This is a genomic window from Streptomyces sp. NPDC002265, assembly GCF_040296125.1.
Lineage (GTDB): Bacteria > Actinomycetota > Actinomycetes > Streptomycetales > Streptomycetaceae > Streptomyces.
In genome coordinates this window covers 1-41,419 of record NZ_JBEOWS010000042.1, presented here as the reverse complement: position 1 = coordinate 41,419, position 41,419 = coordinate 1, and the positions used below count along the sequence as shown (strand labels likewise).

40 protein-coding genes are annotated in these 41,419 nt (G+C 71.1%); 13 read left to right on the top strand and 27 right to left on the bottom strand.

The window, feature by feature from the left end; genetic code table 11:
* Positions 1 to 58 precede the first annotated feature (58 nt).
* Positions 59 to 583, bottom strand: a complete 525-nt coding sequence (locus ABT085_RS10770) for a DUF4245 domain-containing protein (protein ID WP_351604477.1) — start codon at positions 581 to 583, stop codon at positions 59 to 61.
* 126 nt (positions 584 to 709) lie between these two features.
* Between ABT085_RS10770 and glpX the strand changes: the two genes are divergently transcribed.
* Positions 710 to 1,744 carry a class II fructose-bisphosphatase gene (glpX, locus tag ABT085_RS10765; protein ID WP_351604475.1) on the top strand — a complete coding sequence of 345 codons (1,035 nt, stop codon included), beginning with the start codon at positions 710 to 712 and terminating at the stop codon, positions 1,742 to 1,744.
* 266 nt (positions 1,745 to 2,010) lie between these two features.
* Here glpX and ABT085_RS10760 read toward each other — a convergent pair whose 3' ends face one another.
* Together ABT085_RS10760 and ABT085_RS10755 are read right to left on the bottom strand one after the other, a co-directional pair.
* Positions 2,011 to 2,385: a WhiB family transcriptional regulator gene (locus ABT085_RS10760; RefSeq protein WP_162469284.1), complete on the bottom strand. Its 375-nt coding sequence runs from the start codon at positions 2,383 to 2,385 to the stop codon at positions 2,011 to 2,013.
* A gap of 176 nt (positions 2,386 to 2,561) precedes the next feature.
* Positions 2,562 to 3,263, bottom strand: a complete 702-nt coding sequence (locus tag ABT085_RS10755; protein WP_351604473.1) for a DUF1707 SHOCT-like domain-containing protein — start codon at positions 3,261 to 3,263, stop codon at positions 2,562 to 2,564.
* Positions 3,264 to 3,407: 144 nt separating this feature from the next.
* On the opposite strand from ABT085_RS10755, the gene ABT085_RS10750 reads away from it, so the two are divergent.
* The 4 genes from ABT085_RS10750 (at position 3,408) to ABT085_RS10735 (ending at position 9,916) form a co-directional block, all read left to right on the top strand.
* Positions 3,408 to 5,075 carry a fumarate hydratase gene (locus ABT085_RS10750; RefSeq protein ID WP_351604471.1) on the top strand — a complete coding sequence of 556 codons (1,668 nt, stop codon included), beginning with the start codon at positions 3,408 to 3,410 and terminating at the stop codon, positions 5,073 to 5,075.
* A gap of 194 nt (positions 5,076 to 5,269) precedes the next feature.
* On the top strand, positions 5,270 to 6,655 hold the full coding sequence (locus ABT085_RS10745) for a class II fumarate hydratase (RefSeq protein ID WP_351604469.1): 1,386 nt from the start codon (positions 5,270 to 5,272) through the stop codon (positions 6,653 to 6,655).
* An 83-nt stretch (positions 6,656 to 6,738) separates the two neighbouring features.
* Complete coding sequence (fomD, locus tag ABT085_RS10740) at positions 6,739 to 7,431, top strand: cytidylyl-2-hydroxypropylphosphonate hydrolase (protein ID WP_351604467.1); 693 nt, start codon at positions 6,739 to 6,741, stop codon at positions 7,429 to 7,431.
* A 349-nt stretch (positions 7,432 to 7,780) separates the two neighbouring features.
* On the top strand, positions 7,781 to 9,916 hold the full coding sequence (locus tag ABT085_RS10735) for a SpoIIE family protein phosphatase (RefSeq protein ID WP_351604465.1): 2,136 nt from the start codon (positions 7,781 to 7,783) through the stop codon (positions 9,914 to 9,916).
* Positions 9,917 to 10,077: 161 nt separating this feature from the next.
* On the opposite strand, the gene ABT085_RS10730 is transcribed toward ABT085_RS10735, so the two are convergent.
* Complete coding sequence (locus tag ABT085_RS10730) at positions 10,078 to 12,426, bottom strand: transglycosylase domain-containing protein (RefSeq protein WP_351604463.1); 2,349 nt, start codon at positions 12,424 to 12,426, stop codon at positions 10,078 to 10,080.
* A 261-nt stretch (positions 12,427 to 12,687) separates the two neighbouring features.
* Between ABT085_RS10730 and ABT085_RS10725 the strand changes: the two genes are divergently transcribed.
* The 5 genes from ABT085_RS10725 to ABT085_RS10705 all read left to right on the top strand — a co-directional run bounded on the left by ABT085_RS10725 (position 12,688) and on the right by ABT085_RS10705 (position 17,785).
* Positions 12,688 to 13,620, top strand: coding sequence for an SPFH domain-containing protein (locus ABT085_RS10725; protein WP_351604461.1), 933 nt, complete (start codon positions 12,688 to 12,690; stop codon positions 13,618 to 13,620).
* Positions 13,566 to 13,922, top strand: coding sequence for a type II toxin-antitoxin system antitoxin (locus ABT085_RS10720; protein ID WP_502982706.1), 357 nt, complete (start codon positions 13,566 to 13,568; stop codon positions 13,920 to 13,922). Before ABT085_RS10725 ends, ABT085_RS10720 begins: the two co-directional genes overlap by 55 nt.
* A gap of 280 nt (positions 13,923 to 14,202) precedes the next feature.
* Positions 14,203 to 14,727, top strand: coding sequence for a PadR family transcriptional regulator (locus ABT085_RS10715; protein WP_351604457.1), 525 nt, complete (start codon positions 14,203 to 14,205; stop codon positions 14,725 to 14,727).
* On the top strand, positions 14,724 to 15,413 hold the full coding sequence (locus tag ABT085_RS10710) for an ABC transporter ATP-binding protein (protein WP_351604455.1): 690 nt from the start codon (positions 14,724 to 14,726) through the stop codon (positions 15,411 to 15,413). Before ABT085_RS10715 ends, ABT085_RS10710 begins: the two co-directional genes overlap by 4 nt.
* Positions 15,410 to 17,785, top strand: a complete 2,376-nt coding sequence (locus ABT085_RS10705) for an ABC transporter permease (protein ID WP_351604453.1) — start codon at positions 15,410 to 15,412, stop codon at positions 17,783 to 17,785. Before ABT085_RS10710 ends, ABT085_RS10705 begins: the two co-directional genes overlap by 4 nt.
* 50 nt (positions 17,786 to 17,835) lie before the next feature.
* Here ABT085_RS10705 and ABT085_RS10700 read toward each other — a convergent pair whose 3' ends face one another.
* The 4 genes from ABT085_RS10700 to ABT085_RS10685 all read right to left on the bottom strand — a co-directional run bounded on the left by ABT085_RS10700 (position 17,836) and on the right by ABT085_RS10685 (position 20,715).
* Complete coding sequence (locus tag ABT085_RS10700) at positions 17,836 to 18,264, bottom strand: hypothetical protein (protein WP_351604451.1); 429 nt, start codon at positions 18,262 to 18,264, stop codon at positions 17,836 to 17,838.
* Positions 18,265 to 18,268: 4 nt separating this feature from the next.
* Entirely contained in the window at positions 18,269 to 18,664 is a 396-nt protein-coding gene (locus ABT085_RS10695; RefSeq protein ID WP_351604449.1) for a roadblock/LC7 domain-containing protein, read from the bottom strand.
* Positions 18,665 to 18,677: 13 nt separating this feature from the next.
* Positions 18,678 to 19,586 (bottom strand): MarR family transcriptional regulator, encoded by a 909-nt coding sequence (locus ABT085_RS10690; RefSeq protein WP_351604447.1) that lies wholly within the window; start codon positions 19,584 to 19,586, stop codon positions 18,678 to 18,680.
* A 178-nt stretch (positions 19,587 to 19,764) separates the two neighbouring features.
* A complete protein-coding gene (locus tag ABT085_RS10685; protein ID WP_351604445.1) occupies positions 19,765 to 20,715 on the bottom strand; it encodes a LysR substrate-binding domain-containing protein in 951 nt (316 codons plus the stop codon).
* A gap of 139 nt (positions 20,716 to 20,854) precedes the next feature.
* On the opposite strand from ABT085_RS10685, the gene ABT085_RS10680 reads away from it, so the two are divergent.
* Together ABT085_RS10680 and ABT085_RS10675 are read left to right on the top strand one after the other, a co-directional pair.
* Positions 20,855 to 21,409, top strand: a complete 555-nt coding sequence (locus ABT085_RS10680) for a peroxiredoxin (protein WP_351604443.1) — start codon at positions 20,855 to 20,857, stop codon at positions 21,407 to 21,409.
* Positions 21,410 to 21,412: 3 nt separating this feature from the next.
* Positions 21,413 to 21,946 (top strand): alkyl hydroperoxide reductase, encoded by a 534-nt coding sequence (locus tag ABT085_RS10675; RefSeq protein WP_351604441.1) that lies wholly within the window; start codon positions 21,413 to 21,415, stop codon positions 21,944 to 21,946.
* A 68-nt stretch (positions 21,947 to 22,014) separates the two neighbouring features.
* On the opposite strand, the gene ABT085_RS10670 is transcribed toward ABT085_RS10675, so the two are convergent.
* The 5 genes from ABT085_RS10670 to ABT085_RS10650 all read right to left on the bottom strand — a co-directional run bounded on the left by ABT085_RS10670 (position 22,015) and on the right by ABT085_RS10650 (position 28,868).
* On the bottom strand, positions 22,015 to 23,400 hold the full coding sequence (locus ABT085_RS10670) for an AI-2E family transporter (protein WP_351604439.1): 1,386 nt from the start codon (positions 23,398 to 23,400) through the stop codon (positions 22,015 to 22,017).
* 134 nt (positions 23,401 to 23,534) lie between these two features.
* The gene (locus ABT085_RS10665; protein ID WP_351604437.1) at positions 23,535 to 24,224 is read right to left on the bottom strand and encodes an aggregation-promoting factor C-terminal-like domain-containing protein; all 690 of its coding nucleotides are present in this window, start codon (positions 24,222 to 24,224) and stop codon (positions 23,535 to 23,537) included.
* Positions 24,225 to 24,676: 452 nt separating this feature from the next.
* A complete protein-coding gene (phoH2, locus tag ABT085_RS10660) occupies positions 24,677 to 26,002 on the bottom strand; it encodes an RNA 5'-3' helicase PhoH2 (RefSeq protein WP_351604435.1) in 1,326 nt (441 codons plus the stop codon).
* Positions 26,003 to 26,479: 477 nt separating this feature from the next.
* A complete protein-coding gene (locus ABT085_RS10655) occupies positions 26,480 to 27,253 on the bottom strand; it encodes an isoprenyl transferase (protein WP_351604433.1) in 774 nt (257 codons plus the stop codon).
* An 832-nt stretch (positions 27,254 to 28,085) separates the two neighbouring features.
* On the bottom strand, positions 28,086 to 28,868 hold the full coding sequence (locus ABT085_RS10650) for a methyltransferase domain-containing protein (protein WP_351604431.1): 783 nt from the start codon (positions 28,866 to 28,868) through the stop codon (positions 28,086 to 28,088).
* Between the two features lie 128 nt (positions 28,869 to 28,996).
* On the opposite strand from ABT085_RS10650, the gene ABT085_RS10645 reads away from it, so the two are divergent.
* A complete protein-coding gene (locus ABT085_RS10645) occupies positions 28,997 to 29,392 on the top strand; it encodes a DUF192 domain-containing protein (RefSeq protein ID WP_351604429.1) in 396 nt (131 codons plus the stop codon).
* Positions 29,393 to 29,409: 17 nt separating this feature from the next.
* On the opposite strand, the gene ABT085_RS10640 is transcribed toward ABT085_RS10645, so the two are convergent.
* The 14 genes from ABT085_RS10640 to ABT085_RS10575 all read right to left on the bottom strand — a co-directional run bounded on the left by ABT085_RS10640 (position 29,410) and on the right by ABT085_RS10575 (position 40,850).
* Positions 29,410 to 30,024, bottom strand: coding sequence for an OmpA family protein (locus tag ABT085_RS10640; RefSeq protein ID WP_351604426.1), 615 nt, complete (start codon positions 30,022 to 30,024; stop codon positions 29,410 to 29,412).
* A gap of 7 nt (positions 30,025 to 30,031) precedes the next feature.
* Entirely contained in the window at positions 30,032 to 30,610 is a 579-nt protein-coding gene (locus ABT085_RS10635) for a hypothetical protein (protein ID WP_351604422.1), read from the bottom strand.
* Between the two features lie 31 nt (positions 30,611 to 30,641).
* Positions 30,642 to 31,238 carry a pilus assembly protein TadG-related protein gene (locus ABT085_RS10630; protein WP_351604420.1) on the bottom strand — a complete coding sequence of 199 codons (597 nt, stop codon included), beginning with the start codon at positions 31,236 to 31,238 and terminating at the stop codon, positions 30,642 to 30,644.
* Positions 31,238 to 31,468 (bottom strand): hypothetical protein, encoded by a 231-nt coding sequence (locus ABT085_RS10625; RefSeq protein ID WP_351604418.1) that lies wholly within the window; start codon positions 31,466 to 31,468, stop codon positions 31,238 to 31,240. Before ABT085_RS10625 ends, ABT085_RS10630 begins: the two co-directional genes overlap by 1 nt.
* Before the next feature lie 110 nt (positions 31,469 to 31,578).
* On the bottom strand, positions 31,579 to 32,331 hold the full coding sequence (locus ABT085_RS10620) for a response regulator (RefSeq protein ID WP_351604416.1): 753 nt from the start codon (positions 32,329 to 32,331) through the stop codon (positions 31,579 to 31,581).
* Positions 32,328 to 33,530, bottom strand: a complete 1,203-nt coding sequence (locus ABT085_RS10615; RefSeq protein WP_351604483.1) for a sensor histidine kinase — start codon at positions 33,528 to 33,530, stop codon at positions 32,328 to 32,330. The genes ABT085_RS10620 and ABT085_RS10615 overlap by 4 nt, the downstream gene beginning before the upstream one ends.
* A gap of 201 nt (positions 33,531 to 33,731) precedes the next feature.
* Positions 33,732 to 34,619: a DUF5936 domain-containing protein gene (locus ABT085_RS10610; protein ID WP_351604481.1), complete on the bottom strand. Its 888-nt coding sequence runs from the start codon at positions 34,617 to 34,619 to the stop codon at positions 33,732 to 33,734.
* 92 nt (positions 34,620 to 34,711) lie between these two features.
* Positions 34,712 to 35,656, bottom strand: a complete 945-nt coding sequence (locus ABT085_RS10605; RefSeq protein WP_351604414.1) for a type II secretion system F family protein — start codon at positions 35,654 to 35,656, stop codon at positions 34,712 to 34,714.
* 24 nt (positions 35,657 to 35,680) lie between these two features.
* Positions 35,681 to 37,018: a TadA family conjugal transfer-associated ATPase gene (locus tag ABT085_RS10600; protein ID WP_351604412.1), complete on the bottom strand. Its 1,338-nt coding sequence runs from the start codon at positions 37,016 to 37,018 to the stop codon at positions 35,681 to 35,683.
* Between the two features lie 74 nt (positions 37,019 to 37,092).
* A complete protein-coding gene (locus ABT085_RS10595) occupies positions 37,093 to 37,455 on the bottom strand; it encodes a TadE/TadG family type IV pilus assembly protein (RefSeq protein WP_351604410.1) in 363 nt (120 codons plus the stop codon).
* Position 37,456: 1 nt separating this feature from the next.
* Positions 37,457 to 37,855, bottom strand: a complete 399-nt coding sequence (locus ABT085_RS10590; protein ID WP_351604408.1) for a TadE family protein — start codon at positions 37,853 to 37,855, stop codon at positions 37,457 to 37,459.
* Positions 37,852 to 39,108 (bottom strand): CpaE/TadZ family protein, encoded by a 1,257-nt coding sequence (locus tag ABT085_RS10585; protein WP_351604406.1) that lies wholly within the window; start codon positions 39,106 to 39,108, stop codon positions 37,852 to 37,854. The genes ABT085_RS10590 and ABT085_RS10585 overlap by 4 nt, the downstream gene beginning before the upstream one ends.
* A gap of 9 nt (positions 39,109 to 39,117) precedes the next feature.
* A complete protein-coding gene (gene cpaB / locus ABT085_RS10580; protein WP_351604404.1) occupies positions 39,118 to 39,825 on the bottom strand; it encodes a Flp pilus assembly protein CpaB in 708 nt (235 codons plus the stop codon).
* A gap of 215 nt (positions 39,826 to 40,040) precedes the next feature.
* Entirely contained in the window at positions 40,041 to 40,850 is an 810-nt protein-coding gene (locus tag ABT085_RS10575; protein ID WP_351604479.1) for a hypothetical protein, read from the bottom strand.
* Positions 40,851 to 41,419: the final 569 nt, after the last annotated feature.

Here is a 41,419-nt window from a genome sequence, read left to right as displayed (position 1 = left end):
CGGCACATCGCCGGGGGCCTTCGTCATGTCCGCGTACGCCCCGGAAGGCGCCCGGCGCTCACGCCGTCTTCAGCGCCTCGGCCATCTTCACCAGCCGGTCGAAGGACGCCGTGCCCGCCACGACCGTCGTGGAGCCGTCGGTGCTCTCCAGCACGAGGGCGTCGTAGCGGCCCCCGGTGTAGCGGGTCCAGGTACGGCCGCCGATCTCGTCGGTCACCTTCGTCGCCCTGGCGCCCTGGCTCGCCTCCTCGACGAACTCGGCGCGCTTCTGAGTCGACTGCTCGACGGCCACGTACTCCCCGTCGGGGTCCTGGAAGCCGAGGTGCCAGGCGTCGGACTCGTCGCCGCGGAAGCGCACGGAGGTCGCCTTCCAGCTCTCCGGCAGGCCTTCGGGCGCGGCCACCGGGTACGACGCCGCACGCCGAGCCGTCAGCAGCTCGACGCGGTAGTCGACCCGCTTGATGTCGGGAGCGTGATCGTCGTGCGGGACGAAGATGTAGATGACACCTGCCGCGACCATGATCAGGCCCAGGGAAAGAATCATGTCCCGGACCGTCTTCTGCTTGCCGTTCGAACCTGCCACGCCCCTATCGTCGCAGGTGCCCGGTGCGCTCATCCGTGGGGGGCCCTGCTCATTTTGTCAGCCTGGCGATAGAGTCGGGGCCAACACCCTCATCCGGCCGTCGCCGTATCAGAAAGGTGCGCTCCGATGACCGAGAATCATCAGCTCCCCTCCGAACTCGAGGTTCCCTCCGAGGCCCCCGACCGCAACCTCGCCCTGGAACTCGTCCGGGTGACCGAAGCCGCGGCGATGGCCGCGGGCCGCTGGGTCGGGCGCGGCGACAAGAACGGCGCCGACGGTGCCGCGGTGCGCGCCATGCGCACGCTCGTCTCCACCGTGTCGATGAACGGTGTCGTCGTCATCGGTGAGGGCGAGAAGGACGAAGCCCCGATGCTCTTCAACGGGGAGCGGGTCGGCGACGGCACCGGCCCGGAGTGCGACATCGCCGTCGACCCGATCGACGGCACCACGCTGACCGCCAAGGGCATGCCGAACGCGATCGCGGTGCTCGCCGCCGCCGACCGCGGTTCGATGTTCGACCCGTCCGCCGTCTTCTACATGGACAAGCTGGTCACCGGCCCCGAGGCCGCCGACTTCGTCGACATCGACGCGCCCGTGTCCGTGAACATCCGCCGGGTCGCCAAGGCCAAGCGCTCCTCACCCGAGGACGTCACCGTCGTCATCCTCGACCGGCCGCGGCACGACGGTCTGATCAAGGAGATCCGGGAGACCGGCGCCCGCATCAAGCTGATCTCCGACGGCGACGTCGCCGGCTCGATCCTGGCGCTGCGCGAGGGCACCGGCGTCGACCTGCTGCTCGGCGTGGGCGGCACCCCCGAGGGCATCATCTCGGCCTGCGCGGTGAAGTGCCTGGGCGGCACCATCCAGGGCAAGCTCTGGCCGAAGGACGACGCGGAGCGGCAGCGGGCGATCGACGCCGGGCACGACCTCGACCGCGTGCTGACCACGGACGACCTGGTCTCCGGCGAGAACGTCTTCTTCGTCGCCACCGGCATCACCGACGGCGAACTGCTGCGCGGGGTGCGCTACCGGTCCGAGACCGCCACGACCGACTCGATCGTGATGCGCTCCAAGTCCGGCACGGTCCGCCGGATCGACTCCGAGCACCGGCTGAGCAAGCTGCGTGCGTACAGCGCGATCGACTTCGACCGCGCCAAGTAGCCACCACCCGGCGGCCGCAACCGGCGGTCGCACTCATACGTGAAGGGGGCGCCCCCGGTGCGGAGGGAGCGCCCCCTTCACGTACGAACGACCCACGGCCCCGCAGGACACGCGCGACGCGCACACCGGCGCGGATCACGGCCCCCACGGACGCCGACCGGTCCCGCCCGGGCGCCCCGGAAGCACCCGGCAGCACCCGGCAGCACCCGGCAAACGGACAGCGGGATCCAGAAACAGCAGGATCCAGAAACAGCAGGATCCAGGGGTCAGCCCGCGGCCGCTATGCGGTTCGCCGCGCGCGCCTTCTTCAGTTCGAGCTCGCGGCGGCGGCGCCGGGCCAGCACCACACGGCGCTCGGCGGCGGTGAGGCCGCCCCAGACGCCGTACGGCTCGGGCTGGAGCAGCGCGTGCTCGCGGCACTCGACCATCACCGGACAGCGCGCGCAGACCCGCTTGGCCGCCTCCTCGCGGGAGAGCCGGGCGGCGGTGGGTTCCTTGGACGGTGCGAAGAACAGGCCGGCCTCGTCGCGCCGGCACACCGCCTCGGTGTGCCAGGGCGCGTCCTGATCCCTGTCCCGCACCGGCACCCGCTGGGCCGGTACGGCAGCTACCTGCAGGGACGAATGCGGCGGTTGCTGCACGGGTCTACTCCTGACGACGGCTTCGCGAGCGAGAGACGATGCAGCAAGGCCTACCCGCTGTACGCGCGCCTATGCACTCCGTTCCGAACCGCAGGTTTCCGGGGGCGCGCCGACGCCCGCGGAACACCGGCCGCACCCGGCCCCGGCCGCCGCGGGGACCCCGGAATTCACGACCGTCAACGGTCCAGGTGCTTGCGCAAACTCTTGTCGACCTTGCGGTGGACCCGGTCGAGGATGTCCCCGACGAGTCTGCCGCGCTTCGGCTTGCCCTCGATGTTGCCCAGTACGGCCCAGCCGTCGAGATAGACGACGGGCGCGTCCGGGTCGACGGCGTCCAGCGTGTCCACCTCGAAGTTGCCCAGCACGCCACCGCCGGTGCCCCGCAGCGAGACGTTCTCCGGGACCCGGACCTCGACGTTGCCGAAGACCGAGAGCGCCTTGATGACGACCTGCTGGTACTCGAAGAGCGCCTCGCTGAGGTCGATCTCGACACTGCCGAAGATCGCGTACGCGTGGATGCGGCGTCCGGCGCGCCAGCGGCCCTTGCGGACGGCGCTGCTGAAGACCGCGACCACGTTCTCGTCGGGGTCGGCCGGGATGGCGCCCGCGGCCGGGCGGCCGGGAGCGGCGGCGTAGGCCGGGGCGGCCCGGTGGTGGGCGGCGGGCAGGTCCCGGATGAAGACCTCCAGCTCACCGACCGTCTTGGCGGCGAGCACGCCCTCGACCCGCTCGGCGTGCTCCTCCGCGGTCAGCCGGCCCTCGGCCATGGCGTCGCGCAGGATGTCGGTGATGCGGTCACGGTCGGCGTCCGAGGCACGCAGTTCGGTGCCCCGGGACTCGGCGGCGGGGCGCGTCCCGGTCTGCTTCTGAAGGTCCACGGAACCAGACTAGCGAAACACGATAGATCGCGACACCCCCGAAGTGAGCCTTACCTCACAGGCTCCCCGCGGACGCCAGGTTCTACGCTGGTGGACGCTGCCAATGGAGGCCAGCCGCTGTCTGCCGAGTGAGGAATGGGCGAGATGCCTGAGTTCGCGTACACCGATCTGCTCCCGATGGGAGAGGACACCACCCCCTACCGGCTGGTGACCTCCGAGGGTGTGTCCACCTTCGAGGCCGACGGACGGACGTTCCTCAAGGTGGAGCCCGAGGCGCTGCGCAAGCTCGCCGAGGAGGCGATCCACGACATCCAGCACTACCTGCGCCCGGCCCACCTCGCCCAGCTGCGCCGCATCATCGACGACCCGGAGGCCTCGGCCAACGACAAGTTCGTCGCCCTGGACCTGCTGAAGAACGCGAACATCGCGGCCGCGGGCGTGCTGCCCATGTGCCAGGACACCGGCACGGCGATCGTCATGGGCAAGCGCGGGCAGAACGTGCTCACCGAGGGCGGCGACGAGGCCGCCCTCTCCCGTGGCATCTACGACGCGTACAAGAACCTGAACCTGCGCTACTCGCAGATGGCCCCGCTGACCATGTGGGACGAGAAGAACACCGGCTCCAACCTGCCGGCGCAGATCGAGCTGTACGCCACCGACGGCGGCGCCTACAAGTTCCTGTTCATGGCCAAGGGCGGCGGCTCGGCCAACAAGTCGTTCCTCTACCAGGAGACGAAGGCGGTCCTCAACGAGGGCTCCATGATGAAGTTCCTGGAGGAGAAGATCCGTTCGCTGGGCACGGCCGCCTGCCCGCCGTACCACCTGGCGATCGTGGTCGGCGGCACCAGCGCCGAGTACGCGCTGAAGACCGCGAAGTACGCCTCCGCGCACTACCTGGACGAGATCCCGGCCGAGGGCTCCGAGCTCGGCCACGGCTTCCGGGACAAGGAGCTGGAGGAGAAGGTCTTCGAGCTGACCCAGAAGATCGGCATCGGCGCGCAGTTCGGCGGCAAGTACTTCTGCCACGACGTGCGCGTGGTGCGGCTGCCCCGGCACGGCGCGTCCTGCCCGGTCGCCATCGCCGTCTCCTGCTCGGCCGACCGCCAGGCCGTCGCGAAGATCACCGCCGAGGGTGTCTTCCTGGAGCAGCTGGAGACCGACCCGGCGCGCTTCCTGCCGGAGACCACGGACGAGCACCTGGACGAGGCCGGCGACGTCGTCCGGATCGACCTGAACCAGCCGATGGACGACATCCTCGCCGAGCTGACGAAGTACCCGGTCAAGACCCGTCTCTCGCTCTCCGGCCCGCTCGTCGTGGCCCGCGACATCGCGCACGCCAAGATCAAGGAACGCCTCGACGCGGGCGAGGAGATGCCGCAGTACCTGAAGGACCACCCGGTCTACTACGCGGGCCCGGCGAAGACCCCCGAGGGATACGCCTCCGGCTCCTTCGGCCCGACCACGGCCGGCCGCATGGACTCCTACGTGGAGCAGTTCCAGGCGGCGGGCGGCTCCAAGGTGATGCTGGCCAAGGGCAACCGCAGCAAGCAGGTCACCGACGCCTGTGGCGCGCACGGCGGCTTCTACCTCGGCTCGATCGGCGGACCCGCCGCCCGTCTCGCCCAGGACTGCATCAAGAAGGTCGAGGTCGTCGAGTACGAGGAGCTCGGCATGGAGGCCGTCTGGAAGATCGAGGTCGAAGACTTCCCGGCCTTCGTCGTCGTCGACGACAAGGGCAACGACTTCTTCCAGGATCCCGCTCCGGCTCCGACGTTCACGTCGATTCCCGTGCGGGGACCCGGGCTGGCGTAGCGCCTCGGGTGCGGTGGGGGGTGAATCTCACCCCCGCCGCCCCTACCCGTCCCGTCCCTGGGGGCTCCGCCCCCTGGACCCCCGTCGGCCCTGGACGGGCCTCGTCCTCGAACGCCGGACGGGCCGAGTGGGGCGCCGTCCGGGGCGGTCCATGGGCAGGGAACATCCCCGCCCGTCGCGGTGCTGTCCCGGATATGAGCGACTACCGCATCGAGCACGACTCCATGGGCGAGGTCCGGGTGCCCGCGCACGCCAAGTGGCGGGCCCAGACGCAGCGGGCCGTGGAGAACTTCCCGGTCTCCGGACAGCGGATCGAGCGGGCGCACATCGAGGCGCTCGCGCGGATCAAGGGGGCGGCCGCGAAGGTCAACGCCGAGCTGGGGGTGCTCGGCCAGGAGGTGGCGGACGCGATCCAGGAGGCCGCCGCCGAGGTCGCCGCGGGCACCTGGGACGAGCACTTCCCGGTGGACGTGTTCCAGACGGGTTCGGGCACCTCGTCGAACATGAACACCAACGAGGTGATCGCGACGCTGGCGAGCGAGCGGCTCGGCCGGGACGTGCATCCCAACGACCACGTCAACGCCTCGCAGTCGTCCAACGACGTCTTCCCGTCGTCGATCCACATCGCCGCCACCGCCGCCGTCACCCGTGAGCTGATCCCGGCCCTGGAGCATCTGGCCGCCGCGCTGGGCCGCAAGGCCGAGGAGTTCGCCGACGTGGTGAAGTCGGGGCGGACGCATCTGATGGACGCCACGCCCGTGACACTGGGGCAGGAGTTCGGCGGGTACGCGGCCCAGGTGCGGTACGGCGTCGAACGGCTCACCGCCTCTCTCCCCCGGCTCGCCGAACTGCCGCTGGGCGGCACCGCCGTCGGCACCGGGATCAACACCCCGCCCGGGTTCTCCGCCGCGGTCATCGCGGAGGTGGCCGCCGCGACCGGGCTGCCGTTCACCGAGGCGCGCGACCACTTCGAGGCGCAGGGCGCCCGGGACGCGATCGTGGAGACCAGCGGGCAGCTCAGGACCGTGGCGGTCTCCCTGACCAAGATCGCGAACGATCTGCGGTGGATGGCCTCCGGGCCGCGGACCGGGCTCGCCGAGATCTCGCTGCCCGACCTCCAGCCGGGCTCCTCGATCATGCCCGGCAAGGTCAATCCGGTGATCCCGGAAGCCGTGCTGATGGTCGCGGCGCAGGTGACCGGGAACGACACCGCCGTCGCCGTGGCCGGGGCCGCGGGCAACTTCGAGCTCAATGTGATGCTGCCGGTGATCGCCAGGAACGTGCTGGAGTCGATCCGGCTGCTCGCCCGGGTGTCGCGGCTGCTCGCCGACCGGACCGTGGACGGGATCGTCGCCCACCGGGAACGCGCCCTGGAGTACGCCGAGTCCTCGCCGTCCGTGGTCACGCCCCTGAACAAGTACATCGGGTACGAGGAGGCGGCGAAGGTGGCCAAGAAGGCGCTGGCGCAGCGGCGGACGATCCGGCAGGTCGTGCTGGAGGGCGGGTACGTGGAGCGCGGCGACCTCACGCTGGAGCAGCTCGACGAGGCGCTGGATGTCCTGCGTATGACGCGCCCGTGACGGTTGGCGAACCGGGACCCCCGCGGGTGTGAACCATTTCCGGTCCCGCAGCGTCGTATGCCCCTGACACCTAATATCTGTACATGGCAGACGGTGAAGTGATGAGACGCATGGGGACGGGCGGTTCGGCGGGTTTCTGGGCGCCCGGGAGTCAGATCCTGTGGCGCTACCGGGAGAACGGCGGCAAGCGCTTCCATATCGCGCGGCCCGTCACCGTGGCCCGGGACGACGAGGAGGTGCTCGCGGTGTGGATGGCGCCGGGCACCGAGTGCATGCGGCCCGTGCTCGCCGACGGCACCCCGGTGCACGTCGAACCGCTGGAGTCGCGTTACACCAAGCCGCGGGTGGCCCGCAGCAGCCGGTGGCTGGGCACGGGGGTGCTGAAGCTGGCCCGGCCCGGTGAGCCGTGGTCGGTGTGGCTGTTCTGGGAACCGGGCTGGGAGTTCAAGAACTGGTACGTGAACCTTGAGGAACCGCTGGCCCGCTGGGAGGGCGGCGTGGACTCCGAGGATCACTTTCTGGACATCTCCGTGCACCCGGACCGCAGTTGGCACTGGCGCGACGAGGACGAGTTCGCGCAGGCCCAGCGGGACGGGCTGATGGACCCCGACCTCGCCGAACGGGTGCGGGCGGCGGGGCGGGACGCGGTGGAGGTGATCCGGGCCTGGGGTGCGCCGTACAGCCAGGGCTGGCAGCACTGGCGCCCGGATCCGTCCTGGGCCGTACCGTTGCTGCCGGAGGACTGGGACCGTACGCCCGCGCACGTGTCCTCATGAGACCCTTGATATGCCCCCGGGCACGAAACGTAGGATCGTCCTCCGCAAGGGCGCACAGCGGCAACTCCCGGAGCAGGCACCGAGCCTGACCGAACGTCACCGAGGGGCGGCAGGACGTGAGCGAGGGGTACGAGGGCAACACCGGTCCGGGCTGCGCCCGGGGCCGGCTCGGCACGGGCAGAGCCGCCGGCCGCGCCGGTTCGGGGTTCGCCCGCATCGCCTGTGGCACGGCAACAACCTCTGGTCACGCGGCAATTCCGTTCCTGGGGCAGGTATTCCGGGTATCGGGTTTTCTGCGGGACGAACTGCGCGCGCGGCGCGCAGCCCCGGACGGACGGATTCGACACGCGTGACGGAGCAGCCCACCTCCTACGAACGCCCGCAGCCGGGCGTCGACCCCACGGACCCCCGCGGGGCGCTCCTGCGTGCCCCGGCACCGGCCCGCACCCCCGGTGGCGCCGCCTTAACGCCCCAGTCCGCCCCGTCGGCCCAGTCCGCCCCGTCGGCCCAGTCCGACCGGGGCGCCCAGGCGCGGTCCGGCGAGACGCCGGGGGCGGCGGCGCCGTGCGGCAAGGACCAGTCCGGCGGCGACCCCGAGCACTCCCAGCCCGCCGTCGCGGAGACCGGCACCCATCGGCCGCGCCCCGCGCCCGAGGCCATCCCGGCCCAGCCGGGCGGCGCCGCGCCTTCGGTCGACGGGCGGGACGCCGGGCGGGGGCAGGAGCGGCGCACCGGGCAGGGTCTGACGCCCGGCAAGCCCACGCCGATGCGGCGGGACGGGGACCGGCTGCGCTTCGTCGGGGCCGCGACCCGGCGGATCGCCCGGGGCCTGGACCTGGACGAGATCGTGATGGGGCTGTGCCGGGCCACCGTGCCCACCTTCAGCGACGCCATCCTGGTGTATCTGCGCGACCCTCTGCCGGTCGGCGACGAGCGGCCCACGGGTCCCGTCGTGCTGCGGCTGCGGCGCACCGACCGGATCCCGGAGGAGCGCGACACCGAGAACGGGTTCGCCTCGGCGCCCCAGCCGGAGCAGCCGCCCGAGCTCACCGAGCTGTCGGCCGTCACCGCCGAGCTGTGCGAGGTGCGGCCCGGCGGCGCGCTCGCCGAGGTGCTGCGCGGGGTGCGTCCGGTGTTCGCCGACACCCCGGCCGCCCGGGCCGCGCTGCCGGAACTCCTCGGTGACGGCGGGGAACTGGTCGTGCCCAGCGGTCAGCGGGCGATCCTTGCGCCGCTGCGCGGCCGGCGCCGGGTGATCGGGGCCGCGGTGTTCCTGCGCCGCCCCGAGCGCATCGCCTTCGAGGCGGACGACCTGCTGGTCGCCGCCCAGCTCGCCACGCACAGCGCGCTCGGCATCGACAAGGCGGTGCTGTACGGGCGGGAGGCGTACATCGCCGACGAGCTCCAGCGCACCATGCTGCCGGAGACGCTGCCGCGCCCCACGGGTGTGCGGCTGGCGTCGCGTTATCTGCCCGCCGCGGAGACCGCCCGGGTCGGCGGCGACTGGTACGACGCGATCCCGCTGCCGGGCAGCCGGGTGGCGCTGGTCGTCGGCGACGTGATGGGGCACTCCATGACGTCGGCGGCCATCATGGGCCAGCTGCGCACGACCGCGCAGACCCTCGCCGGTCTGGACCTGCCGCCGCAGGAGGTGCTGCACCACCTCGACGAGCAGGCGCAGCGGCTGGGCACCGACCGCATGGCGACCTGTCTGTACGCCGTCTACGACCCGGTCTCGCACCGGATCACCATCGCCAACGCCGGGCATCCGCCGCCGGTGCTGCTGCACCTGGGCGGCCGGGCGGAGGTGCTGCGGGTGCCCGCGGGCGCGCCCATCGGGGTCGGCGGTGTCGACTTCGAGGCGGTGGAGCTGGACGCCCCGGCCGGGGCGACGCTGCTGCTGTACACCGACGGGCTGGTGGAGTCGCGGCTGCGGGACGTGTGGACCGGCATAGAGCAGCTGCGCGAGAAGCTGGCCGCGACCGCGCAGCTCACCGGCCCCGATCACCCGCCGCCGCTGGAGGCGCTGTGCGACGAGGTGCTCGACATGCTCGGTCCGGGCGACCGGGACGACGACATCGCGCTGCTCGCCGCCCGTTTCGACGGGATCGCGCCGAGCGATGTGGCGTACTGGTTCCTGGAGCCGGAGGACGCGGCTCCCGGCCGGGCCCGCCGGCTCGCCCGGCGCGCGCTGTCGCGCTGGGGCATGGAGGAGCTCACCGACTCCGTGGAGCTGCTGGTCAGCGAGGTGGTGACCAATGCGGTGCGCTATGCGTCGCGGCCGGTCACGCTGCGGCTGCTGCGTACCGATGTGCTGCGCTGCGAGGTCGGCGACGACGTTCCACAGTTGCCGCGGCTGCGCCAGGCACGGCACACGGACGAGGGCGGCCGCGGGCTGTATCTGGTGAACAAGCTGGCCAGACGGTGGGGTGCGACCCGGCTGAGCACGGGCAAGGTGGTCTGGTTCGAACTGAACCGGGGCTGAGGCGGACGCCCGTACCGGGATGAGTCCCGTACAGGGATGAGTCCCGTACAGGGATGAGTCCCGTACACGTATGAATGTGAAGAGGGGCGCCCGCGGTCTGCGGGGCGCGGCGGCCGCGGGGGGGGGGCGCGGGCGGCCCCGCCGCCCCCCTCTTCATGCGGTCACTGTCCGCTCAGACCGAGCGGGTCGTCGACGCCGTCCGTCGGTGTCTCGGTCGGCGTCTGCGTCGGTTCCTCGGTGGTCGGCGTCTGCGTAGGCGTCTGGGTGGGCGTCTGCGTCGGCTTCTGGGTCGTCGGACTCTGCGAGGGCGCCTCGGTCGTCGGGGACTCCGAGGGGGACTCCGACACCGAGTCCGAGGGGGTCGGGGAGAGGGTCGGCTGTACCGCCGCGCCCTGGTCGGTCTCCAGCTCGAACTGGGTGACCTTGGTCTGCACCCCGAAGGTGTACGCGGCCCATATCTGCGCCGGGTATCCGCCACCGTTGACGCGGCCGACGCCGGGGAGCAGGCCGGTCGCGCCGGTGAGGGGCACCTGGGCGCCGTTCTTGGCGTTCTCGCCGAACAGGCCGACCGAGGTGACCAGGCTCGGCGTGTAGCCGGTGAACCAGGCCGACTTGTTGTTGTCGGAGGTACCGGTCTTGCCCGCGACCTTCTGCCCGTTGCGATTGGGGTTGTCGCGCACCGACTTCTTGGCCGTACCGTCGTCGACCACGCCGGTCAGCACCGAGGTGACGGTGTCGGCGGCCTCGCGGCTGATGACCTCGTCGCCGATCGGGTCCGGCATGGTGACCGTGCGGGAGATGTGCTCGACGGACTTGATCAGGGCCGGGGTGACCTTCTTGCCGTGGTTGTCGAGGGTGGCGTAGACGCCGGCCATCTGGAGCGGGCTGGCCCCCATGGTGCCCAGGGTCTGCGCGGGCACCGCCTTCAGCTTCTTGGTGTCCATGCCCAGGTCGTCGGCCACCTTGAGCACCTTGTCCATGCCCACGTCGACGCCGAGCTGGGCGAAGGCGGAGTTGACCGACTGGTTCATCGCCGTCTGCACGGTGATGGGGCCGTAGTCCTGGTCGTCCTCGTTCTCCGGGGCGAAGCCGATGTCGCTGCCCTTGACGGGCCGCTTGCTCGTGCCGTCGTAGATCGTGTTCGTGGTGATCGGCTTGCCGTCCTGCGTCCTGGCGCCCTCGTCCAGGGCGGCCGCGAGGATGACCGGCTTGAAGGTGGAGGCGGGCTGGTAGTCCACCCGGGTCGCGTTGTTGTAGTAGTGCTTGTAGTAGTCGACGCCGCCGTACATCGCGACGACCGCGCCGGTCTTCGGGTCGACCGAGACGGCACCGGCCTGGACGTCGGCGTCGACCTTGCGCTTCTTGCCGTCGAGCTTGCTGGTCAGCTGCTCCTTGACGGCCTTCTCCAGCGCCGCCTGCTTCTTCTTGCTGATGTTCAGTGTGATGGTCCAGCCACCGCGGCCGACCATGTCCTCCGCCTGCTTGGCGTTCTCGGCGACGCCCTGCTCGACGAGCTGCTTCTCCAGGGCACTGTTGGCCGCCTTGACCAGGTAGCCCTTCTGGCCGCCGAGACCGGGGGCGGGCCTGGACTTCTGGGGCACCGGGAACTTCATGGCGTCGCGGTCGGTCTTCTTCAGCCAGCCCTCCCCGACCATGTTGTCGAGGACGTAGTTCCAGCGCTGGGTGACGAGCCGCTTGCCGGTGTCGCTGGCGACCTCCCAGTCGTACTGGCTGGGCGCCTGGAGCAGCGCGGCGAGGTAGGCGCCCTGCTCGACGCTGAGCCGGTCGGCGTCGACGCGGTAGTAGGCCTGGGCGGCGGCCTGGATGCCGTAGGCGTTGCGGCCGTAGTAGCTGGTGTTGATGTAGCCGGCGAGGATGTAGTCCTTGGACTTCTCGCGGTCCAGCTTCAGCGAGATGACCAGCTCGTTCAGCTTGCGCGTGACCGTCTGGTCCTGGGTCAGGTAGTAGTTCTTGACGTACTGCTGGGTGATCGTCGAACCGCCCTGCGCACCCTTGCCGGAGAGCGTGTTGAGCAGACCGCGCGCGGTGCCCTTGAGGTCGACGCCGTTGTCCTTGAAGAAGGACTTGTTCTCGGCGGCGACGAAGGTCATCCGGACGGGCTCGGGCACATGGGAGATGTCGACGACCTCCCGGTTGACTTCGCCGTCACGGGTCATGACGGAGCCGTCGCTGTACTTGTAGACGTTGCTCTCCTGCTTGGCGGCGTCGTTCCCCGCGGGGATGTCGATCATCATGTAGAGCGCGATGAAGCCGCCGATGCCGAGCAGGCACAGGCCCAGGAAGGTACCGAGAATCTTCTTCCAGGTGAACATCCTGCGTATGAAGCTCTTCTTCGCGGGCTTGGCGCCCGCGCCCGCCCGGCGCGCCGCCGCGCGGCCGTGACCGACGACGACCGGTCCCTCGTCGTGTGCCGCCTGGGGCGAGCGGTCCCTGGGCGCAGCGCGGCGGCCGCCCCGTTGCCGCGCTCGTCTCTCGTCCGCTCGTCCCATGAGTCCGCTCGCTCCGCTTCGTCTCGGCTGTCACACCAGTGCCCGGGGGTACAGGTCAGCTCAGAAAGCTAACACCGCTCTCTATGACAAAGGGCTGCCGATCCGGTCTTTTACGGACGTGACAATCAGCACCCCGTCTCAAGGGAACCGACGTTCGGAAGGGCTCAAGGGTTGCCATGAGCGTGATAAGTGATATCACTTAGATAAGCAGACGCTAGCGGAGCAGACGCCGGCGGAAGTCCAGGAAACGGGGGACCAGTCATGTCCGCACTCGATCCGTCGGCCACCGCCGACATGCCGGAGATGCCGGCGCCGCAGGTACGGGAGTTCACCGCGCACAGCATCGGCGGCGGTCTCGCGCTGCTGCTCGGGCTGCTCGGGCTGGGGGCGGCCGCCGCACTGGTCGCGGCCGGGTCGGCGGTGGGCGGCGGCGCCCAGGCCGCACTGGTCGCCGTCGGCATCCTGGTCGGGCTCTGCGCGTTCCTCGCCATGTGCGGGCTGAACACGGTGGCGCCGGGCGAGGCCCGGGTGGTCCAGCTGTTCGGCCGCTACCGCGGGACGATCCGCGAGGACGGACTGCGCTGGGTGAACCCCTTCACCTCGCGCACCAAGATCTCGACGCGGGTACGCAACCACGAGACCGCCGTCCTGAAGGTCAACGACGCCTACGGCAACCCGATCGAGCTGGCGGCCGTGGTGGTCTGGAAGGTCAGGGACACCGCGCAGGCCACCTTCGAGGTGGACAACTACCTGGAGTTCGTCTCCACCCAGACCGAGGCGGCCGTGCGGCACATCGCCATCGAGTACCCGTACGACGCCCATGACGAGGGCGGGCTCTCGCTGCGCGGCAACGCCGAGGAAATCACCGAGAAGCTCGCCGCCGAGCTGCACGCGCGCGTGGCGGCTGCGGGTGTGCAGATCATCGAGTCCCGCTTCACGCATCTCGCCTACGCTCCGGAGATCGCCTCCGCGATGCTCCAGCGGCAGCAGGCCGGTGCGGTCGTCGCGGCCCGGCGGCAGATCGTGGACGGCGCGGTGGGCATGGTCGAGGCGGCCCTGGCCCGGATCGCCGAGCAGGGCATCGTGGAGCTGGACGAGGAGCGGAAGGCGGCGATGGTGTCGAACCTGATGGTCGTGCTGTGCGGAGACCGGGCGCCGCAGCCGGTCCTGAACACCGGGACCCTCTACCAGTGACGGATCCCTCCGGGGGGCCGTCCCCCCAGCGTCGGCCGCAGCAGCGCTCGCAGGGGCTGCTGCGCCTCGACCCGTCGGTGTACGAGGCGCTGGCCCGGTGGGCCGGGGACGAGCTGCGCTCGGCCAACGCCCAGATCGAGTTCCTGCTGCGCAGGGCGCTGGCGGAGGCCGGACGCCTGCCCGGCGAGGCGGGTCCGATCGCCCGCCGCGGCCGCCCGCCCCGCGACGCCGCTCCCGGCCCCCGGCCCGAACCGGGCGGCACCGGCCCGGACGCCCCCGGCACACGACCCCCGGCCGGCTGAGGAGCCGCGCTCCCGGCCGCCCCGAGCCACACCCGCGCGAGGTCCCCGCCCCCGCCCCGCGGCCGACCCCGGCAGCACGACCGCGAGACCCCCGGCCGCCCCCGGCGGCCCCGCCCCGAAACCTCGGCGGCCCGAGCAGCCGCGTTCGTGTGGCAGAACCGTGACAATCGGCTGCCACCTGCGCACTCCGGCCCGTCCGGGGGCATCCGCACCCCCGTCCCCGCGGCCGGCGCCGGCCGCGTATACACACGACGTATACACGGTGTGTAGAGTCATCGGCATGTCCATCGGTCACACCCTCCTAGGGCTCCTGGAGTCCGGGCCACGCCACGGTTACGACCTCAAGCGGGCCTTCGACGAGAAGTTCGGTCACGACCGGCCGCTGCACTACGGCCAGGTCTACTCGACGATGTCCCGCCTGCTGAAGAACGGACTCGTCGAAGTCGACGGGATCGAGGCGGGCGGCGGCCCCGAGCGCAAGCGCTACGCCATCACCGACGCCGGGATCACCGACGTGGAGCGCTGGCTCGCGACGCCGGAGAAGCCCGAGCTCTACCTCCAGTCGACGCTCTACACGAAGATCGTCCTCGCGCTCCTCACCCGCCGCGACGCCGCCGACATCCTCGACGCCCAGCGGTCCGAGCACCTGCGCAGCATGCGCATCCTCACCGACCGCAAGCGCAAGGGCGACCTCGCCGACCAGCTCATCTGCGACCACGCACTGTTCCACCTGGAGGCCGACCTGCGCTGGCTCGAACTGACCGCCGCCCGCCTGGACCGGCTCGCCGAGGCGGTGGCCGAATGACCGCCCCCGCCGGCTCCCTGCTGACCGCCCAGGACCTGCGCAAGACCTACGGACCCACGGTCGCCCTCGACGGCGCCGGGTTCTCCATCCACCCCGGCGAGGTCGTCGCCGTGATGGGGCCCTCCGGATCCGGCAAGTCGACACTGCTGCACTGTCTCGCCGGGATCGTCACGCCCGACTCCGGGTCGATCCTGTACGACGGCCAGGAGATGGCGACCATGAGCGACACCCGGCGCAGCGCGCTGCGCCGCTCGGAGTTCGGGTTCGTCTTCCAGTTCGGCCGGCTCGTGCCCGAGCTGACCTGCGTCGAGAACGTCGCCCTGCCGCTGCGGCTGAACGGCACCTCCCGCAAGGCCGCCGAGAAGGCCGCCCTGGGCTGGATGGAGCGGCTGGAGGTGGACGACCTCGCGGCCAAGCGGCCCGGCGAGATCTCCGGCGGCCAGGGACAGCGGGTCGCCGTGGCGCGCTCCCTGGTCACCGGCCCCCGGGTGGTCTTCGCCGACGAGCCCACCGGCGCCCTGGACTCCCTCAACGGCGAGCGGGTGATGGAGCTGCTCACCGACGCGGCCCGCACCTCGGGCGCGGCCGTCGTGCTGGTCACGCACGAGGCCCGGGTGGCCGCCTACTCCGACCGCGAGATCGTCGTACGCGACGGCAGGTCCCGGGACATGGAGCGGGCCGTATGAGCGTGCAGCGGGGGAACCTGCGCGCTCCGGACGGGTCGCGGTCCTGGGGCTGGTCCCGGGATCTGGCCATGGGGGTCCGGTTCGCCTTCACCGGCGGGCGCGAGGGCTGGGTGCGGACCCTGCTCACCGCGGTCGGCGTGGGTCTGGGGGTGGCGCTGCTGCTGCTCACCACCGCCCTGCCGAACGCGCTGAGCGTGCGGCACGAGCGCGAGCAGGCGCGGCGGGACTACACGTACGACTACAACCCGAAGCCCGCGGCCGACGACACGCTGGTGATCGCGGACATCGACTCCACCTACCGCGGCGAGGACGTACGCGGCCGGCTGATGCAGCCCGAGGGGTCCCGGGCGCCGCTGCCGCCGGGGCTGCGGGCGTTCCCGGCGCCGGGCGAGATGGTGGTCTCCCCCGCGCTGAAGGAACTGCTCTCCTCCGACGACGGCCGGCTGCTGCGCGAGCGGCTGCCGTACCGGATCACCGGGACCATCACGGAGAGCGGGCTCATCGGCGCGCACGAACTCGCCTACTACGCGGGCGCCGACGGCCTCGCCGCGCGGATCGACCCGCCGAACGTGGCCCGGATCAGCGCCTTCGGCGAACCCCATCCGTTCGCCGAGTCGGGCACCGACCCGGTGCTGCTCCTGCTGGTCCTGGTCATGTTCGTGGTGCTGCTGATGCCGGTCGCCGTGTTCATCGCCACCGCCGTACGCTTCGGCGGCGAGCGGCGCGACCAGCGGCTCGCGGCGCTGCGGCTGATCGGCTCGGACGGCCGGATGGTACGGCGGATCGCGGCCGGCGAGGCGCTCGCGGGCGCGCTCCTCGGACTGGTCCTGGGTGCCGTTTTCTTCCTGATCGGACGTCAGATCGCGGGCAACGGCGAGGTGTTCCGGGTCAGTGTGTTCCCGAGCTATCTGAACCCCTCCCCCGCGCTCGCCGTGCTGGTCGCCGTCGCCGTCCCGGCGGCCGCCGTGCTGGTCACGCTGTTCGCGCTGCGCGGGGTGGTCATCGAGCCGCTCGGCGTGGTGCGCACGGCCCGGCCCCCGCGGCGCCGGCTGTGGTGGCGGCTGCTGCTGCCGGCCGGCGGACTGGCGCTGCTCTACCCGATGTTCGGCCAGGGCGGCTCGAACGGGAACTTCAACCAGTACCTGGTAACCGGCGGTGTGCTGCTGCTGCTCGTCGGGATCACCGCCCTGCTGCCCTGGGCCGTCGAGGCGGTCGTCGCCCGGTTGAACTCGGGCGGGGTCGCCTGGCAACTGGCCGTGCGCAGACTCCAGTTGAGCAGCGGCACGGCGGCTCGCATGGTCAACGGCATCGCCGTGGCGGTGGCCGGCGCGATCGCGTTGCAGATGCTGTTCACCGGGGTGGAGGCGGACTACACCAAGGCGACCGGCCAGGACGTGACCCGGGCGCAGATGTCGGTGAACGTGCCGGCCGGGATCCCGGCGGCGCGCGTGGTGAAGGACATGACCGCCACCCGCGGGGTACGCGGAGCCGTCGCGCTGTCCGAGGGGAGCGTCGGCGAGCGGCGGATGTCCGCCGAGCTGAACGCCCAGGTGACCGTGGGCGACTGCGCGGCCCTGCGCGAGGTGGCGGCGCTGCCGTCCTGCCGCGAGGGCGACGCCTTCGTACTGAGCGGCGCCGACTACGACGACAGCACACGGCAACTGGCGAAGTCCGGCACGCTGTACCTCGACCCCGCCGACGGCGCCGAGGACAAGGACAGCAACCCCGTCGCCTGGCCGGTGCCGCAGGGGCTGAAGCAGGCGCAGTCGCGCCCCGACCCGACCGGTATCAAGCGCGGCGGTTTCCTGTTCACGCCGTCGGCGCTGCCCGCGGGGGCCGCGGCGGGCGTCTACGGGCGGGTCTTCCTCCGTCTCGACCCGGGCGTGCGCGACGCGCAGGAGTACGTACGCAACACGGCCGCCCGGATCGATCCGCTGCTGGACCCGACGACCTGGTCGTCCACCGTGCAGTCCGGGCAGTACCGCTCCATCCGCACCGGCCTGTCCGTGGGCGCCGCCTGTGTGCTGGCGCTGATCGGCGCGAGTCTGCTGGTCTCCCAGCTGGAGCAGTTGCGCGAGCGCAGGAAGCTGCTGTCGGCGCTGGTCGCCTTCGGCACCCGGCGGCGCACGCTGGGCCTGTCGGTGCTGTGGCAGACGGCGATACCGATCACGCTCGGTCTGCTGCTGGCGATGACGGTGGGCCTGGGGCTGGGCGCGGTGCTGCTGCGGATGACGGCGACCGCGGTACGGATCGACTGGGCGAGCGTCCTGGCGATGACCGGCTTCGGCGCCATGGTCGTCCTGGTGGTGACCCTGTCCAGCCTGCCGCCGCTGCTGCGGCTGATGCGGCCCGACGGGCTGCGCACGGAGTAGCGAGCGGTGCCGGTCGCGGGCCCCTCCGGTGGGAGGGGCCCGCGCCGTGCTCAGAGGCTGTACTCCCGCACCACCCGGCGGACCTGGGCGAACAGCATGCCGACGTTCACCGACTTGCGGCAGACCACCACGGCGACGACGTCCTGCTGCTCGTTCATCCGGATGAACAGGTGGGTGAGGTTCTCGCTGTTGACCAGGATCTCCTGGAAGAAGTGGGAGTCGGAGGCGATGCCGCGACGCTCCTTGAAGACGTCCTCGATCATCACGACGGTACGGCCCTGGAACAGGTCGAGAGTCGCTCCCGCCAGCAGGTCGAGCACCTCCGGCGGATGGTTGTCGACGGTCTCGTACGACAGCAGCATCCCGGTGGACATGTCGACCGCGCCGGCCGCGACGCAGTCGGGGGCATCGGTACGCAGAGACTTGACCAGGCCCATCACCTGGTCGGAGAAACCTGGGGACATTCGCTTCGTCGCCATCCCTTCACACTCCCTCGGGGGCTTTGCTGTCCTGCGCGGTGAGGATCGAGCCGATCCTGCTCAGGGTCGGCTGGGTCGCCATGTGCAGGCGGTCCACGTCCATGCCCTCGTCACCGAGTACGACCATCAGCGCGGTGTCGCCGACGGCGTAGAAAGCGGCACAGCCGTGGCTGCCGTACGTCACCGTCCGGTGCAGGGCACCCCGGTCGGTGGCGTCGGCGGTACGGCGGGCGAGTCCCAGCCCCGCCGCCGCGAGGGCGGCCAGGCCCTCCGGGTCGATGGAGTCGGCGGTGTCCGCCGCGATGAGCAGTCCGTCGGCGGCGGCCACCGCGGTGTCGGTGATGCCGGCCACCTGCTCGCGCAGGCCGCGCATTTCCTGCGCGAGGGCCTTGTGGTCCATATATGCAACTCCCCTAATTCCGATCGCATCTGTTCTTCTTTTTCATGTGGGGGGACAGGGTGTTCATTTCGCGGTGGGCTTTCCTGCGGGGCAGCTCGGTGGGTCGCGGGGCCGACTCGGGTCGCGGAGGCGGTTCGGGCGGCGGGGGCGCCTCCCTGGGGTGGACGCCCTGGAAGTCGGGCGGCAGCCGGACCGGGATCGGCGAGGGCGCGTCGGCGCACTCCAGCAGCCCTTCGCCGAGCATCCGGGCGAGTTCGACCGAGACGGTGTAGACCCCGCGTCCGGTACGGAAGGCCAGGTCGCGGGCGGTGCGCCGGCCGTCGGCGTGGACGAGCAGCTCGCTCTGCAACTCGCTCAGCCGCACTCCGGCGCGGGAGAGCAGGGCGGGCACGGGCCGTTCCAGGTCCGGCCGTACCGGGTACGGCAGTGCGACGAGGGCGGCCAGTTTGCGGGTCGCGTCCTGGAGCAGCCGGGCCGACGCCTCGCCCACGGCGACCGGGGCGACGGGCGGCTCGGCCCCCTCGGCGGGTTCGCAGTCGTCGACCCGGCCGGCCACGATCGCGAACGTCGCGTCCTGCAGGGCCATCATGCAGACCACCCTGAGCTGGGCGGCTCCGGCGTACCCGTGGGCGATCAGCCCGTCGGCCGGCCAGCGCGAGCCGCCGGACTCGCGCATCAGTTCGTCCCACTGCTCGCCGGTGACCCGGCCGGAGCGCAGCAGCAGGGCGCCGGGGCCCGGGGCGCCCGGGCTCTCGACCGAGACGACCAGTCCGTTGCGCAGGTGAAAGCTGCCCCCGGGTGAACCCGCCACCCGCAGTTCCCCGGTGAACCATTCCCGCCCGCAGTCCATCAGCGAGCGCGACAACAGGTCGTATCCGACCCGGCCGAGAGAATCCCGAGTGCCCTCACGAATGCCCGACATCACTCCCCTTGGGATTTCGCACATACGGCTGACGCATAACGCTGAGGGGGTATGTGTATCAGCGCGGGAGCGTATTCCGGAGGGGGTCTTCCTACCTGTCGCCAGGTGATGGAAGTTGACGCACCCGGTCACTCGAGGAGATTTGTTCGGCGCGCATTTGAACGATTGGTTGAGGTTTTCAGACGCCCTGGTCGAGCACCCGCACCGGCAGCGGACGCAGCGCCTCCCGCAGCGCGGCCGCCAGTTCCTGGTACTCGGCACCGCGCGCGGCCCCGGTCCGCATGGCGAGCGCGATCCTGCGGGTCGGGGCGGGATCGGCGAAGAAGCCGGTGAGCAGCTCGGTGCTGCGGGTCGTCTCCACCTTCACGGCGGTGCGCGGCAGCAGGGTGCAGCCGAGACCGCCGGCGACGAGCTGGACGAGGGTGGACAGACCGGCCGCGGTCGTGGTCACCGGCGCGTTCTCGCGACCGGCCTCGCGGCAGATGTCCAGGGCCTGGTCGCGCAGGCAGTGGCCCTCGTCAAGGAGCAGCAGGTTCAGCTCCCTGAGCGCCTCGCGCGGGATCTCCGTCCGGCCGCCGAGCCGGTGGCCGAGCGGGGTGACGAGCACGAAGTCCTCGTCGAACAGCGGGATCTCGACCGTGCCGAGCACGCCGAGGGGCACCGCGAGCAGCAGCAGGTCGAGCCGGCCGGTGGCCAGGCCGTCGAGGAGGTTCGCGGTCTGCTCCTCGTGGACCTGGAGGTCGAGCAGCGGATAGCGGTCGTGGACCAGGCGCAGGACGGTGGGCAGGAGGTACGGCGCGACAGTGGGGATGACCCCGAGGCGCAGCACGCCGGTGAAGGGGGCGCGCACCGCCTCCGCCTCCTCCATCAGGGCGCCGACCTCCTCCAGTACGGCCTTCGCGCGTACGGCGAGACGCGCGCCCGCGGGCGAGAGCAGCACCTTGCGGGTCGTACGCTCCAGCAGCGTCACGCCCAGCGTCTCCTCCAGCGCGGAGACGGCGCCGGAGAGCGCGGGCTGGCTCATGCCGATGGCCGCGGCCGCGTCACGGAAGTGCAGATGCTCGGCGACGGCGGCGAAGGCGCGCAGCTGGGCGAGGCTGGGCTGCCGTCTCTTGTGTCCCGCACTCATGGTCACTAATAACCACCTCCGATCAACACCACAGAGTGTAGCTATTTCCCTAATCAATGCAGCCTGTGCCACCATCGAACCGATCCAACCCATGAGAAACGCCCCCACAAGGGGTTTTTCTTCGCTGCAAGGAGAGCCTGTGCTCACTGTCGGTGACAAGTTCCCCGAGTTCGAACTGACTGCCTGCGTCTCGCTGGAGAAGGGCAAGGAGTTCGAGACGATCGACCACAAGACCTACGAGGGCAAGTGGAAGATCGTCTTCGCGTGGCCCAAGGACTTCACCTTCGTGTGCCCGACCGAGATCGCGGCCTTCGGCAAGCTGAACGACGAGTTCGCCGACCGTGACGCCCAGGTCCTCGGCTTCTCCGGTGACTCCGAGTTCGTGCACCACGCCTGGCGCAAGGACCACGACGACCTGCGTGACCTGCCGTTCCCGATGATGGCCGACTCCAAGCACGAGCTCATGCGCGACCTCGGCATCGAGGGCGAGGACGGCTTCGCCAAGCGCGCCGTCTTCATCGTCGACCAGAACAACGAGATCCAGTTCTCCATGGTGACCGCCGGTTCCGTCGGCCGTAACCCCAAGGAGGTCCTGCGGGTCCTGGACGCGCTCCAGACGGACGAGCTCTGCCCGTGCAACTGGACCAAGGGCGACGAGACGCTGGACGCGGGCGCGCTGCTGGCCGGTGAGTGAGGCATGTCCCTCGACTCCCTGAAGTCCCTCGTCCCGGACTACGCCAAGGACCTGAAGCTCAACCTGGGTTCGGTCATCGGCAACTCCGACCTGTCGGCCCAGCAGCTGTGGGGCACGGTGCTGGCGACGGCGATCGCCTCGCGCTCGCCGATCGTGCTGCGCGAGCTGGCGCCCGAGGCCAGGGCGAACCTGTCGCCCGAGGCGTACACGGCGGCCAAGGCCGCCGCCGCGGTGATGGCGATGAACAACGTCTTCTACCGCACCCGGCACCTGCTGTCGGACCACGAGTACGGCACCCTGCGCGCGGGACTGCGGATGAACGTCATCGGCAACCCGGGCGTCGACAAGGTCGACTTCGAGCTGTGGTCCTTCGCGGTGTCCGCGATCAACGGCTGCGGCATGTGCCTCGACTCGCACGAGCAGGTGCTGCGCAAGGCCGGCGTCGACCGTGAGGTCGTCCAGGAGGCCTTCAAGATCGCCTCGGTGATCCAGGCGGTCGGCGTCACGCTGGACGCGGAGGCGGTGCTGGCGGAGTAACTCCGCCCGCGTCACGCTCCCGGGCCCCGTTCACCCTCGCGGTGGGCGGGGCCCTTCCCGTTGTCCCCTCAGGGCTGCTCCGGCGGGACGACCGGCGGGTCCACCGGGGCCGCGTCCAGCACCGTCGCGCCCCGCGGCACGGGGGACGTGCGCAGGGCAGGACCCTGGGCGTACGAACGCAGGTAGCCGACCACCGTGTTGGTCACCGCCACCAGCGGCACCGCGACCACCGCGCCGCCGATGCCCGCGATCATGCCGCCCGCCGCGACCGACAGGACCACCGCCAGCGGGTGCACCCGCACCGCACGGCCCAGGATGAACGGCTGGAGGACGTGACCCTCGATCTGCTGCACCGCGAGGACCACGGCCAGGGTCATGACGGCCGTGAAGACACCCTGGGTGACCAGCGCGACGAGGACCGCCAGCGCGCCCGAGGCCACCGCGCCGACCAGCGGGATGAAGGAGAAGAGGAAGATGAACACGGCCAGCGGCACGGCCATCGGGACGTCGAGGAAGTAGATGCCCAGGCCGATGAAGATGGCGTCGATCAGGGCGACGATCACCGTGCCGCGGACGTAGGCCGTGAGGGTGCGCCAGGCGCGCGGTCCGGCCCCGGCGACACCCGGACGGGCGGCCGCGGGGACCAGCTTCAGCGACCACTCCCAGATGCGCCGGCCGTCGTAGAGCAGGAAGAGCGTCGAGAAGACGGTCAGCAGGATGCCGGTCAGCGCCTCCACCACGACCGTGACGCCCTCTAGGCCCGCCGAGGTGATCTGGTCGGTGTTCGCGCCGATCGCCTCGCGCAGGTTCTTGGCGATCTGGTTGATCTGCTTGTCCGTGACGTGGAAGGGGCTGTTCAGCAGCCACTTGCGCAGTTCGTCGATGCCGTCCTGGACCTGGTTGGAGAGGTCGTCGATGTTCTCCATGACCTGCCAGGTCACGAACCACCCGATCAGCCCCATGACCACGAACCCGAGGACGGCCGTGAGCGCGGTGGCCGGCCCGCGCGGCACACCGAACAGCCGCAGCCGCGCCACCGTCGGCTGGAGCAGGGCGGTGATGAGCAGCGCCGCCACGAAGGCGAGCACCACGAGTTGTACGGCGCTGATGACCCGCATCAGCACCCAGACGGTGCCGGCCAGGACCAGCAGCCGCCAGCCCGCCTCGGAGGCCACCCGGACGGCCCAGGGGACCGCCTGTGCGGGGTCCGGGCGCACGGCGACGGCGGGAAGCTCGTACTGCGCGGTCTCCGCACCGGCCGGTGCGGCCGCGGATACGCCGGCCGGGGCCTGCGCGGGGGCCTGGGACGGCGCGGGGGGCGTGGACGGCGGCGCGGGCGGCGGTGCGAGGTCCTCGTGTTCCCGCTCGACCTCGGCGCGGCGCTCGTCGAGGCGCTCGCCCATCTCGGTCAGCCTCGCGCCGATCCGGCTGAGCCACCCTGGCACTCGCGACATGATCCGCCCTCTTCCCCCGTCTCTCCCCACCACTCCCCCTGGAGTCGTTGCGTCCGACCGTACAGGGCGAAGCCCCTCCCCCAAGGACGGGGAGGGGCTTCGTGAGGTTGAGCGTCGGCGCGGCCGGAGCCGGCCTAGTACCAGCTGTTCGCCTGCCAGAAGGACCAGGCGTCGCACGGGCTGCCGTAGCGGCCGTTCATGTAGCTGAGGCCCCACTTGATCTGGGTGGCCGGGTTGGTCTGCCAGTCGGAGCCCGCGGAGGAGTACTTGGAGGCGGGCAGCGCCTGGAAGAGGCCGTAGGCGCCGGAGGAGGCGTTGACGGCGTGGTAGTTCCAGCTGGACTCGTGGTTCACGATGTTGCTGAAGCACTGGAACTGGGAGCTCGGCACCATCTGGCGCGCCATCGCCTGGATCTGCGCGACCGTGTAGGAGCTCTGCACGGCGAAGGTGGAGGCGTCGCGCACCGCGCTGCGGCTCGCCGCTTCCTTCTCCTCGGCGCGCTTCTTGGCCGCCTCCTCGGCGGCCTCCTTCTTCGCGACCGCGGTCTCGGCGGCAGCCTTGCGGGCGGCCTCCTCGGCGTCCTTCTTGGCGCTCGCGTCGGCGGCGATGGCCTGGGCGTCAGCCTGCTGCGTCAGGGACGCGGTCTGCACCTGGGCCTGCTGACCCGCGGGGATGTCCGCGAGGAGCAGCGTCGAGTCGCTTGCCGTCGCCTCTGCGTCGTTGGGCTGCGCGACGCTGCCCGAGGCAACACCGACAACGCTTCCGACGGCGGTGACCGCGGTGGCCGAGGCCACTGCGAATCCCCGGACCGAGATCCGGCTCACACGGTTTTCCTTCCAGCATCGCCCGCTTCGGTGACCCTGGCGGACGCAATCGTGCCCTGGTCGCTGGCCTCCCAACTGCGCGGTCACGGGAGGCGCTGGCCCGGCGGGCAACTCCCTGCGCGGGAGTGCCACGTGAAGAGCGGGCGGCATACGACGGCGCTATGGAGTTGGGCTGGTACCTCTGTCGTGCCGTACCGCCCTCACGGAAGTGCGGGAGTACGTCCAGGGGTACACGTGTGTCGCATGCGGGGCCTGACAGGAGTGAGACTCTGCCGTAACACGACGACGCAAGGCAATTCTGAGTTGCGTGTGAAAGCTCACATCTCGTTTGGCCCAGGGGATTTCACGAAACACCCACGCACGAAGGCGCCGCCCGACTAGGCTCATCGCCTTCGTCGAGCGGCGCCGAATTCACGCAACGGAGCCTTACCGGACAACCGTTCCATGAATTGTCAGAGCTGTACGTCCTCCAGCATTTCGGTCACAAGCGCGGCGATCTGGGACCTTTCGGACCTGGTCAGCGTCATGTGGGCGAACAGCGGATGCCCCTTCAGCTTCTCCACCACGGCGACCACGCCGTCGTAGCGGCCGACGCGCAGATTGTCCCGCTGTGCCACGTCATGAGTCAGAACGACACGTGAGTTCGCGCCGATCCGGGACAGAACGGTCAGCAGGACGTTCCGTTCCAGCGACTGCGCCTCGTCCACGATCACGAACGCGTCGTGCAGCGAGCGGCCGCGGATGTGGGTGAGCGGGAGGACCTCCAGCATCCCGCGGGCGGTGACCTCCTCGATGACGTCCCGGCTGGTGACGGCGGAGAGGGTGTCGAAGACCGCCTGGGCCCAGGGGCTCATCTTCTCGGCCTCGGAGCCGGGCAGGTAGCCCAGTTCCTGCCCGCCCACCGCGTACAGCGGACGGAAGACCATGACCTTCTTGTGCTGGCGGCGCTCCAGGACCGCCTCCAGACCCGCACACAGCGCCAGCGCCGACTTGCCGGTGCCGGCCCGGCCGCCCATCGACACGATCCCGATGTCCGGGTCGAGGAGCAGGTCGAGCGCGATCCGCTGCTCGGCGCTGCGCCCCTTGATGCCGAACGCCTCGCGGTCCCCGCGCACCAGACGGATGTTGCCCTCGGGGGACACCCGGCCGAGCGCCTTGCCGCGCTCCGACTGGATGGTCAGGCCGGTGTGCACCGGGAGGTCCGAGGCCTCCGGCACATACACGTGTCCTTCCTCGAAGAGGATGTCCACCTGCTCGCCGGACAGCGTCAGTTCGGACATTCCGGTCCAGCCGGAGGAGTCCGTGATGGCGAGCTCGGCGCGGTACTCCTCGGCGAGGAGGCCCACGGACGACGCCTTGATCCGCAGCGGCAGGTCCTTCGACACGACGGTGACGTCGAACCCCTCGGCCTGGAGATTCCGGGCCACCGCGAGGATGCGGGAGTCGTTGTCCCCCAGGCGGTAGCCGGAAGGCAGCACGCTGGGGTCCGAGTGGTTGAGCTCGACACGGACGGTACCGCCGAGATCCCCGATCGGAATGGGGGAGTCGAGACGGCCGTACCGGACCCGGTAGTCGTCGAGCAGGCGCAGTGCCTGCCGGGCGAAGTAGCCGAGTTCGGGATGGTGCCGCTTGGCCTCCAGTTCCGTGACCACGACGATCGGGAGCACGACCTCGTGCTCGTCGAAGCGGGTCAGGGCGTTCGGGTCGGCCAGCAGGACGCTGGTGTCGAGAACATAGGTGCGCCGGTCTGGCGTGCGGCGCTTTGTGCTGGTCACCACGGAAGGACGTACCCCCTCGGATGAGGTCGGGGAGCGACGAGAAGGAGCTGGACCGGTTGACGGCGCCGATGCACGGCGGGCCGAGAACCGGCCCTCCGCGGCTGCGTCCGTGCGGTGAGCACACGGTCGGGCTGGTGCAAAGGGCCTCCCGGGCGGACGGCCCCGAGCCGTCCGCTGAGATGCGGTACCCGTGGTTCGGGCACCGACCTGCTTGGCTTATGCCCTCCACGATGCACGCTCATGCCACGGCATATGACGGCGCGCCGATGAACTCCGTGTGACGTCCGCGTCTACGCGTGACGTCCGCGTCTGACGGGATCCCGTGAAACCTCTCCGCCGTGTTCCGACGGACTCCGCCCGGATCCGACCGCCGACCGGCCTGATCCGACAGGGATCCGACCGGATCCCACGGGATCCGGTCGGGGTGGTGCGTGCTGTGTGGTGCGCGGTGCGGGGGTGTTGCGGGTCCGGGTCCGCTCAGCCGCCGAAGCGCCGGTGACGGGCCGCGTAGTCGCGCAGGGCGCGCAGGAAGTCGACCTTGCGGAAGGCCGGCCAGAAGACCTCACAGAAGTAGTACTCCGCATGGGCCGTCTGCCACAGCATGAAACCGGACAGCCGCTGCTCGCCGCTGGTGCGGATCACGAGGTCGGGGTCGGGCTGGTCGCCGGTGTAGAGGTGCCGGCCGATCATGTCGATGTCGACGGACTCGGCGAGGTCCTCCATCGACACGCCCTTGTCGTGGGCGTCGTGGAGCATCGCGCGGACGGCGTCGGCGATCTCCTGGCGGCCGCCATAACCGATGGCGACGTTGACCAGTATCCCGTCGACGTGGGCGGTGTTCTCCTCCGCCTCCTTCAGCACGGTCTGCATGCCGGACGGCAGGAGGTCGGCGGTGCCGACGTGGTGCACGCGCCAGCGGCCGTCGGCGGCCAGGGACCGGACCACGTCCTCGATGATGTCGAGAAGCGGGACCAGCTCCTCCTTGGGGCGGTCGAAGTTGTCCGTCGACAACAGCCAGAGGGTGACGACCTCGACGTCCGTCTCGGTGCACCAGCCGAGGAACTCCTCGATCTTGTCCGCACCGGCCCGGTGGCCCTGGGCGGCGGTGGAGCCCGCGGCCTTCGCCCAACGTCGGTTGCCGTCGACGATCACGCCGATGTGCTTGGGCACCTGAGCGTGGTCCAGGTGGCCTTCCACCCGGCGTGCGTACAGCCTCACCAGCAGGCCGCGCAGCCTGTCGCGCAGGTTCACGTGATTGTCAGCCCCTCCATACGGTGGCGGTCCCCGCGGGCGAAGCCTAACGGCTGCACGGCCGGGGCGGGATTCGGGGGTGTGGATCGCTGGGGGCGCACGGGGTCGGGTGCGCGGGGGAGGCGAGCGCTGTGCGCGGGCCAAAGAAAACGGGCCGGTCCGTGGGGGGGGAGACGGACCGGCCCGAGGGGGGGCTTCCACCATAACCCTTCGTAAGTGATGCTGCGTGCATCGGCGTGCCACAACTACTCTCCGGAGTCGGGCGGCGACGCCTCGATGGGGCCGGAAGGCGGCATTCAGGGGGTTCGCGTGGCCGAAACGGGGTGGCCCGCCTGGTGTTTCGCCTGAGGCGCGCGGAAACACGGAGGGATCCGGTGGAGTCGGCGTGCCCCGGGAGCCCCGGGCGTGTCACGGCTCGCGTCCCCCCGACGGGCGACCCCGTCCGGTGACCCGGCTTGACGGCGGAACGGCCCGACCAGGACCGGCGCGGCACCGCGCAGTCCCCTCCACCGCGCGGTACCGCCGCGCAGCTTTGCTGGCGCGAATTGCCCGCCCTGAACTTACGTGAGGTCGAGGGAGGAAACCAGCCACTCCGATAACGATGTGAAAACCCTGTGCGGAACCGGGGGAGTTCTGCCCCGAAGAAGGCGACTTGACCGATTGCCAGGGCCGTCCGGGTGAGCCGTCCGCGGCTCACCCGGCACGGGACGTCCGTACGACCCCGCTCCCGCCGCTCACCGGCCGACGTTTCCCGGCCACTTCCGGCCGACGCGCCCTACGCGCCCCTCCCGGGCGCCCGCTCGGCGTGTCCCGGTCGGTCGCCCCCGAAGGCTCAACCGGGCCTGCGGGCGTCGACGAGGTGGCGGGTGCTGTGGGCGACGAAGGGCCCCTCGGTCTCGATGTGCCGGTGCAGGGCGCGCAGCCGGGGCTCGTACGCCTCCACCGTGAAGCCGGGGACCATCCAGATCACCTTGCGCAGGAAGTGGACGACGGCGGCGATGTCGTGGAACTCCAGGCGCAGTCGCTCCGCCCGCAGTCCGACGACCTCCAGTCCGGCCGCCTCGGCACCGGCGCGCTCGCGGCCGGGGTCCCGGGCGTCGCGTACCTCGTCCGGCTGCGAGCCCAGGAAGTACTCGACGAGTTCGAACACGCTGGCGGGTCCCACGTGCTGGGCGAAGTACGTGCCGCCCGGGGCGAGGACCCGGGCGATCTCCTCCCACTGCGGCCGCACGGGGTGCCGGCTGACGACGAGGTCGAAGGCGCCGTCCGCGAAGGGCAGCGGCGCGTCCTCCTCGACGGCCACCACCGCGACACCGCGCGGGCCGAGCAGCGCGGTCGCCTTGGCCACGTTGGGCGGCCACCCCTCGGTGGCGACGGTGAGCCGGGGTGCCCGCTCGGCGCGCCCGAGCGCGAAGTCGAGCACCTCTCCTCCCCCGGTCTGGAGGTCGAGCGCCGCGGTGGCCTCCGACAGCCGGGCGGCCTTCGACACCGCATAACCCCACGACGGCCGCTGCTCGGTGGCCCGGCCCTCGAACCAGGAGAAGTCCCAGCCCTCGGTGGGAACGGCCACGCCCTCCGCCACAAGATCCTCGAACGTGCGCGTGTTCCGGCTCATACGGTGATCCTGACAGGGCCCGGCCGACCGGCGCCGCTCATTTTTCTTCGGCCGCCCGCCCCCGCAGGAGTTCCCACGGGAGTTCCCGCGGGCGGTTCCGCCGGGCCACGGCGGGGGAGGTGACCGGCATGGGAGAGCGCTGGCGGGACGGATGGGGAGAACTGAGGGTGCGCGGGCAGCGTCCGGAGGACGAGGATCCGGTCACCGTGCCGCTGGAGATCGCCACGTCCTATCGCGCGCGGACGAAGGGGCTGCTCGGCCGTGACCGTGTCGAGGGGGCGATCCTGCTGTCACCGGCGAGCGGCGTGCACACCTTCCGGATGCGCGTCCCCATCGACGTCGCCTATCTCGACCGCCGGCTCGACGTCATCGCCGTACGCACCATGAAGCCCGGCCGGCTGGGCCTGCCCCGGCTCCGCTCCCGGCACGTCCTGGAGGCGGCGGCGGGGGCCATGGCGGACTGGGGACTGAAGCCGGGCGTACGGGTGCGGATCGAGGCTCCTCCGCGTCAACTCCCGGGGTAGGCCGTCGTCGTGGCGGATCAGCCCTCCGAGCGCGGGAACGACACCTCCACCCGTCGGTTCTTCTTGCGGCCCTCCTCCGTCGCGTTCGACGAGATCGGGAACTGCTCGCCGTAGCCGCGCACCTCGAACGTGACGTCCGGGTCGTTCAGGTCCTGGGAGAGGACGTCCTGCACGGCGTTGGCGCGCTGCTTCGACAGGACGTCACCGTGCGCCGAGCTGCCGAGATTGTCGGTGAAGCCGAAGACACGGACGTTCGTCGCGTTCTGCTTCTTGATCTCCTCGGCGATCGCGGCGATCCGCGCCTTCGCGTCGGCGCCGAGTTTCGCGCTGTCCTTGCCGAACAGGACCTCCGCCTGGAGCGCGAACTTCACGGACGTGTTGGTGTCCTCCCGGCGCTCGTCCCCGGACTGGTCCTCCACGACCGACTTGATGTCCAGGACCTTGGGACTGGCGAGGGTGGCGCCCTCGGGGAGTTTGAGATCGGGATCGTTCGGGTCGACGTCGACGGGGGCGGAGGCGGTGGCCTCGGTGCCCGGGGGGACGCTGGGCGCGTCGTCGGCGTGGGCGGCGGTGGCCGCGCAGAGGTTCGCGGCGAGCAGGGCGGTGAGGGCGAGGGCGAGGCGGGCTGTCATGGGGGCCTCAGCCGGAGATCTGGATGGTGGCGGAGGGGAAGGTCGGCAGCTGGAAACTGACCTCGGTGGTATCCGCGGGAGGCGCGGGGAACTGCATGAAAATGGGGATGCTTTCACCGGATTTCACCGACTGCACCCCGGCTGTGGTGAGCGGCCGCCCGTCCGTGTCCCGCAGCACGTAGTAACGCTTCTTGCCCTTGGAATCCACGAGCGTTGCCCCACCGAACGACTGACCATTTTTCATGATCTCGGTCTCGTTGCCGGTGAGCTGGGACGACAGCACCGTCTCTTTGCTTCCGTCGTTCTTCAGCTCGGCGTTGACCGTGACGAACCCGCCGGAGTCCCTCACGGCAGACGTGATCTTCAGATTCAGGCCCTCCGGGCCCTTGAGCTCCGCCAAGGGCGCATCCGACTGCCCCTCTTGCGTGCTCGGCTTGGATCCATCGCCCTTGGAGGCCGACGCCGAAGCCTCCGGCTTTTTGTCGTCGCCACCCCCGCCACAGCCGGCCACGCCGAGAGCCAGGCCGGCCACCACGGTCAGCGCGATCACCCCGCTGCGGGCCTTAGCCGTGAACCGAATGCTCATCGCTCTGCTTCCTTCACTCGTCGTTCGCATGTCAGTCGGCCAGATGGACGTCGAAGAGGTCCTCAGGGTGCGGGAGGGCCGCGGTGTCGTGCGGGTCCAGGTCCCAGTCCCGGTCCTTGCAGACGAGCTGAGGCAGTACGTCGTCACCGGCACCCTCACCCGGGAGCGTGAACGTACAGAGCGGCTCGATCACGGCGGTGGCGGTCGCCTTCGCGTACGTGTTCTCCGTACCGGGAACGACGGAGTCGCCGACCGACTTGTCCGTCTGGACGCCGACCGTGTAACCGAGCAGCCCGTCGGGGCCGCAGTCGGTCACATGGGCGTCGTTCTGCCCTGCCAGCTCGTACGCCCGCCAGCACGAGGGGGTGACGGGAGCCCGGCCGTCGAAGATGTCCTGCCACTTGGTGGGGTCGAGCAGGTCCGTGAGCCACTGCCCGGCGAGCTGATCCCGGGTGTCCTGAGCCGCCGCGAGCGCCGCCGCGTCGGCTGCCGTCTGGGCGCCGTTCCGGTTCGCCGCCGCCTGGCCGACCGCGAGGTAGGCCAACGCAAGAAAGAGCAGGCCCGCCACCACCGTGATGTAGATGGGGAAGGCCTGCCCTGCGTCACCGCCGTACCTGCGCAAAGGCATCAAGTGATTTCGGTGATCTTCGATTTGATCTTGTCGAGGATCGACTTGCCGATGTCCGTGCCCGTAATGGCCAGCACGATCGCCACCACCACCGCGATGATGCCCAGATACTCGACCGCGGTCTGGCCCCGGTCGCCGGCCCGGCGCCGCATCGCTTCGGCCGTCGTGTTCTTCCAGCCGTTCACGCGGACCTTGGCCGCGACGGTCGTCCTCAGCATGAGGTCGCTCATGGTGTGCCCCTCCAGGTGTCGCGTCGCGGGGACGGTAGTGCGGAACGCGTATGTCGGTGAAGGGCCCACGGGCCCAGCGGTGGGCCCAGTTCCGCCCCCGTCCGGTCATCTCAGGACACCCCCAGCCATTTGGCGACCGCCTCCGAGCGACTCGTGCTGTGGAGCTTGGCGAAGATCCGGTTGATGTGGTTCTTGACCGTCTTCTCGCTGATGAAGCACGCGGCGGCGATCTGCTGATTGGTCAGGCCGGACGCGATGAGGTCCATGATCTCCGCCTCCCTCGTGCTGAGTTGGGACGATGACACCGACAACGACGACTGTCTCATATCCGGTTGCACTTGCGAAAGGTTTTGTGGAGAAGTTGTACGGGGCAATGGTCGAGTCGATGTTGCGTCGTGTGCAATCGCATCCGATTCTCGCAGTTGGGCCAGCAGCGCGTCCGCCGCGGTGGCCGTGAGACGGGCCCTGCCGTTCCTGATGTCCCGTACCGCGGAGACCAGTTCGTCCACCGTGAACTCACCGTGGACCAGATAGCCGCCCGCCCCTCTGAGCAGGGCCTCCCGGACGGTCTCCGCCTCTCCGGTGTACGTCAGCATCAGCACCGGAGCGATCCGGGCCAGGTAGGGCAGCGCCGCGATGCCGTCCACGCCGGGCATCCGGACGTCGAGCAGGACGACGTCGGGGCGGTGGCGGTCGGCCGCCACGCAGGCCTCGTGGCCGTCGGCCGCCTCGGCGACGACCGTGATGTCCTCGCGGCCGGTCAGCAGCGCGGTCAGGCCCGCGCGGACCACGGGGTTGTCGTCCGCCACGACGACCCTCAGCGGGTCCGTGGGAACCCGGGTCGGCCGGTCGTCCGTCGTCACGAGGCCTCCTCTCGGGCCGAGGCGGCCGCCAGGCGCAGTTCCAGACTGACCTCGGTGCCCCGGGTGTGGCCGCCGCGGCCGATGTGGATGCGGGCGCCGACCGCGGCGGCGCGTTCGACCATGCCGAGCAGGCCGAAGTGGCCTTCGCTGCGCAGCCGTTCGAGGGTGGTGCCGGGCGGCAGGCCGCGGCCGTCGTCGTAGACGCTGATGCGCAGCAGGTCGCCGTGGACGCCCGCACGGACGTCGACGTGGGTGGGCGCCGCGTGGCGGTGGGCGTTCTCCATGGCCTCGGCGGCGATGGTGAGGAGCTGGCGGGCGACGGCCGGGGGCAGCTCGGGCGGTGCCGTCACCGGTTCGCCGGTGGGGTGGTAGGTGGCCGGGAGGCCGGTGCGGGTGCTGAAGTCGCTGGTCCGGGTGGCCAGTTCGTGCAGGACGTCGGTGGCGTCGGGGCCGGTGCGGCCTCTCAGGTCGGTGAGGAGCTCGCGGGACTCGGTGGCGGCGCGGCGGGCCGAGCGGGCCACCAGTTCGGCCTGCTGCCGTATCCGTGCGGGGTCCGTGTCCTCCGCGCTCGCGGTGGCGGCCAGGGCCTCCGCCGCGAGCGCCACACCGTGCAGGGTCTTGGCCACCGAGTCGTGCATCTCGCGGGCCAGCCGGGCCCGTTCGGCGGCCACCGCCTCCGTCACGGCGAGCCGGGACTGCACCGCGCTCAGGGCGTGGGTGGCGGCGCCGAAGCGGAGCAGCAAGCTCCGCAGGGTCGAGCCGAGGGCGCCGGTGACGACGCAGAGTCCGGGCAGCAGCAGGGATTCGGCGACGCTCGTACCCGGGTTCTTCGTGGACGCGTGGACCAGCAGGAGGATCAGCGACTGGAGGGAGGCGAAGCAGGCCGCGCCCCGCCAGCTGTAGACGATGCCGGCCAGGAGGGGGGTGCAGACGCTGACGTAGGCCAGGGTCGTGTCCGGGCCCGCGGAGATCAGGAGCAGGGAGCCGAAGAGGGTGTCCACGGCCAGCAGGGTGGGGTGGCGCAGGAGGAGCGGGCCGAAGCGCTCCCAGTCGCGGAAGAGGACGTAGTTCGTCATGAAGGTGACGACGACTGCCGCTCCGACCAGCCGGGCGCCGAGACCGGGATGGGCGTTGAGGAGGGCGGAGGGGGTGGCCAGGGCGATCATGGCCAGACGGAAGCCGAAGACCTGCCGGCACATCGCCTGGAGGGCGTTGACCTGGATGGGGATCGCCGGGGGCACGGCCTCGCGGGACACCCTCGTACGCGCCGGTCGCGCACGGCCGCCCCACGGACGCGCGCTCGGCCGCCACCTCGGCGCCACCGTGCTCGACCGAGGCCCCGGCCGGGGCTTCGTCCGCCGGGCCCGCTGCCACGTCGCCATCACCGTCACCCGCCCCGCCTACTTCCCCGTGATGGAGCCGAAGTCCGTGCCCGAGCCCAGCAGCAGGCCCGCGCCGAGCAGGAGCATGGTGGCCGGGACCATGAACGTGGTGATCACCAGCGTGGCCCGCGGTACCGCGCGCGCGGCCTTGCGGCGGGCGTTCTGGGCGTCCGTACGGCGCATGTCCTTGGCGATGGCGACCAGCGTGTCGACGATGGGCGCGCCCAGTTCCTCGCCCTGCTGGAGTGCCGTCACGAACATGGCGACCTGCTCGGAGTCGTTGCGGCGGCGCAGTTCCGCGAAGGCCTGGCGGCGGCTCATGCCGAGGTCCATCTGGCGCAGGGTGATGCGGATCTCGTCCGCCCACGGGCCCTCGTACCGGGTCGACACCCGGTCCAGGGCCTGCCGGAAGCCGAGGCCCGCGCCGACCACCACCGCGAGGACGTCCAGGAAGTCGGGCAGCGTCCGTTCGATGACGTCCCTGCGCACCCGGATCGCCGCCCAGATGCCGACCTCGGTCCAGAACGCGCCGAAGGCCAGCAGCAGCAGGGCCATCAGGTACTGGCCGCGCAGGAAGAACACCAGGGCCCCGAAGCCGCCCAGCGCGCCGTAGACCGCGCGGCGGGCCGCGTAGCGGTTGATGGTCAGACCGCCCGGGTTGCCCGCCAGGTCGATCCTGCGGCGGTAGCGGGCCACCAGCGTGGGGCCCATCAGCCGCAGTACGGCGGGGGCGTACCGCATACCGAGCCGGTCGACGAGCGAGTCGACCGCTCCGGTGCGGGTGGCGCCGACCTCCAGGGCCAGCGCGAGGTCGCTGGGCAGTCTGGCGTCCGCCCGGTACATGCGGATCCCCGCGAAGACGCCCCACACACTCAGGCCCATGAGCAGCGCCAGGGCGAGTGCCACCTGGTGTCCGGACACGGGTTGCTCCCTTCTTCGTGCTCAGACTGCTCGGAACTGCTCGAACCGCTCGGAACTGCTCGGACTGCTCGGACTGCTCAGACGTCGATACGGGACATGCGGCGGATGAGGACGAACCCGACCGCGTACAGCGCGAACGCGATGATCACGCAGGCCTGGCCGGTGGTCGAACCGGTCATGCGGTCCAGGGCGCCGTCCTTGACCCCGTTCATCAGGAACAGGGAGCCGACGCCGAGCACGGGGACGGCGTACGACGTCATGTTGACCTGGGAGAGCTGGGTGCGGATCTCGCGCCGCGTCTCCTTGCGCTCCTCCAGCGTCTCGGTGAGGTTGCGCAGCGCGCCGACCACCTGTCCGCCCGCCCGGTTGGAGAGCACGAGGGTGGTGACCAGGACGACCAGTTCGCGCGAGGGAAGCCGGTCGGCGAGCTCGCCCAGGGCGTCGTCGATGGACTGACCCAGCGCCAACTGGTCGGCCACCTTGCCCAGTTCCTCGCCCGCCGGGGCCTCGAGCTCCTCCGCGGCCATGCCGATCGCGGTGCGCAGGGCGAGTCCGGCCTGGGTGGCGTTGGCCAGGATGCGAGCCAGTTCGGGGAGTTGGTTGATGAACTTCTCGATGCGCTTCTGGCGTTGCCAGTTCAGGAACTGAAGGGCGGCCCAGATGCCGAGGAGTCCGGCGATCGGGCCGAAGAAGGGGGCCAGGGAGGCCTGGCCGACCAGGAAGAGGCCGATCGCCGCCGCCGTCATGTAGACGAGGAACTCGCCGGGGGTGACGTCCAGGCCGGTCGCGGCCAGCTTCAGTTCGAGTCTGCGGCCCGCCTTGGTGCCGCGCAGACGGCGGTCGAGGGTGCGGAAGCGGCGCCTGCGTCCGCCGGCCGGGAGCTCGCCGGAGTGCGAGAGGCGTTCGACGAGTGCCGCCCGCTGGGCCCGGCCGGAGGCGTGGACACGCAGACCGACGACGGCGAGGAGACAGGCCAGCAGGGTGACGCCGGTGGTGAGGGTGATGCGCGTCTGGAGATCCATGGGTGGGGTCCGTTCTCTCCGTCTCTACCGGGCTTCCCGGATGGCCAGTTGTTCGGTCGTACGGGCGACGCCGAAGGCCTGCGGGAGGGGCTGGCTCGCCATGTAGAGGCGGTCGGCGGTGCGGCGGGGCAGCGGGAAGTACTGGAAGGCGCCGTGGACCCGGCCGTCCGCGCTCATCGGCCGGGCGTCGAAGCGGGCGGCGGAGGTGAGCCGGTAGGGCTCGCCGCCGTGGCTGTCCAGGAGCGCGATCTCGGTGATCCGGCGGGCGCCGTCGGCGAACCGGGTGAGCTGGATGATGACGTCGACGGCGCTGTTGATCTGGTCGTGCAGCGCGACGAAGGGGACCTCGACGTCCGACATGGAGGCGAGGGTCTGGAGCCGGGTCAGGGCGTCCTCCGCGCTGTTGGCGTGGACGGTGGCCAGGGAGCCGTCGTGGCCGGTCGACATCGCCTGGAGCATGTCGAGCGACTCGCCGCCGCGGACCTCGCCCACGACGATCCGGTCGGGCCGCATGCGCAGGGAGTTGCGGACCAGGTCGCGGATGGTCACCTGCCCGTTGCCCTCGACGTTCGGGGGCCGCGACTCCAGCCGGATGACGTGCGCCTGCTGGAGCTGGAGCTCCGCCGAGTCCTCGATGGTGATGATGCGTTCACCGCCGGGGATCAGTCCGGAGAGGGCGTTGAGCAGGGTCGTCTTCCCGGTGCCGGTCGCGCCGGAGACGATGATGTTGAACTTCGCCTGCACCAGCGCGGCGAGCAGGTACAGCATGTGCTCGTCCAGGGAGCCGAAGGAGACCAGTTCCTGGAGCGTGTAGGAGCGCGGGAAGCGGCGGATGGTGAGGATCGGGCCGGTCAGCGAGAGCGGCGGGATGATGACGTTGACGCGCTCGCCGGACGGCAGACGGGCGTCGACCATCGGGTTGGACTCGTCCACCCGGCGGTTGACGGTGGAGACGATCCGCTCGATGGTCTGCATCAGCTGCTCGGCGGAGGCGAAGCGCATCGGCAGCTGTTCCACCCGCCCGCTCCGCTCCACGAAGATCGCGTCCGGGCCGTTGACCATGATCTCCGTGACCGAGGCGTCCTCCAGGAGCGGCTCCAGGATGCCGAGGCCGAGGGCCTCGTCGACGACCCGGCGGATCAGCTGGGCGCGCTCGGCCGTGGACAGGACCGGGCCCTCGCGGCTGATGATGTGCCCGAGCACCCGCTCCAGGCGCGCCCTGCGTTCGGCCGCGGCCAGCGAGCCCATCTCCGCGAGGTCGATCTCCTCCAGGAGCTTGGCGCGGTAGGAGGCGACCAGGTGGCCGTCCTCGCCCCGGCCGCCTTTCTCCTCGGGGGAGTTGATGCGTGCCCGCAGGCTCATGGTCCGGTGCTCCTCGCTCTCGCGGTCCCTGCGTGGTGGTCGGATCAGCGGTGGTCCCGTCAGTGGTGGTCCCGTCAGTGGTCCTTGGGCATCGTGGCCGTGCGGCCGGCCCGGCCGAAGTCCCAGCCGGGGACCAGCGAGGGGATGTCTATCTCGGCGGTGACCCGGACGGAGTCGCCCAGGTCGGCGCTCGAACAGCTGGTGCCGTCGGCCAGCCAGTCGCTGACCGCGTCGTGGCAGGCACCCTGGTAGTCCTGGTCCAGCGAGGCGCTGCGCGCACCGGCGCGGGCCGCGGTGCCGGCCTGCTGGGCGGTGTAGGCGACCAGGCCGAGCTGGACCCCGGCCAGGGCGACCAGCAGCAGGATCGGGATGAACCCGAGGTACTCGATGGCGACCTGGCCGCGGTCGCGTGCGCGTGACCCGACGTCGTACGGCATCTCAGCGCTTCGCCTCCTCCACCGCGCCCGCCTCGCCGTGGACGGTGAACGGGAAGGCGACCACGCCGGGGAAGAGGACGGGCACCTTGAGGGCGACCGAGGACCTCACATAGCCGCCGCCGGTGGTGCAGTTCACCTCGGCACCCCCCTTCCAGCCGCCCGACAGCTTGTCCAGGCCCGCCTCCCGGCAGGCCGCCTGCCGCTCCCCCGGGCGCGCCGCCGTACCCGCCCGCACCGCCTCGTCCGCAGCATTCCCGGCGAGCGTGAACGTGTATCCCACAAGGACGAACTGCCACAGCAGCACCAGCGTCACGATGATCAGCGGAGTCATGCCGAGGAACTCGACGGTCACCTGCCCGCGGTCGGACCGGCCGGCTGCTGCTGCTCGGATCGCCCTCATCCGCCGCCGCCCCTGCGCCGCCTGAGGCTCACCGCGCCCCGCTCGCCGCCGCGTGAGCGGCCGCCGCGGCGGGCGCCCTCGGACGCCTCGACCAGGCCCAGTTCACCGGCGAGGGTCCACAGCGCCTGCTTCACCGTGCCCCGGTTGTCCAGGGTGTGGACCCGGCCGGCGTCGACGGCCGCCTGGAGTTCCCTGAAGTTGGCGGGGATCGCGGTGGCGGCGATCGCCGTGCCGGTGATCCGCTGGATCAGCGGGGGCTGGATCTCCGTACCGCGGGTGTGCCGGTTGACGACGACCGTCGTCTCCTCGGCCTTGCGGATCTGGAGGCGGTCCCACATCCGGACCGTGCGTTTGGCCCCCCGTACGGCGATCACGTCGGGGGTGGTGACCAGCAGCGCGGTGTCGGCCATCTCGACGGCGGCGGCGCCGGGGCCGCCGAGCTGGGCGCCGCAGTCGATGACGACGACCTCGTAGCGGGAGCGCAGCGCGCTGACGATCTGGCGGGCGGCACGGTCGGTGACCTCCTCGCCGCGTTCGCCCTCGCCGGGGGCGAGCAGCAGGGCCACTCCGGTGTCGTGCCGGAAGACCGCGTCGGCCAGCACCCGCGGGGAGATGTCGCTGATGCCGGCGAGGTCGACGACCGAGCGGCGGAACTGCACGTCCAGGAAGGAGGCGATGTCGCCGGTCTGGAGGTCCATGTCGACCAGGGCGACGGCCCGGCCCGACGCCTGTGCGGCCAGGGCGAGCTGGACGGCGATGAGGGTGGTGCCGACCCCGCCCTTCGCCCCGCTCACGGTGACGACCCGGCCGCCCACGCCGGGCAGCACGTCGGCGCCGTGGCCCAGGTGACGCCGTACGCCCACCGACCACTGGGCCACCGCCTGGACCCGGCTGGCGAGCTCCTCGTAGCTCAGCGGCAGGGCGACCAGACCGCGGGCGCCCGAGTCCATGGCGGCGGAGAACAGGCCGGGGCTGGCGTCGGAGCTGACCAGGATGACGCCGACCGCGGGGAAGCGCAGGGCGACCTCGCGGATGAGTTCCAGGGCGGGGACCGGGCCGATGCGTTCGTGGACAACGACGACCTCGGGCAGTTCGTCGACCGACTCGGCGGCCAGCCGGGCGAGGGTGTCGACGAGCTGGGTGGAGTCGACGACCGGGGTGACCGGTTCGGCGTCCGGGAGCTGGTGCAGGAGGGTCGTGATGGACCGGACCGCGTCCGCGTCGCCGACGGCCGGGAGGATCCTCGTGGGCATGGGGGCCTCCTACTTGTCGTTCGCGAGTTCGTAGGTCCGGTCCTTCTCGGGGACCGCGGCGGTGCTGCCCGGCGCGACCAGGGCCAGCCGCACCCGCTCGGCGAAGGACTCGGCGTAGGTGATGCGCTGGGCGTCGAGGGTGGTGAGGGCGAAGGTGATGGGGACGGCGTCGGTGGGCTGCTGGGTGCGGTTGTCGGCGTTCGGCTCCAGGGCGGTGATCTCGCCGACGTCGATGACCTTCGCGTCGGTCACGATGATCTTGGACTGGTCGGGGTCGCCCTGCCGCTCGCCCTTGAAGGTGGCGTACACGTTGACCGTGGAGCCGGGCGTGATCTTGCCGGCGACACCGGTCGCCGCGTCGATCATGATGGCGACCTCCTGCTGCCCGGGGCGCAGGGCGGGCCGGTCCACGATCATGTCGCTCTGGAGCAGCGAACCCTTGCGCAGATTGGTGACCGCGATCTTGCCGCGGATGCCGGCGAGGTCGGTGACCGCGTTCGGCGACAGCCAGCGCTCGGGCATGCTGACCTTCTTGAACTGGCCGGCGTCGAGGGTGGTGTAGGGCGCTATGTCCGACCGGAGTTCGTACGCGGTGACCTCGGGTCCGACCTTGGACTTCACGTCGCTGATGACGGACAGGACACCGGCGAACGCGCCCAGGGCGCAGACGGCCGACAGGATCAGGAGAAGCACGCCGCGGCGCTGACGGGAGTTCATGAACCGTGCAACCTCATTGGGGGAATCGGTCGAGCGGGCTACTGGAGTCGGCGTGAGCCGGTCGGTCGGGGTGGGGCGAGCCGGGTGGAGCGATCCGGGGTGGCGATCCGGGTGGAGCGATCCGAGTCGGGCGGGGCTGGGCGGTCGGGGCTGGGCTGTCAGGGCTGGGCGGTCGGGGCTCGGCGGAACGGTCGGCGGGGCGGAGGTCGGGGCGGTCAGCGGGCCGGGACCGGCAGGTCGGCGGCGGGCGGGGTGGCGGAGCAGAACACGCAGCGGTCGCCGATGACGTCGATGCCGCACCAATGGCAGGCGCTCTGCCGCACCGAGGTCACCAGCTGGTAGAGCACCGACAGATCGGGCAGATAGGCGCAGAACTCGACCAGCTTCCCCGTCCCCCACCACTCGGCCGACTCGGCGGGCAGCGCGACCTCGCGCAGCCCCTGGGCGTTCCAGGCCGGTGCGAGGGTGCCGCTGACCCAGTCGGCCGCCAGCTGACCCCTGGCGACCAGCATCGAGGTGGCGAACTCGGGTCCGGTCAGCATCGCTTCGGGGCCGATGCGCACCAACTGCGGTGCCGGGTGGGCGAGTACGGCGAACTGGCTGCCCGGCATCCAGGATCTGGCGTGCGCCTTCAGATCGACGGGGACGCGGTCGAGTCCGGCGACGGAGCCGAGCAGCGCGCCGGTGTGGAGATAGTGGGTGAGCAGCCGGCCCGCCGAGGCGAGCACGCCGGGGCTGAGGTCGCAGGACGCCAGCTGCCTCAGCTGACGGGCCAGGACCGCGATCCCGAGCGGCGGCAGCTCCGGGCTGAACAGGGCGATCCGGTCGCTCTCCAGCAGGGAGCGGACGGTGTGCAGCCGCTCCGACACCGCGGCGGGGGCGGCCCGTGAGCTCAGGACGATCACGTACCCGTGCTGTTCGATCAGCGTCTGCACGTCCGACAGGGCCTGGTCGAGCGGCCGCCGGTCCAGGTCGCGCAGGACGGCGGCGGGCAGGGTCCGCTCGTCCTGGGCCGGCAGCGCCATGTCGGCACCGGTCACGGCAATGGCAGTTGGCACGCGCAGCTCCCCGTCCCTCGCGCCTGGCGGTGCTCCGGTGTTACTGCGGTGCACCGAGGTGACTTCATTGCGTGACTACCCGAGCACTGTAACCACGGGTCTGTGGCCGGAGAACCGCCTTTGGGCAGCCGAGAGAGAACTGTGCTCACGCAAGTCACGGCAAAACGGGGCACGTTGTGCATCGCGTCGGACAACGGCCGTACGGGCGACGGATTTGGTCTGGACCTCTTGACAACCCCAATTGGTCTGGACCAACTTGTACGTGCAGTGGCGGCCATCAACTCCCCCTTGTCCCGCCCCACTTCTCCCCCCTTGCATCTGTCTTCTCTCGTTCCCCTTCCCCCTACTCCTCTCCCCCCATCCCTCCCCCCATCTCTCCCCCCCCGGAGGCCCCCGTGGACCGCGCACCAGCCCTCCCCAGACCCGCCCTCCCCGGACACACCCCCGCCCCACGCGTCCCCCCCCGACGCACCCGGGTGTGGGGGGCCAACGCCGCGCCGGCCCGGTGCCGGTCCCTAGGCCGCGCGGGGCAGGCC

Bases quoted from the DNA above. Each gene is read 5' to 3' on its own strand.
- glpX (WP_351604475.1), top strand. From the start codon at position 710: ATGACCGAGAATCATCAGCTCCCCTCCGAACTCGAGGTTCCCTCCGAG.
- ABT085_RS10750 (WP_351604471.1), top strand. From the start codon at position 3,408: ATGCCTGAGTTCGCGTACACCGATCTGCTCCCGATGGGAGAGGACACC.
- ABT085_RS10745 (WP_351604469.1), top strand. From the start codon at position 5,270: ATGAGCGACTACCGCATCGAGCACGACTCCATGGGCGAGGTCCGGGTG.
- fomD (WP_351604467.1), top strand. From the start codon at position 6,739: ATGGCAGACGGTGAAGTGATGAGACGCATGGGGACGGGCGGTTCGGCG.
- ABT085_RS10730 (WP_351604463.1), bottom strand. From the start codon at position 12,426: ATGGGACGAGCGGACGAGAGACGAGCGCGGCAACGGGGCGGCCGCCGC.
- ABT085_RS10725 (WP_351604461.1), top strand. From the start codon at position 12,688: ATGTCCGCACTCGATCCGTCGGCCACCGCCGACATGCCGGAGATGCCG.
- ABT085_RS10715 (WP_351604457.1), top strand. From the start codon at position 14,203: ATGTCCATCGGTCACACCCTCCTAGGGCTCCTGGAGTCCGGGCCACGC.
- ABT085_RS10710 (WP_351604455.1), top strand. From the start codon at position 14,724: ATGACCGCCCCCGCCGGCTCCCTGCTGACCGCCCAGGACCTGCGCAAG.
- ABT085_RS10705 (WP_351604453.1), top strand. From the start codon at position 15,410: ATGAGCGTGCAGCGGGGGAACCTGCGCGCTCCGGACGGGTCGCGGTCC.
- ABT085_RS10700 (WP_351604451.1), bottom strand. From the start codon at position 18,264: ATGGCGACGAAGCGAATGTCCCCAGGTTTCTCCGACCAGGTGATGGGC.
- ABT085_RS10695 (WP_351604449.1), bottom strand. From the start codon at position 18,664: ATGGACCACAAGGCCCTCGCGCAGGAAATGCGCGGCCTGCGCGAGCAG.
- ABT085_RS10690 (WP_351604447.1), bottom strand. From the start codon at position 19,586: ATGTCGGGCATTCGTGAGGGCACTCGGGATTCTCTCGGCCGGGTCGGA.
- ABT085_RS10685 (WP_351604445.1), bottom strand. From the start codon at position 20,715: ATGAGTGCGGGACACAAGAGACGGCAGCCCAGCCTCGCCCAGCTGCGC.
- ABT085_RS10675 (WP_351604441.1), top strand. From the start codon at position 21,413: ATGTCCCTCGACTCCCTGAAGTCCCTCGTCCCGGACTACGCCAAGGAC.
- ABT085_RS10670 (WP_351604439.1), bottom strand. From the start codon at position 23,400: ATGTCGCGAGTGCCAGGGTGGCTCAGCCGGATCGGCGCGAGGCTGACC.
- ABT085_RS10650 (WP_351604431.1), bottom strand. From the start codon at position 28,868: ATGAGCCGGAACACGCGCACGTTCGAGGATCTTGTGGCGGAGGGCGTG.
- ABT085_RS10645 (WP_351604429.1), top strand. From the start codon at position 28,997: ATGGGAGAGCGCTGGCGGGACGGATGGGGAGAACTGAGGGTGCGCGGG.
- ABT085_RS10640 (WP_351604426.1), bottom strand. From the start codon at position 30,024: ATGACAGCCCGCCTCGCCCTCGCCCTCACCGCCCTGCTCGCCGCGAAC.
- ABT085_RS10635 (WP_351604422.1), bottom strand. From the start codon at position 30,610: ATGAGCATTCGGTTCACGGCTAAGGCCCGCAGCGGGGTGATCGCGCTG.
- ABT085_RS10630 (WP_351604420.1), bottom strand. From the start codon at position 31,238: ATGCCTTTGCGCAGGTACGGCGGTGACGCAGGGCAGGCCTTCCCCATC.
- ABT085_RS10625 (WP_351604418.1), bottom strand. From the start codon at position 31,468: ATGAGCGACCTCATGCTGAGGACGACCGTCGCGGCCAAGGTCCGCGTG.
- ABT085_RS10615 (WP_351604483.1), bottom strand. From the start codon at position 33,530: ATGTGCCGGCAGGTCTTCGGCTTCCGTCTGGCCATGATCGCCCTGGCC.
- ABT085_RS10605 (WP_351604414.1), bottom strand. From the start codon at position 35,656: ATGGATCTCCAGACGCGCATCACCCTCACCACCGGCGTCACCCTGCTG.
- ABT085_RS10600 (WP_351604412.1), bottom strand. From the start codon at position 37,018: ATGAGCCTGCGGGCACGCATCAACTCCCCCGAGGAGAAAGGCGGCCGG.
- ABT085_RS10595 (WP_351604410.1), bottom strand. From the start codon at position 37,455: ATGCCGTACGACGTCGGGTCACGCGCACGCGACCGCGGCCAGGTCGCC.
- ABT085_RS10590 (WP_351604408.1), bottom strand. From the start codon at position 37,855: ATGAGGGCGATCCGAGCAGCAGCAGCCGGCCGGTCCGACCGCGGGCAG.
- ABT085_RS10585 (WP_351604406.1), bottom strand. From the start codon at position 39,108: ATGCCCACGAGGATCCTCCCGGCCGTCGGCGACGCGGACGCGGTCCGG.
- cpaB (WP_351604404.1), bottom strand. From the start codon at position 39,825: ATGAACTCCCGTCAGCGCCGCGGCGTGCTTCTCCTGATCCTGTCGGCC.
- ABT085_RS10575 (WP_351604479.1), bottom strand. From the start codon at position 40,850: ATGGCGCTGCCGGCCCAGGACGAGCGGACCCTGCCCGCCGCCGTCCTG.